The 57,671-nt window shown below is 36.7% G+C and carries 53 protein-coding genes and 1 pseudogene (1 of these 54 running past the window's edge); 29 read left to right on the top strand and 25 right to left on the bottom strand.

What is annotated here, in order from left to right; genetic code table 11:
• On the top strand, window positions 1–1,861 hold the 3' portion of the coding sequence (locus ACE1OF_RS10040) for a Tex family protein (protein WP_448894220.1). Its footprint begins 536 nt before the window's first position; the window shows 1,861 of its 2,397 coding nt (coding positions 537–2,397); its start codon lies off the left edge, out of view; its stop codon occupies window positions 1,859–1,861.
• 389 nt (window positions 1,862–2,250) lie between these two features.
• On the opposite strand, the gene ACE1OF_RS10035 is transcribed toward ACE1OF_RS10040, so the two are convergent.
• From ACE1OF_RS10035 to ACE1OF_RS10015, 5 genes are all read right to left on the bottom strand, one after another.
• Window positions 2,251–3,363, bottom strand: a complete 1,113-nt coding sequence (locus ACE1OF_RS10035) for a DcaP family trimeric outer membrane transporter (RefSeq protein WP_448894219.1) — start codon at window positions 3,361–3,363, stop codon at window positions 2,251–2,253.
• A gap of 408 nt (window positions 3,364–3,771) precedes the next feature.
• Window positions 3,772–5,352: a methyl-accepting chemotaxis protein gene (locus ACE1OF_RS10030; protein ID WP_448894218.1), complete on the bottom strand. Its 1,581-nt coding sequence runs from the start codon at window positions 5,350–5,352 to the stop codon at window positions 3,772–3,774.
• Window positions 5,353–5,487: 135 nt separating this feature from the next.
• Complete coding sequence (locus ACE1OF_RS10025) at window positions 5,488–6,873, bottom strand: leucyl aminopeptidase family protein (protein ID WP_448894217.1); 1,386 nt, start codon at window positions 6,871–6,873, stop codon at window positions 5,488–5,490.
• A 110-nt stretch (window positions 6,874–6,983) separates the two neighbouring features.
• Window positions 6,984–7,685 carry an exonuclease domain-containing protein gene (locus ACE1OF_RS10020; RefSeq protein WP_448894216.1) on the bottom strand — a complete coding sequence of 234 codons (702 nt, stop codon included), beginning with the start codon at window positions 7,683–7,685 and terminating at the stop codon, window positions 6,984–6,986.
• Entirely contained in the window at window positions 7,685–9,562 is a 1,878-nt protein-coding gene (locus ACE1OF_RS10015; protein ID WP_448894215.1) for a putative nucleotidyltransferase substrate binding domain-containing protein, read from the bottom strand. The genes ACE1OF_RS10020 and ACE1OF_RS10015 overlap by 1 nt, the downstream gene beginning before the upstream one ends.
• A gap of 491 nt (window positions 9,563–10,053) precedes the next feature.
• On the opposite strand from ACE1OF_RS10015, the gene ACE1OF_RS10010 reads away from it, so the two are divergent.
• The 4 genes from ACE1OF_RS10010 (at window position 10,054) to ACE1OF_RS09995 (ending at window position 13,965) form a co-directional block, all read left to right on the top strand.
• Window positions 10,054–10,302: a DUF4212 domain-containing protein gene (locus tag ACE1OF_RS10010; RefSeq protein WP_448894214.1), complete on the top strand. Its 249-nt coding sequence runs from the start codon at window positions 10,054–10,056 to the stop codon at window positions 10,300–10,302.
• 2 nt (window positions 10,303–10,304) lie between these two features.
• The gene (locus tag ACE1OF_RS10005; RefSeq protein ID WP_448894213.1) at window positions 10,305–12,041 is read left to right on the top strand and encodes a sodium:solute symporter family protein; all 1,737 of its coding nucleotides are present in this window, start codon (window positions 10,305–10,307) and stop codon (window positions 12,039–12,041) included.
• 145 nt (window positions 12,042–12,186) lie between these two features.
• Window positions 12,187–12,627 carry a hypothetical protein gene (locus ACE1OF_RS10000; RefSeq protein ID WP_448894212.1) on the top strand — a complete coding sequence of 147 codons (441 nt, stop codon included), beginning with the start codon at window positions 12,187–12,189 and terminating at the stop codon, window positions 12,625–12,627.
• Window positions 12,628–12,750: 123 nt separating this feature from the next.
• Window positions 12,751–13,965, top strand: coding sequence for an EAL and HDOD domain-containing protein (locus ACE1OF_RS09995; RefSeq protein ID WP_448894211.1), 1,215 nt, complete (start codon window positions 12,751–12,753; stop codon window positions 13,963–13,965).
• Between the two features lie 66 nt (window positions 13,966–14,031).
• On the opposite strand, the gene ACE1OF_RS09990 is transcribed toward ACE1OF_RS09995, so the two are convergent.
• The 5 genes from ACE1OF_RS09990 to ACE1OF_RS09970 form a co-directional block, all read right to left on the bottom strand.
• The gene (locus ACE1OF_RS09990) at window positions 14,032–14,976 is read right to left on the bottom strand and encodes a response regulator (RefSeq protein ID WP_448894210.1); all 945 of its coding nucleotides are present in this window, start codon (window positions 14,974–14,976) and stop codon (window positions 14,032–14,034) included.
• Window positions 14,977–15,069: 93 nt separating this feature from the next.
• Entirely contained in the window at window positions 15,070–15,939 is an 870-nt protein-coding gene (locus ACE1OF_RS09985) for a phosphotransferase (protein WP_448894209.1), read from the bottom strand.
• Window positions 15,940–15,950: 11 nt separating this feature from the next.
• A complete protein-coding gene (pnuC, locus tag ACE1OF_RS09980; protein ID WP_448894207.1) occupies window positions 15,951–16,595 on the bottom strand; it encodes a nicotinamide riboside transporter PnuC in 645 nt (214 codons plus the stop codon).
• A complete protein-coding gene (locus ACE1OF_RS09975; RefSeq protein WP_448894206.1) occupies window positions 16,595–16,861 on the bottom strand; it encodes a hypothetical protein in 267 nt (88 codons plus the stop codon). Before ACE1OF_RS09975 ends, pnuC begins: the two co-directional genes overlap by 1 nt.
• Window positions 16,862–16,921: 60 nt before the next feature.
• Window positions 16,922–19,057: a TonB-dependent receptor gene (locus ACE1OF_RS09970; protein ID WP_448894204.1), complete on the bottom strand. Its 2,136-nt coding sequence runs from the start codon at window positions 19,055–19,057 to the stop codon at window positions 16,922–16,924.
• Between the two features lie 444 nt (window positions 19,058–19,501).
• On the opposite strand from ACE1OF_RS09970, the gene ACE1OF_RS09965 reads away from it, so the two are divergent.
• Window positions 19,502–22,966, top strand: coding sequence for a hybrid sensor histidine kinase/response regulator (locus ACE1OF_RS09965; RefSeq protein ID WP_448894203.1), 3,465 nt, complete (start codon window positions 19,502–19,504; stop codon window positions 22,964–22,966).
• Here the strand turns inward: ACE1OF_RS09965 and ACE1OF_RS09960 are convergent.
• The 4 genes from ACE1OF_RS09960 to coaBC form a co-directional block, all read right to left on the bottom strand.
• A complete protein-coding gene (locus tag ACE1OF_RS09960) occupies window positions 22,963–23,622 on the bottom strand; it encodes a response regulator (RefSeq protein ID WP_448894202.1) in 660 nt (219 codons plus the stop codon). The two genes, ACE1OF_RS09965 and ACE1OF_RS09960, sit on opposite strands and share 4 nt — an antisense overlap.
• A gap of 242 nt (window positions 23,623–23,864) precedes the next feature.
• On the bottom strand, window positions 23,865–25,337 hold the full coding sequence (locus ACE1OF_RS09955; RefSeq protein ID WP_448894201.1) for an aminoacyl-histidine dipeptidase: 1,473 nt from the start codon (window positions 25,335–25,337) through the stop codon (window positions 23,865–23,867).
• An 8-nt stretch (window positions 25,338–25,345) separates the two neighbouring features.
• The gene (slmA, locus tag ACE1OF_RS09950; RefSeq protein ID WP_448894236.1) at window positions 25,346–25,942 is read right to left on the bottom strand and encodes a nucleoid occlusion factor SlmA; all 597 of its coding nucleotides are present in this window, start codon (window positions 25,940–25,942) and stop codon (window positions 25,346–25,348) included.
• Between the two features lie 61 nt (window positions 25,943–26,003).
• Window positions 26,004–27,209 (bottom strand): bifunctional phosphopantothenoylcysteine decarboxylase/phosphopantothenate--cysteine ligase CoaBC, encoded by a 1,206-nt coding sequence (coaBC, locus tag ACE1OF_RS09945; RefSeq protein ID WP_448894200.1) that lies wholly within the window; start codon window positions 27,207–27,209, stop codon window positions 26,004–26,006.
• A 111-nt stretch (window positions 27,210–27,320) separates the two neighbouring features.
• Between coaBC and radC the strand changes: the two genes are divergently transcribed.
• From radC to mutM, 8 genes are all read left to right on the top strand, one after another.
• Window positions 27,321–28,049, top strand: coding sequence for a RadC family protein (gene radC, locus ACE1OF_RS09940; protein ID WP_448894198.1), 729 nt, complete (start codon window positions 27,321–27,323; stop codon window positions 28,047–28,049).
• An 86-nt stretch (window positions 28,050–28,135) separates the two neighbouring features.
• Window positions 28,136–28,441 carry a PilZ domain-containing protein gene (locus tag ACE1OF_RS09935; RefSeq protein ID WP_448894196.1) on the top strand — a complete coding sequence of 102 codons (306 nt, stop codon included), beginning with the start codon at window positions 28,136–28,138 and terminating at the stop codon, window positions 28,439–28,441.
• Between the two features lie 98 nt (window positions 28,442–28,539).
• A complete protein-coding gene (locus ACE1OF_RS09930) occupies window positions 28,540–29,208 on the top strand; it encodes an AAA family ATPase (RefSeq protein WP_448894195.1) in 669 nt (222 codons plus the stop codon).
• Window positions 29,195–29,593, top strand: a complete 399-nt coding sequence (locus ACE1OF_RS09925; protein ID WP_448894194.1) for a hypothetical protein — start codon at window positions 29,195–29,197, stop codon at window positions 29,591–29,593. The genes ACE1OF_RS09930 and ACE1OF_RS09925 overlap by 14 nt, the downstream gene beginning before the upstream one ends.
• A 280-nt stretch (window positions 29,594–29,873) precedes the next feature.
• On the top strand, window positions 29,874–30,110 hold the full coding sequence (gene rpmB, locus ACE1OF_RS09920; RefSeq protein ID WP_159822134.1) for a 50S ribosomal protein L28: 237 nt from the start codon (window positions 29,874–29,876) through the stop codon (window positions 30,108–30,110).
• 21 nt (window positions 30,111–30,131) lie between these two features.
• Entirely contained in the window at window positions 30,132–30,287 is a 156-nt protein-coding gene (rpmG, locus tag ACE1OF_RS09915) for a 50S ribosomal protein L33 (RefSeq protein WP_044834320.1), read from the top strand.
• Between the two features lie 102 nt (window positions 30,288–30,389).
• On the top strand, window positions 30,390–30,884 hold the full coding sequence (locus ACE1OF_RS09910) for a hypothetical protein (RefSeq protein ID WP_448894192.1): 495 nt from the start codon (window positions 30,390–30,392) through the stop codon (window positions 30,882–30,884).
• Between the two features lie 9 nt (window positions 30,885–30,893).
• Window positions 30,894–31,709 carry a bifunctional DNA-formamidopyrimidine glycosylase/DNA-(apurinic or apyrimidinic site) lyase gene (gene mutM, locus ACE1OF_RS09905; RefSeq protein ID WP_448894191.1) on the top strand — a complete coding sequence of 272 codons (816 nt, stop codon included), beginning with the start codon at window positions 30,894–30,896 and terminating at the stop codon, window positions 31,707–31,709.
• A gap of 18 nt (window positions 31,710–31,727) precedes the next feature.
• Here the strand turns inward: mutM and coaD are convergent, their stop codons facing one another.
• Window positions 31,728–32,204, bottom strand: coding sequence for a pantetheine-phosphate adenylyltransferase (gene coaD / locus ACE1OF_RS09900; RefSeq protein ID WP_448894190.1), 477 nt, complete (start codon window positions 32,202–32,204; stop codon window positions 31,728–31,730).
• A 258-nt stretch (window positions 32,205–32,462) separates the two neighbouring features.
• Here coaD and ACE1OF_RS09895 point away from each other — a divergent pair, with 258 nt between their 5' ends.
• Window positions 32,463–33,128, top strand: a complete 666-nt coding sequence (locus tag ACE1OF_RS09895) for a TetR/AcrR family transcriptional regulator (protein WP_448894188.1) — start codon at window positions 32,463–32,465, stop codon at window positions 33,126–33,128.
• A 12-nt stretch (window positions 33,129–33,140) separates the two neighbouring features.
• Here the strand turns inward: ACE1OF_RS09895 and ACE1OF_RS09890 are convergent, their stop codons facing one another.
• Both ACE1OF_RS09890 and waaA read right to left on the bottom strand, forming a co-directional pair.
• Window positions 33,141–33,878, bottom strand: a complete 738-nt coding sequence (locus ACE1OF_RS09890) for a 3-deoxy-D-manno-octulosonic acid kinase (protein WP_448894187.1) — start codon at window positions 33,876–33,878, stop codon at window positions 33,141–33,143.
• Between the two features lie 8 nt (window positions 33,879–33,886).
• Complete coding sequence (waaA, locus tag ACE1OF_RS09885) at window positions 33,887–35,182, bottom strand: lipid IV(A) 3-deoxy-D-manno-octulosonic acid transferase (RefSeq protein WP_448894186.1); 1,296 nt, start codon at window positions 35,180–35,182, stop codon at window positions 33,887–33,889.
• A gap of 386 nt (window positions 35,183–35,568) precedes the next feature.
• Between waaA and ACE1OF_RS09880 the strand changes: the two genes are divergently transcribed.
• The 5 genes from ACE1OF_RS09880 to ACE1OF_RS09860 all read left to right on the top strand — a co-directional run bounded on the left by ACE1OF_RS09880 (window position 35,569) and on the right by ACE1OF_RS09860 (window position 40,245).
• Window positions 35,569–36,777 (top strand): glycine C-acetyltransferase, encoded by a 1,209-nt coding sequence (locus ACE1OF_RS09880; RefSeq protein ID WP_448894185.1) that lies wholly within the window; start codon window positions 35,569–35,571, stop codon window positions 36,775–36,777.
• A gap of 14 nt (window positions 36,778–36,791) precedes the next feature.
• Window positions 36,792–37,820, top strand: coding sequence for an L-threonine 3-dehydrogenase (gene tdh / locus ACE1OF_RS09875; RefSeq protein ID WP_448894235.1), 1,029 nt, complete (start codon window positions 36,792–36,794; stop codon window positions 37,818–37,820).
• Window positions 37,820–38,152, top strand: a complete 333-nt coding sequence (gene glpE, locus ACE1OF_RS09870; RefSeq protein ID WP_448894184.1) for a thiosulfate sulfurtransferase GlpE — start codon at window positions 37,820–37,822, stop codon at window positions 38,150–38,152. The genes tdh and glpE overlap by 1 nt, the downstream gene beginning before the upstream one ends.
• 13 nt (window positions 38,153–38,165) lie before the next feature.
• Window positions 38,166–39,053, top strand: coding sequence for a rhomboid family intramembrane serine protease GlpG (gene glpG, locus ACE1OF_RS09865; RefSeq protein ID WP_448894183.1), 888 nt, complete (start codon window positions 38,166–38,168; stop codon window positions 39,051–39,053).
• A gap of 76 nt (window positions 39,054–39,129) precedes the next feature.
• A complete protein-coding gene (locus tag ACE1OF_RS09860) occupies window positions 39,130–40,245 on the top strand; it encodes an OmpA family protein (protein ID WP_448894182.1) in 1,116 nt (371 codons plus the stop codon).
• Window positions 40,246–40,326: 81 nt separating this feature from the next.
• On the opposite strand, the gene ACE1OF_RS09855 is transcribed toward ACE1OF_RS09860, so the two are convergent.
• Window positions 40,327–40,704, bottom strand: a complete 378-nt coding sequence (locus tag ACE1OF_RS09855) for a flagellar basal body-associated protein FliL (protein WP_448894181.1) — start codon at window positions 40,702–40,704, stop codon at window positions 40,327–40,329.
• Window positions 40,705–40,874: 170 nt separating this feature from the next.
• On the opposite strand from ACE1OF_RS09855, the gene ACE1OF_RS09850 reads away from it, so the two are divergent.
• Both ACE1OF_RS09850 and ubiA read left to right on the top strand, forming a co-directional pair.
• The gene (locus ACE1OF_RS09850; RefSeq protein ID WP_448894180.1) at window positions 40,875–41,477 is read left to right on the top strand and encodes a chorismate--pyruvate lyase family protein; all 603 of its coding nucleotides are present in this window, start codon (window positions 40,875–40,877) and stop codon (window positions 41,475–41,477) included.
• Complete coding sequence (gene ubiA, locus ACE1OF_RS09845) at window positions 41,470–42,333, top strand: 4-hydroxybenzoate octaprenyltransferase (protein ID WP_448894179.1); 864 nt, start codon at window positions 41,470–41,472, stop codon at window positions 42,331–42,333. Before ACE1OF_RS09850 ends, ubiA begins: the two co-directional genes overlap by 8 nt.
• Before the next feature lie 36 nt (window positions 42,334–42,369).
• Here ubiA and ACE1OF_RS09840 read toward each other — a convergent pair whose 3' ends face one another.
• Together ACE1OF_RS09840 and ACE1OF_RS09835 are read right to left on the bottom strand one after the other, a co-directional pair.
• Complete coding sequence (locus ACE1OF_RS09840; RefSeq protein ID WP_448894178.1) at window positions 42,370–43,026, bottom strand: response regulator; 657 nt, start codon at window positions 43,024–43,026, stop codon at window positions 42,370–42,372.
• Between the two features lie 51 nt (window positions 43,027–43,077).
• Window positions 43,078–44,502: a cache domain-containing protein gene (locus ACE1OF_RS09835; protein ID WP_448894177.1), complete on the bottom strand. Its 1,425-nt coding sequence runs from the start codon at window positions 44,500–44,502 to the stop codon at window positions 43,078–43,080.
• A gap of 232 nt (window positions 44,503–44,734) precedes the next feature.
• Here ACE1OF_RS09835 and ACE1OF_RS09830 point away from each other — a divergent pair, with 232 nt between their 5' ends.
• The 3 genes from ACE1OF_RS09830 (at window position 44,735) to ACE1OF_RS09820 (ending at window position 47,754) form a co-directional block, all read left to right on the top strand.
• Window positions 44,735–45,823 (top strand): TRAP transporter substrate-binding protein, encoded by a 1,089-nt coding sequence (locus tag ACE1OF_RS09830; RefSeq protein WP_448894176.1) that lies wholly within the window; start codon window positions 44,735–44,737, stop codon window positions 45,821–45,823.
• A 120-nt stretch (window positions 45,824–45,943) separates the two neighbouring features.
• A complete protein-coding gene (locus ACE1OF_RS09825) occupies window positions 45,944–46,474 on the top strand; it encodes a TRAP transporter small permease subunit (RefSeq protein ID WP_448894175.1) in 531 nt (176 codons plus the stop codon).
• Entirely contained in the window at window positions 46,474–47,754 is a 1,281-nt protein-coding gene (locus ACE1OF_RS09820) for a TRAP transporter large permease (RefSeq protein ID WP_448894173.1), read from the top strand. Before ACE1OF_RS09825 ends, ACE1OF_RS09820 begins: the two co-directional genes overlap by 1 nt.
• A gap of 61 nt (window positions 47,755–47,815) precedes the next feature.
• On the opposite strand, the gene ACE1OF_RS09815 is transcribed toward ACE1OF_RS09820, so the two are convergent.
• Window positions 47,816–48,535 carry a cytochrome b/b6 domain-containing protein gene (locus tag ACE1OF_RS09815; protein WP_448894172.1) on the bottom strand — a complete coding sequence of 240 codons (720 nt, stop codon included), beginning with the start codon at window positions 48,533–48,535 and terminating at the stop codon, window positions 47,816–47,818.
• A gap of 683 nt (window positions 48,536–49,218) precedes the next feature.
• Here ACE1OF_RS09815 and ACE1OF_RS09810 point away from each other — a divergent pair.
• Window positions 49,219–49,364, top strand: a pseudogene (locus ACE1OF_RS09810) (helix-turn-helix transcriptional regulator); the annotation flags it as partial.
• Window positions 49,365–49,402: 38 nt separating this feature from the next.
• On the opposite strand, the gene acuI reads toward ACE1OF_RS09810, so the two are convergent.
• Both acuI and acuR read right to left on the bottom strand, forming a co-directional pair.
• Window positions 49,403–50,386: an acrylyl-CoA reductase (NADPH) gene (gene acuI / locus ACE1OF_RS09805; protein WP_448894171.1), complete on the bottom strand. Its 984-nt coding sequence runs from the start codon at window positions 50,384–50,386 to the stop codon at window positions 49,403–49,405.
• A 47-nt stretch (window positions 50,387–50,433) separates the two neighbouring features.
• On the bottom strand, window positions 50,434–51,066 hold the full coding sequence (gene acuR, locus ACE1OF_RS09800; RefSeq protein WP_448894170.1) for an acrylate utilization transcriptional regulator AcuR: 633 nt from the start codon (window positions 51,064–51,066) through the stop codon (window positions 50,434–50,436).
• Window positions 51,067–51,306: 240 nt separating this feature from the next.
• On the opposite strand from acuR, the gene ACE1OF_RS09795 reads away from it, so the two are divergent.
• Complete coding sequence (locus ACE1OF_RS09795; protein ID WP_448894169.1) at window positions 51,307–52,785, top strand: FMN-binding glutamate synthase family protein; 1,479 nt, start codon at window positions 51,307–51,309, stop codon at window positions 52,783–52,785.
• Here ACE1OF_RS09795 and ACE1OF_RS09790 read toward each other — a convergent pair.
• On the bottom strand, window positions 52,779–53,201 hold the full coding sequence (locus ACE1OF_RS09790; RefSeq protein WP_448894168.1) for a hypothetical protein: 423 nt from the start codon (window positions 53,199–53,201) through the stop codon (window positions 52,779–52,781). The genes ACE1OF_RS09795 and ACE1OF_RS09790 overlap by 7 nt on opposite strands.
• Window positions 53,202–53,472: 271 nt before the next feature.
• Between ACE1OF_RS09790 and ACE1OF_RS09785 the strand changes: the two genes are divergently transcribed.
• Window positions 53,473–53,631, top strand: coding sequence for a DUF3012 domain-containing protein (locus ACE1OF_RS09785; protein ID WP_448894167.1), 159 nt, complete (start codon window positions 53,473–53,475; stop codon window positions 53,629–53,631).
• 77 nt (window positions 53,632–53,708) lie between these two features.
• Here the strand turns inward: ACE1OF_RS09785 and ACE1OF_RS09780 are convergent, their stop codons facing one another.
• Window positions 53,709–55,235: a GNAT family N-acetyltransferase gene (locus tag ACE1OF_RS09780; RefSeq protein ID WP_448894165.1), complete on the bottom strand. Its 1,527-nt coding sequence runs from the start codon at window positions 55,233–55,235 to the stop codon at window positions 53,709–53,711.
• A gap of 445 nt (window positions 55,236–55,680) precedes the next feature.
• Between ACE1OF_RS09780 and ACE1OF_RS09775 the strand changes: the two genes are divergently transcribed.
• The gene (locus ACE1OF_RS09775; protein ID WP_448894164.1) at window positions 55,681–57,558 is read left to right on the top strand and encodes an ATP-dependent nuclease; all 1,878 of its coding nucleotides are present in this window, start codon (window positions 55,681–55,683) and stop codon (window positions 57,556–57,558) included.
• The last annotated feature ends 113 nt before the right edge of the window (window positions 57,559–57,671 follow it).

Here is a 57,671-nt window from a genome sequence, read left to right as displayed (position 1 = left end):
TGCTAATTTATTACAAAAGCTACGAACTCATATGCTAAAACAGGCTCATTTAACAAGTAAAGTTGTTAAGGGTAAAGAAGGTGAAGCGGTTAAGTTTCGCGACTATTTTGAACACAGTGAAAAATTAAAATTGGTTCCTTCACATCGTATGCTTGCCATGTTACGTGGTCGTAATGAAGGCTTTTTGCAATTGAAAATTGATGTTGATCCTAACCAAGACAAAATGGCGATTTCTAGTGCTGAGCAAATAATTAGTGATCACCTAACATTAAGGTGCTTCTCTGCTAGTAATGATCAAAAAGCAGCTAATTTTTTAGCTAGTACAGTGCGATTAGCATGGAAAAGTAAATTGAGTGTTAGTTTAACAAATGAGCTATTAACTCAGCTACGTGAGCAAGCAGAATCACAGGCGATTAAAGTTTTTGCTGAAAACTTGGCTGATTTATTAATGGCAGCACCAGCTGGTGCAAAAGTAACCCTAGGTTTAGATCCTGGTTTACGCACAGGTTGTAAAGTAGCGGTTGTTGATGCTACAGGTAAATTGTTACATACCACTACTATATTTCCTCATGCACCACAAAATCATTGGGAAAAGTCAGTACGTACTTTAGTTAATCTTTGTCGTCAATATAAGGTTGAATTAATTGCCATTGGTAATGGTACTGGTTCGCGTGAGAGCGACAAATTAGTGAGTGAAGTTATTGCTCAATTTGACTCTGCAACAGGGCAAGAAAAACCTAAAAAAATGATGGTGAGTGAAGCTGGAGCATCGGTGTATTCAGCCTCAGAATTTGCCGCCAATGAATTTCCAGATCTTGATGTTTCAATACGTGGTGCAGTCTCAATAGCACGTCGTTTGCAAGATCCGCTAGCTGAACTCGTAAAAATAGATCCGAAAGCAATTGGCGTTGGTCAATATCAGCATGACGTTAGTCAGAGCCAGCTAAGTAAAAGCCTAGATGATGTAGTGGAAGATTGTGTAAATTCTGTTGGTGTAGATCTTAACTCAGCTTCAGCTGCATTATTAACACGGGTTGCTGGTTTAAATAAAACCATGGCGAATAATATTGTGAACTATCGCGATGAACAAGGTGCTTTTGTTAATAGAAATCAACTGAAAAATGTTGCCCGTTTAGGCCCCAAAGCATTTGAACAAGCCGCTGGCTTTTTACGTATAACGGGTGGTGATAACCCGCTGGATCAGTGTGCTGTTCATCCCGAAACTTACCCCATTGTTGAAAATATTATTAAAAAACTCAATATTGCTAGTGCAGAACTGCTAAATAATGCTGCGCAATTACAGCAAGTTAATGTTAGCGAATTAGCGACAGAACAGTTTGGTGAAGTGACTATCAACGATATTATTCAAGAACTTATCAAGCCAAATCGTGATCCTAGGCCTGAATTTAAAACTGCTACGTTTGCTGAAGGTGTTAATACAATAGCTGATTTGGAGGTTGGTATGGTGCTTGAGGGGGTTGTGTCGAATGTTGCTAATTTTGGTGCTTTTGTTGACGTAGGTGTTCATCAAGACGGCCTTGTACATATTTCAGCCATTACAGATAAATTTATCAGTGATCCGCGAGAGATAATCAAGGCAGGAGATATTGTGAAAGTTAAAGTGGTGGAAGTTGATGCTGCTCGAAAACGTATTAGTTTAACCATGCGTTTACATGACAGTGTAGCTAAAAATTCACAGGCTATGCCACATAGTAAAAAAGCTAAAAAAGAGGTTCATAATAATTCGCATGTTTCTGCACATGCCAAGACAAATAAACCTGTTAAAGCTAAAGTTAAGAAAGTAGAGAATGCCGCTATGGGTAATGCTTTTGCTGATGCTTTTGCTAAGTTAAAAAAATAAATGCTATTCATTAAAAAATATTAATAAAAAGTGTTGACAGTACAAATGATAATGATTATCATTTGTTTGTTGGTTAAGGCAAGTGAACGCTCTCTCAGGTGTTTTAACTAATAGCAAGGCGGTAACTTGGTGGTTATGCTCCAGGACACATAGTCACCAAGTCCTTCTTTGCGAATTGATCCAACTTATTCCTTTGGGTCAAGTCGATTAAAAATTTTTGATGGTTTAGCCAGTATTCATTTTAATGAGTACTGGCTTTTTTTATGAAGTTTTAATCGAATTGCTATTAAAAAAGGGGAAGCAAAAGCTTCCCCATAAAATAACCTCGTTGAGAGGTTAACTAACGCAAGATCATTAGTGTTTTATCATTTAAGTTTTGATGTTAAACACTATAAAACGTATTTAGCTGATACTTGAAAGTAGTTTGAATCAGCGTCAACTTCATCCATTTCAAAATTACCAAATTCAACGCCGAAAGAAAGTTGTTTAGTGATGTCTTTGAATAAATTCACACCCCAATGAGTACGGTCACGATCGGTAAGGTCAGTCGTAGTATTGCCATAAAATACTGAACTACGAGTGTCTTCGCTCCAGAAGTGTCGATAAGCAACTAAAAAAGATGTTGTTTCTTCTACTTCTATTTTTCCTTGTGAGTTTGTAGCAATATCAGTTGCTGCTGCTACACCCACATAACGCCCCACATTGCCACCATGTACTTGGAAGCGGAAATCATCTTTGCCAACAGTTTTAATACGGCCTGAAACACCATAACCAAAAGCCGACTCACTACCATCAACTGTTTGTAATTGACGTGCTACACCTGCAACGGCAACATTACCCCAGTCACCTTTAAAAGAATATTTAGCAATAAAATCAGGTACCGAATCATCCCCACTTTTGATGGTGCTTACGTTATCTGTATCTGGATTATTGTCATGATCATATGTTGTACCGTAAGATTCAGGGTTCTCAATGGCTAACTCTAAACCTCCATTGGTATAACGAATTTGACCTTGACGAATAAATGCTGATGCAACTAACGGCCCACCGAAATCAGCTGCTTCTGCTAAAGCGCTGGTGTTCATGAACGTAGTCCAAGTTTGACCAACGGTAATGTTCTTATATTTAATAAAAGCATGACGTAAACGTGGGTTAGATGAATTAGATATAATTTCATTACCACCGCCAGAAGTACCAGAGCCATAAAAGTCCATTTCAATGAAGCCGGTAACATTACCATGAACGTATTTAGTATTAAAACGTGTTTCATTAACTGCAATGCCAAAGTTTGATTTGTTTTCACCAATTTTACTTGCACTACCAATCCAGTAATTACTGGCTGCGATGTTACCGTCAACATATCGTGCGTCCGCTTTGATATAACCACCAAAAGTGATTTTATCATTGTCTGTTAAATCAAACGTATAACCAGCATTAGCAGCGCCAGCTACAGTTAAAAGACCAGCAGCCAAGAGTAATTTACTTTTATTAAGTTTAAACATGTGTATCCCCATTTTGTTTGCTTTACAGCAATTGTTTTATATTATGTTTTTGTTGTGATATTTATTTTTTATTATAAAAGCTGGAGATCTACGCCTCTTCTTTTTGCTTTTATGCAACAGCGTTAGTGTTGTTTTGAGAATCAAATCAAAACGATGTTGAATTTTTGTTCAGGTATTAAGGTAAGATTAAAGCGAAGTTAAAGGAATTAGACCTAAGTCTAAAATAGCAATATTTAGCCTTAGACTTTAGTCGAGCGAATTAATTTTAAGGGGATTATTGTGTAAATAACCTGAGTTCAGGTGGGGTAGGAATTTGTTTACGCACTCAATGTAAGCTGACAATTTCAACCTATACAATTAAAAAGTCAGCCCACGATTCATGATGAGATTTTATTGAGGTGATAGATGTTATTTTGCTTTGAATCCTATTCTAAATCCACCCCAATGTTTACCTTTAACATAGATAGGCGCAGATATATCATGCATTATCTCACCCGTATCACGTTTATAGGTCTGTAATAAAAATTTATCAGTATGTTGAGCACATCGAATGCCTGTAGGGTCATTAAACATGCGCTTGGTACGATTGTTAACTATGTCAACTTCAGGATTGCCTGTTAAGGGTTTAGAGAAGCGTTTATTATGGGTAGGAAAATAACCATTAATATCAACTGCACCAGCATAAATCATTTCGCTAAATTCATCTAATAGCGGTTCCTGAATTTGAGGTAAGTTTCTATCCGTAAATTCATCAAAACCTGAAGAGAATTTTGGAGGTTCGCTATTTCCTAGAGGTTTATATTTAAAGTCAAATAGTTGTTGTTGTGATATTTTGTTAGTGGCGATACTCTCTTCAAAAAGATCACTCACTTTTTGCGCGGCTAATTGTGCTTGCTTGCACATGGTATTTATGAATGTATCATTGTCAAATTCTGATAAATGAACAAAAATAGATTCACTATTATTTGATAATGTTTGTGCTTGTGCTGATATACGTTGAGTTTCGTTGCTCTTATCAACCAGAAAATCATGCAAATTAACCACTGAGTTTGATATTTCGCCAGCTGCGATATCCTGCTCCTGTAGGGCGTGGCTAATTTGATTGCTAGCTGCGGCTGAGTCAGACATTAAGTGGTCAATTTCGGTAAAAGATTGCGACAAGTCAGTTAGCGTACTTACCACACTGTCAGTTTGCTGCACTATCGTGTTCATCACAGTCGTTGTTTTGTTTGTTTCTTTACTTATTTGATTTAGCATCTCTCCAATTTGATGAGTTGCGTCGGCAGTTTTTGCAGCTAAAGCTCTCACTTCGTCAGCCACAACAGCAAATCCACGGCCTTGCTCTCCTGCCCTAGCTGCTTCAATAGCCGCATTTAATGCTAATAAGTTTGTTTGCGAGGAAATACCATCAATAACATCGGTAATACTCTGTATTTCTAAGGCTTTTTTCTCAAGCGACTGAATCATGTCTGAAGCATTGGTTACCGATTCATTCAATAAATTTACCACGGTAATATTATCATGCAATTGCTTTGAGCTAGAAGCGCTTGCGCTCATTGCTTGGTTTGCTTGGGCTGATGCATGCTCGGCATTGTCATTTATTTGCTTGCTGTTCATTGACATTTGCTCAGCAGCTGTTGCCAACCTATCTACATCATCACTGGATTTTTCTATGGCTTGGCTCAATTGTGTTAGAAAAAAGCTAATTTCCGCTGAGTTGATTGCTAATTCACTGGCTTTTACACCAATTTTTTCGCCAATGTCAGCAAAGTTGGTTGATAACTGTTGAGATGTTTCTTTATTATTATTTTTGTTATTAGACTGACTTTGATTGATGATAAAAAAAGTAGCTAGAAAGCAGATAATGGCTAAGACAACTGTAGATAAAGTAGTTGAAGAGAACAAGTTGGCACTAAAGTAGTGAAAAATAGTAATTAGTAACGTGACGAACAGCGCTAATAATATATTAGGTATTAATTTACTAGTCATTATAGTTACCTTTATTTAGCTTATTTAGTAAGAAACTCATTCTATTAGTATAGCAGAATATAATAATATGATTGTGTTATACAATTATACTTTAGTTGATGTTTTTGGCGCTAAAGTATTATTTTAAAAGAGTAACTAGGTATATTTGGCCTGCAAATAATTAAATACTGCTCGCATACCGAAAGCTTCACCACCTAAAGGACGACCTGATAGAGATCGAACGTTAAAAGCCATGACATCAAAGTGCACCCAGTTGGTATTTTTACTGACAAATTTCTCTAAATATAAGGCGGCGGTAATTGCACCGCCAAAAGGACCTGCTGAGCAGTTGCTCATATCAGCAATTGTACTTGAAAATAAGTCAGTGTACGGTTGATATAGTGGCATGCGCCAAGCGGGATCATTAATTTTATTACCTGCGTTAGTAATACCTTCTGCAATCTTGTCGTTTGTAGTAAAAAAGCCTGCTATTTCTGTACCTAAAGCAACACGCATTGCGCCTGTTAATGTGGCAAAATCAATGATTAATTCGGTTTTATCATTATCTGCTTCTGCTAATGCATCACATAATACTAGGCGACCTTCTGCATCGGTATTGTCAATTTCAACTGTGATGCCCTTACGTGTGGTAATTACATCGCCAGGACGCATTGCGTTGCTTGAAACAGCATTTTCAACGGCAGGAATCAAAACCCGTAAGTAAATTGGTAACTTATGAGACATAATTAAACGCGCTAAACCTAACACATGTGCTGCGCCACCCATGTCTTTTTTCATGTTACGCATACCCGCAGCTGGTTTTAAATCTAACCCACCGCTATCAAAGCAGACACCTTTGCCAACCAATGTAATATGGGGATTTTTCTTGTTTCCCCAAGTAAGATCGATTAGCCGTGGTTGGTGCACGCTGGCACGGCCAACAGCATGAATAGTTGGATAATTATGAACAAGCAAATCCTCACCGATAATTTGAGATACTTGACCATCAAAAAGCTCGGCTAATGCTTGAGCTGTATCGCCAATATTTTGTGGCATCATATCCGCGGCAGGTGTGTTAACTAGATCACGTACCAATGCTGTTGCTTGTGCATAGCGAATGGCGCTATCAATTAATTCTTGGTCAATTACTGCTAAGCTTGGAAGTTCTTTTTTAGTTTCTTTAGCTTTTTGTGTTTTATAAGTAGAAAATTCATAAGCACCCATTAGCCAACCAAAACAAATGGCTTGATGATGCTCTTCGGCAGCATTGAGTTTGTATTGTCCTGGTGGCAATAGGGTAATTAAGTTACCACAAGCAAAATAATGGCTGGCGTTTTCAACAACGAAAATTGCATGGCATAATGTGCCTTCTTCTTTGGTAGAAAAATTAGGTAATAAAGCTAAACCTTCACCATGATAATTTGTTTGTTGCAACCACTGCTGATTACTTTGACTTTGTGAAGCAAGCCATTGTGAGTAAGCAGATTTTTCTATAATGGTTAGCGGTGTGCCATTATTTCCTAATGTAAGAAGATTATTCATAAGTTGCCTTTGTAATAACTTTGTATCTTTATTGATATAATGCTCAATTGTAACTTATGTAAGTAAAAGGGAAAGGGGCATAAACACTTTCTTTGTCTATTTTTTGATTGTTACAATATTAAATCTTTTAGTTGTATTTTATCTGCTTTGGGTTTGCTGTTGACTTGTGCAAGTAATAATTCTGCTGTAGCAATAGCATCATTAAGCGCATTGTGCCCATGATGATCTGGTAATTGGTATTTATGACGTAATTTTGATAAACGTAGTTCTGAAGGATCATAAGACACGTCACGTTTATCTAATTGTCTTTTCGCAATAACCAAGGTGTCTATAATAGGAAAATCGGGCACTAACCCATACAACTCAAGGCATGCTTGTTGTAAAAACTGCCGTTCAATGCGAGCAAAGTGAACTAACATGACTTTACCCGCTAACGCGTTTAATAATTTTTCTACAACAATGTGTAATGGTTGTCCTTGCTCCTTTTGAGTGTCGGTAATTTTGTGGATTATTACATTGCTTTCTTCAAGGGTAGTTTGTGCTTGTATTATTTGGTGGTAGCATGATTTTAGTTTTATCTGCTCATGCTCCATTGCAACAAAACCAACACTCAGTAATTTGTCTGCTTTGGCATCAAGGCCTGTGGTTTCAAAGTCTACGGCTAAAATGGGTAAGTCGTTTATTGGTGTTTCTAGTGCTGGAAAAGGTACAGCTAAAAATTTTTTCAGGGGCCCATCGGGCGCTTTTTTAAATAATCGCTTACGTTTTGCTTCGTATCCTGTTAAATAATTAATAAATGACGTGATTGCCATTAGAAGGTGGCCTGTCTTGAATCTTGCAATGTTTTGATCACTTTAAATGCATCTTTTAAGTGTTCACGCTCTAATTTTGATAATTCTTTGGGAGATAAATAATTATCTGCATCAAGCCCTGTCATTAATTTATTGGCTTGGTGTTTAACGCGTAAAATGCCCAAGAATTCATAGGCATCGATAAGGTTTTCTGCGGATGATTTAGTAATGGCAGCGGTACCTGCCGCTTGCTTAATACGCTCAATAGTATTAACCGCACTAATACCTTGAGAAAGCGCATAGATGCGAGCAAGGTCAACAATAGGTGCAATACCGTTATGCTTTAGATCTAAAGTGGCCTTGTGTTTGCCGTTTTGTTTAAGCACAAAATCTCTAAAAAATCCAAGCGGAGGGCGTAAACCTAACGCATTTTTTGATAAGTGGGCGATAAAGAGGCTATTGTTTTGTGTTTTTCTAAGTAATTTTTCCCGAACGTTGTCAAGTAAGTTAGCATCACCGAAAATGGTGTCTAAATCAAAAAATACACTTGAATGTAATAATGCTTTTGGCTTTGGCGTATCAACCCAATCATCAAAATATTGCTGCCAAACTTTTGCAGGTTGGCGCCATTTGGGGTTGGTTGCCATAATATTACCAGGACAATAAATGAAACCACATTCAGCTAAACCATCACAAACAAAGTGAGCTAAACTTTCAAACCAAGCATCATCGTAAGGTTTCATAGAATCACAAATAATAATAGCATTGTCTTGGTCTGAATGAGCAAGTTGCTCTTGCCTAGCTTGCGAACCTGCGGCTAACCAAGCATAAGGAACAGGGGCTTGACCATATTTTTCTTCAGCCATTTCAATTAATCGTTTGGTGAATGCCATCGTAATGGCACTAATACTTTTACCAACATGATCAGCACTTGCGCCTAATTTAGCTAAACGAATTTGTAATTTAGGTAAAAGATTACTGATTTCTTTTAATTCGGTTAAATTTTTAGCTTTATGGATTATGCTTGAAAAATTGACCGCATTATGTCCTTCATTGTTCATTAAATCTGTAACAGTAACCATGCCAACAACTTCACCCTGATTTGTCACGGGTAAATGGTGAATATGCTTAGCCGTCATAGTCATGAGTGCATCGTATGCATTATTTTTGATATCAATGGTTGTCATGTTTTTTGTCATGATTTCGCAAATGTTGGTTGTGATGGGTAAACCTTCGGCCACGCAACGACGGCGTATATCTTTGTCAGTGATGATGCCAACACAACGTTTGTTATCAAGCACTACCAAACAAGAAAACCCTCGCTCGGTCATTTGCAAGGCTGCCTCTTGAATAGTGTGATTAATATCGATACCAACGACAGGGCTATGATAAAAGTTACTAACAGGAGTATTCATCAAAGAAGAAGAAATAATGGCTTCTTCATTGGCCTTAGACATTCTTTGTTTGAGACGTTCAGCAGAATTATTACTAAAGTAATCACTAATACTTGGGTAATTTTCGCCAATATCATGCAATATTTTGGCGTTCAGACTATAAACTAAGCAATCTTCATCTGTTTTGACTTGTCGGCTTAGTATTTCTCTTGTATTAATTACATTGGCTGATAATTGTAAGCTTTGTTTACAAAATTCGGTGCATAAATCACCTTCACCAAGTCGAGAAACTAACTCTTTATCATTGGCAAGGCAGCTCAGCGCGCCTTTACGCACAATATATAAGTGTGGTTCAGTGATTCCTTTGGGGGGAAGGTATTCATCTTTACGAACATAATGAATTGTGAGCTCTTTTATTAATCGTTCTAATGCCGCTTTTGGTAAGCTGTCAAAAGGAGGAATACTCTGAATAAAGCTATAAATTTCTGAAAGTTCGGTGTCCATTTTTAGACTCCATTTTGATTACCAGCGTGTGTTTGCTTTTCGAACAAAAAGCCTGCATTTACCTAAGAAATACCACAGATAATTTGAAAAACACTTTCAAGCTTATCTGCCATTAATGATAATTTAGAGTGGTGGCTGTAGGTAGTCAACTATTGAAGTAACAATGTAGACTAAAGTTGCACTTGTATTCTCAATTGCCCTAGAAGCCCCTATAACACTAGTTAAAATTAAATCATCATTAGTTTGATTTATTCGCTAAAACATTGATCTAGACTAAAGTTTAATATCAGAGAAAAAAAAAGGTTGTTAGATTTAATAACGTTGAAGTTGAATATGGATTTTTGCCTTTGTTGATAAAAAACGACAGACAAAAATACATATTCATACTTTTACTAAAATTATTACTAATAAAAAAGCCTAATAAAAATACATATATTAATGTGAGCTCATATTAATTGAAACATAGGCTATAACGTCGCTAGGAGACTATTGTGGAAAATAAAGAAACTTATTGGTCGGAGAATCTTCGTCTAATCTTTATATGTCTTGCAATCTGGTTTGCAGTTTCATTTGGTTTAGGCTTGCTTCTTGTAGAGCCACTAAATGCGATTCGTCTAGGTGGGTACAAACTTGGTTTTTGGTTTGCACAGCAAGGTTCTATTTATTCATTTCTTGTTTTAATCTTTTGGTATGGCGCCAAAATGAATAAGCTTGATCAAAAATATAAAGTGGAGGAATAAGCATGGATGAGTTACAACTATATACTTACATTGCGGTCTTCGGTACTTTCGCGTTATATTTTGGTATTGCTTGGTGGGCGCGTGCTGGGTCTACGAGTGATTTCTATGTGGCTGGCGGGGGTGTTACCCCGATGCAAAATGGTATGGCAATTGGTGCGGATTGGATGAGTGCTGCGTCATTCATTTCAATGGCGGGTTTAATTGCTTTCTTAGGTTACGGTGGTTCAGTTTTCTTAATGGGTTGGACAGGTGGTTATGTACTACTTGCCATGCTACTTGCGCCATACATGCGTAAACACGGTAAATTTACTGTACCTGAATTTATATTTGATCGATATTATTCTAAAACAGCACGTATTGTTGCGGTAGTTTGTTTAATTATCGCGTCATTGACTTATATTATTGGTCAAATGAAAGGTGTTGGTGTTGCTTTTTCTCGCTTCCTTGAAGTTGATTACGGCTTAGGTTTAGGCATCGGTATGGCTGTTGTTTGGGTATATGCTGTATTAGGCGGTATGAAAGGTATTACTTATACACAGATCGCGCAATACGTGGTTATGATTTTTGCCTATACAATTCCTGCGGTATTTATTTCTTTACAACTAACAGGTAACCCTATTCCACAATTAGGTCTAGGTAGCACGTTAGCTGATGGCAGTGGCGTTTATTTGCTTGATAAATTAGATATGGTTGTTACTGATTTAGGCTTTAAAGAATATACTACATCAAACTTAGGCGGTACGTTAAATATGTTCGCTTATACTATGTCTCTTATGATTGGTACTGCAGGTCTACCTCATGTAATCATGCGCTTCTTTACGGTTCCTTCAGTACAAGCAGCACGTTCTTCAGCAGGTTATGCCTTAGTGTTTATTGCGTTACTTTATACTGTTGCTCCAGCTGTGGGTGCAATGGCACGTTTAAACTTGATGCACACTATTGAACCAGCTGCAGGTCAAAATCTTGAGTACTCTGAACGTCCACAATGGTTTAAAGACTGGGAAAAAACTGGCCTATTAAAGTTTGAAGATAAAAATGGTGATGGTAAAATACAGTATACAGCTGATAAAACAACAAATGAAATGGTTAAAGTTGACCGTGACATTATGGTATTAGCTAACCCTGCAATTGCCAATTTACCTAACTGGGTAATTGCATTAGTTGCCGCGGGTGGTTTAGCTGCAGCACTATCAACAGCAGCTGGTTTATTGTTAGCTATATCCTCTTCAATATCCCATGATTTAATGAAAGGTGTGTTGACGCCTGATATGTCAGAGAAAAATGAATTACTGGCAGGGCGTATTGTAATGACTATTGCGATATTGATTTCAGGTTACTTAGGTTTACATCCACCAGGATTTGCGGCAGGTACTGTGGCATTAGCCTTTGGTTTGGCTGCGTCAAGTATCTTCCCTGCATTAATGATGGGTATTTTCTCTAGAAAAATGAGTGGTACAGCTGCAGTTTGGGGTATGATTGCGGGTATTGGTGTAACTATGCTGTATGTGTTCCAACACAAAGGTATTATGTTTATCCCTGGTACTTCATTCTTAGGTGATATGGGGGCAGATTGGTTCTTTGGTATCTCGCCTAACGCTTTTGGTGCTGTGGGTGCTTTAGTTAACTTTGGTGTTGCCTTTACTTTACTTAAATTTACAGGCCCAGCGCCTACGCATATTCAAGAGATGGTTGATCATATGCGTTTACCTGGTAAAACCAGTGCAGCACACGCTCACTAATCAGTAAGGTTCGAGAGTTAAATATAGAGATGTAATTATTGAATCTCGAAATAGAATAAAGGGCTGGACGACAATTTTTTAAGAGTCGTTCAGCCTTTTCTGTTATATTGCCTTGTTAAATAGGATTAATTAAAAAGAAGTAGATATGAATAGACATCTTAAAGTTGCTTTTATGGTTGCCCCTTTCCTTGCTGTACTGGGGTATATTGGTGCTGATTACTATAACGAAAGTGAAGCAGCTAAAACAAAAATCATTCAATTAGTTCCAGAAGGGCATTGCGATATTATTAATCAAAGTTGCGTGCTTGTTTCTGGTGAATTTAAAGTGAATATTTCTGATCAAGCTGGCGTAACGGAGATAAATTCGACCTTTCCGTTAGATAGTGCTACGCTTTTTTTAGTGGATGAAGCTGATAAAATGACAGCGTACCCATTAGGAATGAAAAAAAGTCCTTATTATTGGCGGAATCACACAAAATTGCGGGAGTTAGTGGGTAAGAAAGGAGATAATTATAAACTACGTTTGATTGCTAAGATTAAGGGAGGCCAGTATATTTCGGAGTTTTATACACAAACGGTTAAATAACAGTGTTCTTTGTTTTGGATCACTCTTTGAGTGCTTTAGCCTATTTTAAGGTATTTCATTGACATTTTTTATGTAATATAGGTTATCCTTGTCACTGTATAAGTTAGGTTATAAGGAAATTTTATGAAGGTTTACACCGCAAGGCAGCCCATTCTAAATAAAAAAAAACAGGTAGTTGCTTACGAATTATTATTTAGGGATAGTACACAAAATTGTTTTCCCTCGGATGTAGCACCCGATATAGCTACGGCAAAATTATTAATCAATAGTTACCTTAATATTGGCCTCGAAGAAATGACCGAAGGAAAGCCTGCTTTAATTAATTTTCCGATGGAGATCCTTTCCGAACATTTAGTGAATATGACACCCTATAAAAATATTATAGTGGAAGTGCTTGAGTCAACAGAGCCAAGTGAGAAGAATTATCAAGTGTTAGCAAAACTTTTTCATCAAGGGTTTTCTTTAGCGCTTGATGACTTTATTTACAGCGAGGCTTGGGATAAATTTTTTCCTTTAATTAAGTTAATTAAAATTGATATTATTGAAACACCGCTGTCATCAATTGAGCATCTACTTCCTTATTTTCGACAATACAGAATTAAGCTTTTAGCAGAAAAAGTAGAAACATACGAAGATTTTGTGGAAGCCAAAGCGCTTGGTTTTGATTATTATCAAGGCTATTTTTTTTGTAAACCTGAAATTCTTGTTGGAACTGAAATAAACGCATCACACCCTTTTTTGATGTCTATATACAGTGAAGTGATGAAAGAAGGGTACAGTTACAAAAAACTAGAACGTTTTTTTGAATACGATATGGATTTAACCTATAAACTGTTACGATTTGTTAATTCTATTTGGTTTGCCCACTCTAAGGAAATAAAGTCAATTAAGCAAGCTATTGCTTATTTAGGTGAAATTCAAATGCGCCAATTTGTCTGTTTGATAGTAATGGCTAAACTTAACCCAAATAAACCGACGGTATTGATTCATAATACTATTATAAGAGCTCGACTTTGTGAAAAATTTGCTAAATTAATGGGATTGCAGCAACTTTCTGAATATGCATTTTTAACAGGATTGTTTTCAACCCTTGATGCCATTTTAGATAAACCAATGCAAGATGTTTTACAGGCATTGCCTCTAGCGGAAGAAATAAATACAGCTTTGCTTAATAAAACAGGTGTTTTAGCTGAGTGTCTCGACTTTGTTATTGCATACATGGAAGGAAACTGGGATGTTATTAATCTCTTTATTCAGACTTATAACATAGCCCCAGAAAGTCTTATATCAAGCTGTAATCAAGCATATCAGTGGTTGACAGCCTATAAAACAACCTAAGTATACCCAATAAAAATATGAATAAATTAATTGGGTATGGATAAATGTAGTTTTTGGTAAATTATTTTATGCTATTTTTAGATAAGATTTAATGATTTCAGCACCATTACTTGCTTGAATTGGTTTAAAAATAAAACCAGACACGCCAATTTCTTCACATTGCTTAACTAAAGCTTGATCGGTAACAGATGACAGCATTACTACGGGTACATTATTTCCATTAGCGCGGATAGTTTGTAATGCCTCATTCCCATTCATTTCATCCATAATAACATCCATGAATAGAAAGTCAGGGTTTTCACTTTCAACCAAGGCGACTGCAGCAGAGCCATCATTTGCTTCAATGATATTTTCGTAGCCTAAATTATTTAGAAAACGTTTTAGTGCTTTACGAATCATGGCGCTGTCATCAACGAGTAATATTTTGCTACCAGTAGGTAAAGGTGTGTTATATGGGTTGGCAATACCTGAACTTTCTTCGCGTTTAGCCCCACCTGTTTGGAAATTAACATCACGTACTAATAAGTTAAAGTAATAACGCCCAACACCTTCAACGGTAATAGGGACAGTAATAATTTCTTTAACGCCAACTAAGTATTTTTCCATATCATCAAAGTTATGAACAAAGTACGGGCTAGAAAAATTAAACTCTAAATTATGTCGACTTAACAAATCAGTAGAGCGTCCTACAATGGTATTGCCCCACTCGGCCAATGCATTGCTTAGTTCTTCGTTTATCTCTGTGTGGTTATATTTTTCATCGAACATGGTTTCGCAAACAGAATTACCAATAGCGATGGCGGTTTCTGGATAATGGTGCATCATGATTACACCGTTAATACAGCCTTTGACTTCTGAGCATACGGCATAGCCTTTAAAACGAAAATCATCTACTTGATCCATAAAGGCATCGCCAGAAGAACCCGTTAGGCGTGTCATTGCTTTAAGACTAGCGATAGATTCATTGATAAAAGGGTGTAAAGTGACCTTGTAAATTGTTTCTACAGACATAAATAAAATCCAACATTTATTGTTTTTGTAATTATATGGTTGAAGTTAAACTACTAGAACTATTGTCGCATTGCAATAAGTTCATAGCTGAAATCAAGGAAGATTACCTAGGGCAACCTTTATCAGCTCAACAGTGTGAATATTTTGCCACTGTTGTTTTGCTAAATGGATAAATGATGATGAAGCAGATTTTTGGTAGGCATTTATATACCATAAGCCATTAATGAAATGGCAATATGTTAGATAGTGTTTTAACAACGGTAAATTTAAATCAACTATCGCATGTGCTGAATATTGTTGGGTTATAGTTAAAATAGACTCGCTCTCTAGATTATTTACGGCAATAAACATAGCTAAATCGTATTCTGCAGGTGCAATGCACGCACACTCATAATCAACTAAATAAGCGTGTTTTTCAGGAGATAATAGTATATTGCTGAAATTGATATCTCCATGGCAGCAAACCTTGTTGGTTAGAGGGGGTATCAGTGTAAGTATGTGATTGGCAATAGCGTTTATTGTACTTTTCTGTAGGGCTGAAATTGTTATTAATTGTTTTTTTGTGACGTATATTTTATCAATGAGATCATAAACAAGCGTTCTTGGTTCAAGGGATAAGGCCGGTTCGTGCAACAGAGTTTTTGTTGATAATTTATGGCATTGCGCCATTAACTGTATAGCGCATGTAATTTTGTTATGGATTGATTGTTGGCTTAAAGATAAATTTTCTCCCTCAATAAATGAGGTTATAAGCCAGTATTGGTCATGATAAAAAACGCTAGGGCTAATGTTTTTTTTGGCTGAAAGGAGGCAAAAAATAGATTCGTTTACGCTTGTTTGTTTGGCAAAATAAAATTTATTGTCGGCGTGTACTTGGTAACAAAGACTGCTAAGGCCAGTGATTATGGGTTCAATAAGATTAATGTGAGTGAAGCAAGGTAATGAGCTTAAAGGAGGAACCATAACCAACAACCTTACGCCGCCCTGTGCACATTTAGTTGCCGTTGTTTATACAAGCCTAACCATTTAAAGTAACCCCAAGTAGCAATAATGATATAAATACCAAATAAAACAACGGTTGGTATTAAGTCTTTTGCAAGATAGAGATAGATAGAAACCGCATCAATTACAATCCAATAAATCCAATTTTCGAGTACTTTTTGAGTCACTAAATAAGTGGCAAATATAGCAAAAACTGTGGTGAATGTATCAAAATACGGAAAATGGGCCGAGGAGAAGTTGGCCATAAAATAGCCTAAGATAAAAGAAATTACCGTTAATATGAGACAAGCTTTGACATGAATGTTTAGTTGCCACGAAACAATGGTTAAGTGCGCTTTACTTTGTTGGCTATTTGTATGGCTACTATCTTTTTGCCAAATCCAGTAACCATAAACAGCCATAATCAAATAATAAATATTAAGGGCACTGTCCATCAGTAATGACACGTCATAAAAAATATACGTGTAGAGCGCTGTGCTGAAAAAGGCGGCAGGCCAACACCAAATTGAACCAATGGCAGCCCATAAAACATAAGCAAGCGCTAGCAACATGGCTATTAATTCAAGCCATGGTAGTTTAGCTGTGTAGTCAAAAAAGCTAACAAGCAACTCAGTCATTAACTTTCAGGCTCTGGTTGCGCATGATGACCACCAATAAATTTACATACAAACACAGCGGCACCTACGGTACTATGAACGTGTTTTATTTCTGCCATGACATTAGTTACTGCTAGGTCATAATCACCAAAAACTTGGGTGCTCATACCGTTAGTTACCACGTTTAGCCCTTCAACTTTGCGTAGGCGTTTTATAAAAGCCCATATTTCACTTTTATACTGTGTTTCTGCAAGTGGGTATAAACTTAATTCGATAGAGATTTGCATAATATATCCTTTAATTAGTACACACTAATAATGAGGTATTAGTGTGTACCAGTATGAGTTTTAGAACTGATAGTCAAGCGTAATACCGAAAACTAATGGCTCTGATAATTGAGAATATTGCTTGTTAGTATACCCATCTCTAGGGTCATTACCAAAATAAAAACCACGGTTGGCGTACTCTTCATCAGTTAAATTTCGTGCCCATAGTTTTATTTGATAATCATCTTGTAAATAACTCACAGAGGCATTAATTAGCTCTATTGATTTTGACCGCTCATTATGACTGTCTGAGAAATAAAACCCATCTTTGCCATCAGCGGAGAAGTTAATCAACCAATCTTCATTTGGACGAATATTAACGCCAAAGTTAAATTGATAATTTGGCGCATGCGCTTGTTGCCTGCCATCTAACGATGCACCATCGGCATTGACAAAGCCCTTGAACTCAGTATCAAGTAAACCCAATGCCCCGTAAAATTCAATTAATTCGTTAAATTGCCAATTTGCTTCAACCTCTATGCCGATGTTAGAGCCTGTTGCAGCATTACCCAAGTAGGCAATAAACTCTGAACTACCATCTTCACGAACAATAGTTTTCGAGCTTTTTACTTGTATATCGCTTCTGTCCATATAAAAGGCAGCAGCACGAATAAAAGCTGAACTGTCAAACAAGGACACTTTATAACCTAGCTCATAATTGACTAAATATTCAGGGTCAAAAGTGCGTAAATCATCAGGTAAAGTGCCATCGGTATTTGCACCACCTGCTTTATAACCTCTATTAATTGAACCATACCAAAAACTATTGTCGTTTTGCTGGTAACTAAGTACTAACTTACCACCAATCATTGTATCGTCAGGGCTATCATTGAAATTGTCAGAATTAATATAGTCAGCGCTGCGTTGTTCAACTCTTAAGCCCGTGGTTAATGTTAATGTTGAGTTTAATTTACTATCAAGCTGACCATATACAGCAATTGATTTACTATCAAATGTTGAAGTGAAATCACTGATTAAATAGGTATATTGACGTTGCAGATCTTCGTCATCTTGTTTGTAATAAAGCCCAGCAACCCAAGAGGTTGTGTTATTAAACAATTTACTTGTTTTGTTAGATAGTGCTCTTAATTCTATTGTTTGTGTTGATTTATCACGGAAATAATAGTCAGTTGAAGAATATTCCCAATAGGCATAATCAGGGTTTTCAATTGTTTCAGGTGCCGAAATGCCTTTATAGGCCCAATCTTCGTCAAATCCATATGCTAAATCAGAGTCAGCATGGCTTAAAAGGGTAACGAGTGTAAATTTCTCAAAACCTTGGTAAGTTAAGTTAGCGGCGATAGCATGAGTTTTTTGTTTATCTAAACCGGGTTGATCTGATAGAGTTTGACGATTATTGTCTAACGAAAATGCGTCATAGCCATTATCAAAGTCAAAATGAAAAGCCGATATATCAATTGTTAAATCATTAGTTGCTTGTATTGACAATTTACCTCTAAGACTAGTTTCATCACGATTATTGGTATCACTTTTGTTCAAGTAATTATTGTCAATAAATCCATCACTTTGGTAATGATTTGCAGCTAAACGATAATTTATTTCATCTGAAGCTGGGCCTGATATTGCAAGCCCTAAGCCATAACTATTGTAGTTGCCTGCGTCTAGTTTAATATGGCCTTCAAATTCATCAGTAGGCGCATTGGTTGTGATATTAAACATACCAGCTAGGGCATTAGCGCCAAAACGTGTGCCTTGAGGCCCTCTGAAAACCTCTACTTGCTGAGCATCAAAGAGGTTAGCAATACTGCCAATACCCGTAAAATCAATACCGTCAATAATCATACCTACTGAGGGATTAATGGGTTCATTAAATTGACTTCTTTCGCCAATACCACGAATTTGATAATAACGTGCACGCTGTGAACCACTAGCAAAATTAACATTAGGAATAACGGCCACTAATTCTTCAAGATTTTGAGCATTGCGTTGCTGTACTTCAATAGCCGTTAATACTGATAAAGCACTTGGTGTTTTTAGCAGATTCTGTTGTCTAAAATCACTGGTGACGGTAATCGTTTCTATGGTTGATAGTTTGGAACTTTGTGCTTCATTAGCCTTTGTTTGCAAACTTGATAATGTTGTAGAAAGCAACAATGAAGAAAGGGTTGCTGTAAGTGTTGATTGGGTAAAATTCATATAGATCTCATAAGTATTAAATCAATTGATACTATGGGATCCGGCACTGGGAGGTTATTGTGTTGACATTGTGATTGACTCACTAACCATTCCTACGCCGGCTACTTATTAACATTTAAAATGAGAATAAGTTCCCGTCCAGGTTCAAAGGGTTTGTTGATATCATCAACATCTCAGCAGTTACTTGTTATTGTACTTATTTAGTTTTAAGTAAAAAAACAAAACCGCACTCCTTGGTTCGCGCGCAGTGTAACAAAGTTTAATGTGCAATAGTTAATTATTTAGTAAAAAATCAGTATGGTTATTCATTTAATTAGCTAAAGGTCGTATTTATCGGAAGGCGGTTATTTGGCTATATTAGTCAGGTAGTAGGTATAAATTTAATTTAGCATAGTATTAATTTAAGATAGAATTAACACTAATCATCAACAGTAGAGAAGTGTAATGTTCCCCAACTGGCAGTTAGTTAGTCTTAGCTTAGTTTACATTGGCCTATTATTTTTAATTGCCTATTTAGGGGATAAATACCGTAATCAGTTAGCTAAAAAAGGCCAAGGGATTATTTATGCCTTAACTTTGGGCGTATATTGTACTTCTTGGAGTTTTCTTGGTACGGCTGGGCAAGCGTCTACTAATTTTCTATCTCATATCCCTATTTATCTTGGTCCAATTATACTTTTTATCTTTGCATGGCCATTTATACAACGCATTATCCGCATTAGTTTAAAACTCAATTTAACGTCTATTGCTGATTTATTAGCTTCGCGGTTTGGTAAATCACATAATCTAGCCATTATTGTTACGCTTGTTTCCTTTGTTGGCACTATGCCTTACATTGCTTTGCAGCTAAAAGCTATGGTGTATACTTTCCAACAATTACAAGAAGATCAAAGTCTTAGTAGTTGGCATATTGGCTTGGTTGTCAGTTTGGTGCTATCAGGTTTCTCTATTTTATTTGGTATTCGTAATATTGATGTTACCGAACGACACCCTGGTGTAATGCTGGCAATCGCGTTTGAGTCATTTGTGAAAATTATTGCCTTTTTAGCGGTAAGTTTATTTGTGTGTTTCTCTTTGTTTGATTCCCCCGCTGATATTTGGCAGCAGTCAAATGCAACTTTAAAATTAGAACAGCAAATGAATGTTGGAAATATTAGTTCAATGTTAGCCATGTTGGTTATTGTGATGGCAGCATTTTTGTCGTTACCAAGACAATTTCAAGTAATGGTTGTTGAATTAAAAGATCAGAAAGATACTTGGCTTGGCCGAAGAGTATTTCCAATTTATGTTTTAATTTTTGCATTTTTTGCTGCTCCTTTGGGGTTGGCAGGGCAGTTACTATTAGGGAATAGTGTTGCGTCTGATGTGTATGTTTTGTTTTTACCTAGTATCGGGGGGCAGACTTGGCTAACCTTGTTTACTTTTATTGGTGCAGTTTCTGCGGCTAGTTCTATGGTGATTATTTCTGCTATTGCCTTGAGCACAATGCTCAGTAATGAAATTGTTTTTCCATTACTTTATCGCCGTCAAAAAGTAGCGGAGTCTAATTACGATAGTTTTAGACAGCGGTTATTAAATATACGTAAACTATTGATACTTTTTGTTATTATGTCTGGTTATGCTGTTTTTATTTTGGCAGCGCCAGATACTTTATCGTCGTCTGGTGAAGTTGCTTTTGGTGCATTCGCGCAGCTAACACCAGCACTTATTGTTGCTTTTTACTGGCGGCGTGCAAGTTTAGTTGGAGTTTATGCAGGTATACTCGTTGGCTTTATTCTTTGGTTGACGTTGAATTTTTTACCCCAGTTTGGCTTGTATCCATCTCCTTTTGCAGAAGGCATATTACCTGCTAAAACCACAGCTACGCTCTTTAGTTTAGTCGCTAACATAATTGTTATGTGGGCCTTGTCACAAATTAGTCGTCAAAGTGTCCAAGAAAGAATTCAAGCGTCATTATTTTTGGAGTGGCAATCACCTAAATTTTTGAAAGTTGAGAAAAAACGTCAATTAGATGTGAGCGAATTAGAATTACTTGCCTCACGTTTTGTGGGTGAAGCTAAGGCAAAATCAAGTTTTAGCTTATTTTTGTCTTCACATGATAAAAAACAGTTAGGCAACGCAAATTATAACCAACAGCTATTGCAGCACACTGAAAATACATTAGCGCTTGTTATGGGAGCTTCTTCGGCTAGGTTAGTATTATCTTCGGCGCTTGATGGTCGAGATATTGCCTTAGATGATTTGGCTGTGTTAGTTGAAGATGCATCAAGCCAAAAGCAAGCGTTCTCGCAAAATCTATTACAGAGTGCAATAGAAAATGCCAGTGAAGGTATTTCGATTATTGATGAAGAGTTAAAATTGGTGGCATGGAACAAAAAATATTTGGATTTATTTGATTATCCGCCAGAGCTAGTCAGAGTTGGCAGCCCTATTGAGGCATTAATTCGTCATAATGTTAAACGAGGTTTGTGTGGGGCAGGTGATATTGATAACCAAGTGTTTAGGCGTCTTGAATACTTACGTAAAGGTAGTCCACACAGTTCTGAAAGACAGCAAGCCAATGGACAAACTATTCTGATTGAAGGTAATCCGTTACCTGGCGGTGGTTTCGTTATGTTATTTTCAGATATTACCGCGTATCGCCAAGCTGAACAAGTATTGAAAGAAGCTAATTTAGATTTAGAAACAAGGGTTTATGAACGCACGTTAACCTTGGCAAAAACAAATGAAGCATTAGCCAAAGCGCATGAAAAGGCCGAGCAAGCTCATATTAAAAAGAGTCAATATTTAAAAGCTTGTAGCCATGATTTAATGCAACCATTAGAAGCTGCGCGTTTATTTACCTCTGCTTTAACAGAACAACAAGATTTAACGTCTGAACAACAACGCCAAGTTGATAATATTGATAAATCTCTCAGAGCTGCGAATGATTTGTTAGAAGATTTGGCACAGATAGCACGTTTAGAAAGTGGTAATATTAAGCCCCACATTGAAGTCTTTGCATTAAATGAATTATTTGAAGATTTAGAGCAAGAATTTGCTGCTTTAGCTGTAGAGCAAAATATCGAATTCAGACTTGTTGCCACAAAAGCTTGGGTAAAATCAGATCAACACTTATTGCGACGTATTATTCAGAATTTAGTGGGTAACGCTTTTAGGTATGCTAGCCCAGGTAAAGTACTTTTAGGTGCAAGGCTGTATGATAATCAAGTCATTATACAAGTGCTGGATAATGGCCCAGGTATTCCTTTAGAAAAACAAGTGTTAGTTTTTGAGCAGTTTATACAGTTAGATACGCCTACAAGCCAATCATGCCGTGGTTTAGGTTTAGGCTTGAATATTACGCAGTCATTGGTGGATTTATTGGGTCATTCTTTAAGTCTGCAATCACGTGAAATGCAAGGTTGTAAATTTTCTATTTCAGTTGAAAAGGCCAGCCCACTAATAACTAAACCTAAAGCGGTTGTGCCGTTATCAAATATGGGTTTTAAAGATATTACCGTGTTGTGTATTGATAATGATCCTGATGTATTAAGTGGCATGGTTGAATTGTTGTCTGCGTGGCAATGTAATATTCTTGCTGCAGACTCAAGAGAAACGGCTTTAATTGAGTTTGCAAATCACCAACAAGATATTGATATTTTATTGGTAGACTATCAATTAGGCTATCATGCTGATTTACCAGCAGGGGAGCAGATTGATGGGTTAACATTAATTGCTGATATGCGTAAAGACTGTAATCATTATATTCCAGCCATTTTGATTACGGCAACAACAGAGCTTGGTATTGAAACTAAAGCAAAAAATGCCGATGTAGGCTTTATGCGTAAATTAGTAAAACCAGCTGCGCTAAGAGCATTGATGAGTGCTAAGCTAGCGCAGAAATTGCAGGTAGATTATGGTGATTAGCTTTGTTCGAAGCCTTTTTCAGTTAAATCTAACTGGGCTATAGCAATCACTGCTTGGGTACGGTTTCTCACATTGAGTTTACGGAATATTGCCGTGGCATGTGCTTTAATTGTTGCTTCAGATACATTGAGATCATAGGCAATTTGTTTATTGAGCAAGCCTTGAGCAAACATCATTAATATTTTGTACTGTTGTTGGGTTAAGCTGGCAACACGCTCTGCAATATCACTACACTCGCCATCTTTTGGGATGTCTTGAAATGATTTTGGTAGCCAAATTTCACCCGATAAAACGGTGACTATGGCGGTAAAAATATCTTCTACTGGTGTCGATTTTGGCACAAAGCCTGCTGCTCCATAGCCCATCGCTTTACTAATTGTATTGTGTTCTTCGTGAGCAGAAACGATGACTACCGGTATTTGTGGAAAATGATTTCTCACGTGAATGAGCGTACTAAAACCATGGGCACCAGGGATATTTAAATCTAATAGTAATAAGTCACTATCACTATTGTCTTGAAGTTGTTGTTCAAGTTCGGCAATTGTTTGCGCTTCAAGCCATTGTGTTTGGCTTAATTTATTCTTTAAGGTACCCAATAGAGCCTGTCTAAACAAAGGGTGGTCGTCAGCAATTATTATTTTTTGAGGCTGAAACATAGAAAACTTCCTAAACAAGTAAGTATTCTATTCTAACGGAAAAATGACTAATGACAAATTTTACTTTTTAGAACCTTGAATATTGAGTGATCTGTTTATAGCGCAAGAGGTGGGTTTCAGTAAGTCTGAATGAGCAATATTCAAGAGATATATTTTCTTAATGCTGTAGCCTTCAAAGTGCAGTTTAAAGCTAAAATTATGATTGCTGAGCAATCTCAGCATCAACAATCACATTGCTTGGGTTATTGTTTTTTTGGGGCTTTCTCTAGTACTGTGGTTAATAACTGCCAATATTGCGCAACGGTGGCAATTTCAATTTTTTCATCAGGTGAGTGAGGAAATTTAATGGTAGGGCCAATAGATACCATGTCCCAGTGTGGGTAAGCACTTTTAAATAAACCACATTCTAAACCAGCATGGATAACCATAATAGCAGGAACTTTATTAAATAATGCTTGATAGGTGTCGCTCACAGTTTTCATAATGGCTGAGTCAGGGTTGGGTTTCCAGCCGGGATAAGCGCCACTAAATGCAACGTTAGCTCCGGCTAATTCGAACACTGATTGCACAGTACGTTGTGTTTCTGCGCGGCCATCGTCATGCAAGCTGCGAATAAGCACTAATGCATTAAGTTTGTTGCCACGAGTTTGAATAACGCCTAGATTTAAAGAAGTTTCCACTATTCCTTCAATATCATCACTCATACGGATCACCCCGTTAGGACAGGCGTTAAGCGCAAGTAAAATATTACTTTGGGTAGTGCTATCCCAGCATTGTTCAAAGTCTTCGGGTGAAATAAGCAGCATATTAATATCGGTTTCAATAGCAGCTAAATTAGCTTGAATAGTTGATAAATATAAAGCTAAGGCTGATTTTAACGACTCAATTTGTGCTTTATCAACAACGAAGCTGGCATTAGCTTCTCTAGGGATGGCATTACGTAAACTACCGCCGTTAAATTCGGTTAACCGAATGTCAAAGTCGTTACTTGCATCAAGCAAGAAACGTGTTAGCAGTTTATTTGCATTGGCTCTGCCAGTATGGATATCAACCCCAGAATGCCCACCTTTTAGGCCTGAAATTGATAAATTAAACCCTTGGTAATTTGCTGGCACATCTTCAAAGGTTAAGGCAAACGTGGCTAAACCATCAATACCGCCAGCACAGCCCATATAGACCTCGCCTTCTTGTTCTGAGTCAGTGTTAATTAAAATATCGCCGTCTAACCAACCTGCTTCAAGGCCAAAAGCACCGGACATTCCTGCTTCTTCGTCAATTGTAACGAGCACTTCTAAAGGCCCATGAATAAGATCATCACTAGCTAGTACAGCTAAAGCTGAAGCCAAGCCAACACCATTATCAGCCCCTAAGGTGGTGCCGTCAGCCGTTACCCAGTCGCCATCGGTTTCGGTGACAATATAAGGGTGAATAGGATCAACGAGAAAGTCATGGTTAGTATCATTGTTTTTTTGTGGCACCATGTCCATATGGGCTTGTAAAATAATGCCTTGACGATCTTCCATCCCAGGTGTTGCAGGTTTTTTGATAAACAAATTACCCACAGCATCTTCTTTAACTGCTAAGCCTAGATCTGTCGCCCATTGTTGAATCCAAGCTGATATTTTTTGTTCGTGCTTTGACGGATGTGGAATACTACAAATTTGTTCAAATAATTGCCATAAACCTGTAGGTTTAAGGTGTGATAACGTGCCCATGTTTTTCCTTATTTGCTTGCCATTAAAAATTGCCATTGTTCATTAAAGTCACAACTTGGTTTTTTATCAAAACCAGAACGTACATATTGATTGATTTTTCCTTCCGCAAATGCAACTAAGATATTGGCTAGTGCTTGCTCGTTAATGGTAAATGTTTTGCCTTCACGCAATTTTCGTTCGCGTAGTATTTGTTTAAATTGTGACTCAAGTTTTTCAAAAAATTGATGTACTCTATTACGTAATCGCTCGTTTTCACCCATTAAAGCATCACCTGATAATATACGGCACATGCCAGGATTTCGCTCAGCAAAAACCAATAATACATGTAATACATGATGGCAGCGAACTAACGTTTCTTTGTGATCAGATAAAATTAAATTGATACGAGAAAAAATGGACTCTTCAATAAAATCGATCAGGCCTTCAAACATACGTGCTTTTGAAGGAAAGTGGCGATATAACGCTGCTTCAGAAACGCCAACTTCTGCTGCCAACTTAGCGGTAGTAATGCGCTGCCCTGGGCTTGATTGCAACATTAATGCTAAGCATTCTAATATTTGTTGTTTACGACTAACTTTCTGCTTGCTCTTAGGGCTAACTGACATAGTAAGATATTCTCTGTTATTTGTTTTTCTTGTTGGGTGTTGTGTTAAAGCCATAACTCACTTAAGTTTTTGTTAAACCATAGTGTTGGTTAATTAATGATACAAGTTTTTGTGCAATGATTTGCTTATTTTCCAAGGGTATTTCAGTTTTATCAATAGCACTATATAACGTTAAGGCATTATCATCACTGTTAAAGCCTTGACCTGATTTTGCTACATTATTTGCGGCAATTAGGTTTAAATTTTTACTGATTAACTTACCGCGAGCATATTCTTCTACATTTTGGGTTTCGGCAGCAAAACCTACCATAAAGGGTCTGTTAGGCAAACGAGCAACATCGGCAACAATATCATGATTTTTCACTAGCTCAAGATGCATAGCATCGTTATTTTTTTTAATTTTTTGATTGGCAATATTGGCAACTCGGTAATCAGCAACTGCGGCACAAGCAACAAAGGTAGTCCCCTGTGGTGCAATATTTAATGCAGCTTGATGCATTTCTTCAGCGCTAGTTACTGAGATTAACTGACATCCTACTGGCGCACTAAGGTTCACTGGCCCTGAAATTAAGGTGACTTTTGCTCCTGCGCGTAATGCTGCGTGTGCTATTGCATAACCCATTTTACCTGAACTGTGATTAGATATATAACGAACTGGATCTATTGCTTCGCGTGTTGGGCCTGCGGTAATTATCCAATGTTGACCTTGTAAGTATTTGTAGCTAAAAAAATCACAAGTCAAAGCAACTAACTCGTCTACTTCTAACATGCGTCCTAAACCTAAGTCACCACAAGCTTGTTCCCCGCTCCCAGGTCCCCAAATTTGAAGATTACGTTCAGTTAATGTGGTTACATTGGCTTGTGTTGCTGCTGCATGCCACATTTGTTGATTCATGGCTGGAGCAATAGCGATCGGCGCGCTGGTTGCTAAACAAATGGTTGTGAGTAAATCATTTGCCATACCCGCTGAAATGCGTGCAATAATATCAGCAGTTGCTGGCGCAATAATGATTAAATCAGCCCATTTAGCTAATTCTATATGCCCCATGGCTAATTCTGCTTGTGTATCAAGCAAGCTGTCTGCAACGTGATTGCCAGACACTGCCTGTAAAGTGAGTGGCGTAATAAATGCCTTTGCCCCCTCAGTCATAACGACTCGAATGTCAGCACCTTGATCTTTTAATCTACGTACCAATTCAGGCGTTTTATACGCGGCGATTCCACCACTAATACCAAGGACAATTTTTTTATCCTGTAGAATTTGCATAATCTGCTAATCTTAAACTTATCATTAGGGGGAATACGATAGCATTTATTTCTGCTATTTGAAAAAAGAGTTGAAAAATAATTACCAACAAAAACAGCAAGGAAGCCGACTATGTGTAAAGAAGATCTAGCACAACAAAGTAAACTACAAATACAAACGTTAAAAAACTGGCCAAGCGCAGAACGCCCCAGAGAAAAATTACTCAGTCTTGGGGCAGCAAGTTTAAGTGATGCCGAGCTTTTGGCTATTTTTTTAAGAACAGGTGTAAAAGGGTGCAATGTTGTTGATTTATCTAGGAATTTGTTATTGTCTTTTGGTAGCCTAGCCAATGTGTTTCGGGCTAACCAACAAGAGTTTTGTCATCACCATGGTTTAGGTAGTGCTAAGTATGTCCAGCTTCAAGCGTGTTTAGAAATGTCAAAACGTTATTTGGCTGAACAACTTACTCAACAAGGCAGTGCGCTTGCGTCATCGCAAGCGACGCGTGACTATTTAATCAGTGAGCTGAGAAATGAAACAAGAGAGGTGTTTGCTGTACTTTTTTTAGATAATCAACATCAGGTTTTGAAATTCGAGCGTCTTTTTTTCGGCACGTTAAATGCCGCTGCGGTGTACCCAAGAGTTGTGGTTGAGCAGGCGTTAACACACCATGCTGCGGCTGTCATTCTGGCGCATAACCACCCTTCAGGTGTTGCAGAGGCAAGTATCGCTGATAAGCGTATAACTCAAAAGCTTGAGCAAGCATTACAGCTTATTGATGTACGTGTACTTGATCATATGATCATTGCAGGGCACCAATGTTATTCATTTGCAGAACACGGTGAAATAGTTTCTGGTTGATGCAAATCACATAATATGATTTAACTTGATAAAAGCTGTAATGCCAGTTAGGTTTAAGGTAATACGCTCAGCAATAGGATCTTTTGATGAAAGATAAAAGTGATGGGGACTTGGAACGTCGTAGTTCTTTTCGTCTTGATATGGAAAAGGAATTAGTTGATATCATGTGGGCTGATGAAAGTGGTCAGGAAAGAACCAAAAAAATTATCTGTATAGATTTTGCTCGTGGAGGTTTAAAGCTTGATTGCGATATTCCTATACCAATTCATACAGCAGTGAGTGTAGTGTTTAAGTCGGCTAGTGCTAACCACCAAAAGTTATTCGGCAAAGTTCTACGATGTGTGAAACAAGAAAATGGTTGGTTTGAAATTGCTTTAATATTAGAAAAATAGGCTCAAAAGAAATGTTATAAATTTGTACTATAATAAAAACTAATCACAGCAATGTTAACTTAGTAATATTGCTTGGTAGTATTTAGGAAGAAATTGATATGATGATATTAGTGGGTGGTGAAAAAGGCGGTAGTGGAAAAAGCTGTTTGGCGCAGAACTTAGCGGTATATTTTGCTCGTAATAAGAATGCAATTGTACTAATGGTTGATTGTGATCCACAACGTACCACATCTGACTGGATACAAGCCCGCAATGGCGAACCCTCACTTCCTGCTATTAATTGTATTCAGCTGTACGGTAAAATTCGCAATGATTTATTAAGTTTAGCCCAACATTATGATTATGTAATTGTAGATTGTGGTGGACAAGATAATTTAGCATTACGTGCGGCTATGTCTGTGGCAGATCATGTTATTATTCCACTGAGGCCAAAACGACGTGACCTAAAAACAGTGCCACATATGGAAGATATGCTCAGCACCTGTAAGATGGTTAATCCAAAAATGTTAGCTTCTTTTGTTATTACACAATGTCCCTCTTTGCCTAATCAAGCTGGTCGTATTTTAGAAGCAAAAGAAGTGTGTAGTTCTTATGGTATTAATGTACTTAATGCGGTAACTTTTAGCCGTAATATCTATGATGACAGTGAGGAGCAGGGCTCATCAGTTATTGAAATTGAGCCTAACGGTAAAGCAGCAACTGAAATGATAGCGATTGCAGAAGAGCTAATGGCAATGAAACCGGACAATGCTCATGAGTTTATCTGATCTAAAGAAAAACAAGGATAGATCAAATTCAAAGGAAAATGTAAAAGAGCAGTTTACTATTGATGAATTTATTGCTGATGCAGATAATTATGCTAAAGGCTCACCGCAAATTGTGAGTAATGAAAATCATGGCAAAATGAACCTTAAGCAAGCAATTTATGACGCTAAACAGCTAATTGAGCAAAAAAAAACAGTAAACATGCAAGGAAAGCCATTTCGTCGGGCTACATTTACTTTAAGTGAAAATACTATTGAGCAGTTGCAACAGTTGTCTGAACAGGCTGATTTAGCCAAATCGCATATTCTTCGTATTTTGATTGATGAACTTTCAAATAAAGAACAAGAAGAACAAATAAAAAAATTATTTGAATCTGATGTTAGCTAAACTCACTTATGTGTTAATAGAATAAGCAATAATGACTTAAAAAACCGACAAAAAACAGCAATTAACTGAGTTTTTATTAAACATTTATTTTATAACCACTTGATTTTTATATATTTTGGTTTTTATGCTGCCTTTTTTATAGCTTTTTCCTTTTAGGACTAGTATTAATAATTCAGTTTCTCTATAATATGCCACCTTTTTCAGGATCCTGAGGCGACGGTCTTGGGGAATGCCCTTAGAAGAAACAAGCTCGAGCTATATTAATTTTGGAGTGACTCAAATGTCTAAAGTCTGCCAAGTAACAGGCAAGAAACCAGTCGTAGGGAACAACCGTTCTCACGCAAGAAACGCGACTCGTCGTCGTTTTTTACCAAACCTTCAATCTCACCGTTTTTGGGTAGAGAGTGAAAATCGTTTCGTTAAATTACGTTTAACTCCGAAAGGAATGCGTATTATCGATAAGAAAGGGATTGATGCAGTATTAACTGACATCCGTGCCCGTGGCGAAAAAGTTTAATAGCTTTTCTAGGAGAATATTATGCGTGATAAAATTCGTTTAGTTTCTAGTGCCGGTACAGGTCATTTTTATACTACTGATAAGAATAAAAAGACTATGCCAGAGAAAATGGAAATCAAAAAATTTGATCCAAAAGCTCGTAAGCACGTTATGTATAAAGAAGCTAAAATTAAGTAATTAATTTTTACTTTGTACACATAAAAAGCCCAGCTCTGCTGGGTTTTTTTATGTGTGATATTTGAGTATGATGTCAATGATCTTTAGGCGAGTAATATATGTATGATTAAACTTTCTAAAACCGCATGGAATAATGTCATTATATTTTCTGTAATGATTATAATTTTATTAATTAACAGCACAAATGAACGCTTATTTCCTGCCGATAGCAATGTTAATGATAAGTTGGTATTACCAGAGCATAGTGTTATTTTGACGTTAACCCTCATACTGCCCGAAAAATCCTCAGTGATGTTTGAGCGAGTGGGTAAAGCATGGAAAATGACTAGCCAAGGCGTTTTACTTGATTTAACAAATCAACAAATAGAGCAATTGATGTTTGCTTGGCAGCAAAGCGCTGGATTACCACAGGCGGCCGATATTATTATTGATGGTCAAGCAGGTATTGAAGTCAACATTAGCTTAGCAGGCATTGAACAAGAGCAAATGTTTATATTATATCCGCTAGTAGATCAGCTGCTGGTGTATAACTCGCAGAAAAAGCTATGGCTAGCATTACCTGCTGCTATGACTCATCAACTTGTACCTATCAATTGAGGATAATTAATGCCTGAGCTACCCGAAGTTGAAGTTTGTCGTTTGGGCATCAGTCCTCACGTTGTTAATAATACCGTGGCTCAAGTGATTGTGCGTAATGCTCAATTGCGTTGGCCTATTCCTGTCGATGTGCAAAAGCTTGTCGGTTTAACAGTACAAGAAGTTGAACGACGCGCTAAGTACTTATTGTTGCGCTTTGAGCTTGGCACATTGCTTTTACACTTGGGCATGTCAGGTACGCTTCGTGTTATTGATAAAGCAATTCCTGTTGCTAAGCATGATCATTTTGAATTAATTTTTAGTAATGGCACTGTATTGCGTTTAAATGATCCTAGACGCTTTGGCGCTGTGCTTTGGCTAAATAAACATGAAGATAAGCAGGGATTATTGAGTAAATTAGGGCCAGAGCCTTTAAGTGCTGATTTTTGTCATGATTACTTGTATGAAAAAGCAAAAAATAGGAAAGTCCCTATCAAAACTTTCTTAATGAATAATCATAATGTGGTTGGTGTGGGTAATATTTATGCCAATGAAGCTTTATTTCTTGCTGGTATTTTACCCACTACACAAGCAGGCACGCTGAGTAAAGAGCGTTATAATCGTTTAACTGCTACTATTAAGCAGGTGCTCAGTGCTGCAATTAAGCAAGGTGGCACAACACTAAAAGATTTTACTCAAGCTGACGGTCGACCAGGGTACTTTGCCCAATCACTCTTTGTTTATGGCCGAGCAGGGCAAGCCTGTTTAACATGCCAAGAAAAACTACTTGAAATTAGGCAATCAAACCGTAGCTCTGTTTATTGCCCTAACTGTCAGCAAGAATAATATGAATACGCTAAATTGTTAAGCTAACTGTTCAAGCGCTACTTTTACAGTAGGGTGGACAAATTGGCTGACATCACCTTTATGTAGGGCAACTTCTTTTACTAATGTAGACGAAATAAAAGAGTTGCCTTCTGCGGGCGTTAAAAATACGCTTTCTAAATCAGGCGACAAACGTCTGTTCATGTTGGCTAATTGGAATTCATATTCAAAATCTGATACTGCGCGTAATCCTCGTATTAGCACTTTTGCTTGGTGATATTTGGCAAAATCGACTAATAAGCCACTAAAACCAACGACGGTAACATTGTCTAAATGTTTGGTTATCTCTTTAATCATGTCAACACGTTGATCAAGCGTAAAACGGGGTTTCTTACTGGGGCTAGAAGCCACACCAATAATAACCTCTCCAAATAATAGGCTAGCACGGACAATTAAATCAGAGTGACCATTTGTGACAGGATCGAATGTGCCAGGGTAAATTGCTTTTATGCTCATATTTTAGGTTTCATTTATTGGTGAATGCCAGAGCATTGTAATGTCTTAGCTAAGTTTGTGACAAGTATTAACATCAAAAACACAATAAAATGAATATATATTCATAATAATTGAATGAAATTGTGTATTTAAGCTGATATTGAATAAATGTTAAAGTATTTACTCAAAAAAACTTTAAGTTTAGTGAATTTTGATAGTATGATAGAAGCCATAGTAGCAATTTTAACTATTTTACATTAAAAGAAAGAAGTAACTTTTATGAAAACCCGTGATAAAATAATTCAGGCGAGCATTGCATTATTTAATGAGCAAGGAGAGCGAAATGTCACCACAAATCATATCGCTGCACATTTAGGTATTAGCCCCGGTAATTTGTATTATCATTTTCGTAATAAAGAAGACATTATTTTGTCTATCTATGAAGAGTATGCGCGTAATTTGTTGTTGGATACTTTTCCTAAAGTGAGCAGTGATGTAAAACCTCTTGATGCAATCATTCTTTATATGGATGCAGTATTCCAAATGCTATTAAAATTTAGGTTCTTTTATAGCAATTTACCCGTTTTATTAGATAAAAACCCAAGTTTGCGTGAAAAATATGTTGAAGTGCAACATTCAATTGCTGAGCGTGTTAGTCAGTTATTAATTTCACTCAGAAATGCGAATATTATTAATTTTCAGGATGAGGAATTGCCTGATATGGTTAGTATTTTACGTATTATTAATACGTTTTGGGTCAGTTTCTACCAAACACAGAATATTGATAATGAAATTAATGATTCAGTTTTTTATCAGGGAGTATTAAAGATATTAGTTATTTTACGCCCTTATACAACAGAAGTAGCTATGCCTGAATTGTTAAAAGCGAGAGATATGTACCAACAACGTTGTCAAGATGCTCAAAAGGAGGCGTGTGTACACTAAACACGTTAGTGATTAATGGCTCAAATATGCTTCAAGTAACAATTGCCAATTTTCTTGCGTCCAATAGAATTTAGGTAATTGTTTTTCTTCTTTTAAAAATGATCGTTGCAGCCTCGCCATATTACTTTTTTGCCACAGGCTTTGGTTCGATGTTTTGATTTCGCCGCGATCGAAGTCGATTAAAAAAACATTCTCATCTACATCAATTAAAATATTGTGAGCATTTAAATCATGATGATAAATATTATGATCATGAAAACGCTTTATTGTCATGCCAATTTTTTTCCATAAGGTGTTTGATATAGTTTGTTTTGATAAGATAGCAACTAAATCTTGCGCGTTTTCAATACGACTACTCAATAAATCAGCTTGATAAAATAAACCGTGACGTCTAATGCGATAAGCAATAGGCTTAGGGACTGGTAAGGCTAACGTTTGCATGTGAGCTAATAAGGCGAACTCTTGCGCTGCTCTAGTATCTTTTTGTGAAGTGAACAGGTAGCTGTCGCGAATTAACTTGCCAATAAGACCACCACGGTAATAATGGCGTAATACCCAGTGTTTTGTTTGTTTATGTTTTTTATCCCTGTATTGTACAAACCATGTAGTACCTCTACCTTGAGCTGAGCCTGTGATGGCATTTTCTTTTCGCCAATATTCTTCAGATAACATGCTAACACTAAATTGTTCTATTTCATCGTGATCAAATAGGCAGTAATGTGGTCCCTTTTCTAATGTTTTAATTAACATAGTTTGATTCACTTTAGTAAGTCGTGTACTTGTGCTAGCGTTTTATCACTGGCACCTTGGTTATTGAGTACCACATTATGTGCTTGAGAACCAAGCTCAAATGCTGCGTTTTTATTTTCTAGTAAGTTGATAACCGTTTCAGCTAATGTATTGCTAATAGAATTACAGGCAATAGGTAACTGTATCACGCCATTGTTTTGTTTCAATTGCGTTAAAATTTCAGTGAAATTATGCATATCATGACCAACAATTATTGGCTTTTTAAATAAGGCTGGCTCTAAGGGGTTATGTCCACCAATATTGCTAAAACTTCCGCCCATTGTAATTATATCGGCTAAGGCATATGTGGGCATTAATTCACCTAAAGTGTCTAGCAACCAAATATCTTGCTCAGTTACCACGGTGTTTTCACTACGTTTGCCTAGAGAATAACCTTGGTTGATGCAGAGCTTTTCAACAGAACTAAAACGTTCAGGGTGTCTTGGCACAAGTACAAGTAATAAGTTAGGAAACACTTTCTTGATTAGTTTGAAAGCCGCTAATGTGATTTCTTCGTCACCAGGGTGTGTGCTAGCAACTAACCAAATGGCTCTTTTTTGGGGTAAGAATGCTGTTAATTTAGCTTGTTTTTCAAGAACTAAGTCATTAATACTAATATCAAATTTGAGGTTGCCTGACACGCTACATTTGTCAACGTCGGCACTTAATTGTAAAAAATTACACAAGTTATCATGACTTTGACATAATATTTTGTCGAAACAATTGATAGTCGGTGTAATTAATGCCTTTATTTTTTGATAATTTTTTAGCGATTTGGCAGATAATCGACCATTAATGAGCAATAATTTTATTTTTTTAGTGGCGCACTGATTAATAAGGTTAGGCCATAATTCGGTTTCCATAAAAATCATCAGTTGTGGTTGCAAGCGATTTAAAAACAATTGAGTGCAAGGCATTACATCTAAGGGTAAATAGGTGTGTTGAATACGCGTTCCAAATTGTTTGGTAACTTGTGCTGATCCTGTCGGGGTGAAGGTAGTGACCGTAATAGGTAAATGCGGATATGTCACTATTAGTTGTTCTACCAAAGGTGAGATAGCAATTACTTCACCAACACTGGCTGCATGCACAATAATACCTCCCTTATCAAGAGTATTAGGTGCTTTAGCGTTGGAGAGTATGCCTAAACGTTCATTGAAACGTTGACGGTACTGAGAACTATTGAGTGATCTAAATAACAAAGCCAGCAATAAAAAAGGCATTAGCAATAAAAATATTACTCGGTAAATGAGTAGTGCCAACATAAATTATTCTGCTTTAATTCTTCTGTGATAAGTTTATGGTAGATTATACCTAAGTTTGATTAAATACCTATGCATATGAACAGTGTAATTTCAAAATATATCAAAGCTTGCTTTCAGTAGTACAACTCACTAGCAATGATGAATTTACGCTATTTACTTGGAATGGCGAAAAACAGTCTAAAATGCAGGTTTTTAAAGGAACAGTTCATAATTATCAGCTCATTGATGAATTAAAAACAAAACATAGTAATAATAATTTTACAGTTATTTAATTTAACGCTAAATAGTATTCGGCTGTTGGCTTTTTTAAATTAAGGTATAAGCGTACAATTATTGCGTTATCGTTTAATCACCCACATTCTACTCATTCGTGCTGAGGCATTCACATGTCAAAAAATCATTCAATAAATTTTTATAATCATATTCAAGAACAAATTTCTCAAGTGAAAGCAGAGGGGTTATATAAGGCTGAACGCGTCATTACCACTGCACAACAAGCAAGAATAGCAGTAGACACAGGGGAGCAGGTAATTAACTTTTGTGCTAATAACTATTTAGGGTTAGCAAATCATCCTGACTTAATTGCTGCAGCTAAAAAAGGATTAGACGAACATGGATTTGGCATGGCATCGGTTCGTTTTATTTGTGGTACGCAAGATATTCACAAAACGCTAGAACAAGGTATTAGCGAGTTTTTAGGCATGGAAGATACTATTTTATATTCTTCTTGCTTTGATGCTAATGCAGGTTTGTTTGAAACCTTATTAGGGCCAGAAGACGCTATCATTAGCGATGCCCTTAATCACGCGTCGATTATTGATGGCGTTCGATTATGTAAAGCACAACGTTATCGTTATGCTAATAATGACATGGCTGCATTAGAGCAATGCTTAATTGAGGCAGATGCGGCTGGTGTGCGTTTTAAGTTGATTGCAACAGATGGCGTATTTTCAATGGATGGCGTTATTGCTAATTTAAAAGGGATTTGTGATTTAGCTGATAAATATAATGCTATGGTAATGGTTGATGATTCACATGCTGTTGGTTTTGTAGGTGAAAATGGCCGTGGTAGTCATGAATATTGTCAGGTAATGGGGCGAGTTGATATTTTAACTGGCACTTTAGGCAAGGCTATGGGTGGTGCTTCGGGCGGTTATACTTCAGCTAAAAAAGAGGTAATTGAATGGTTGCGCCAACGCTCGCGTCCTTATTTATTTTCAAATTCTCTTGCCCCAGCCATTGTTAATGCGTCATTGCAGGTTTTAACATTGTTAGCGCAAGGTGATGCGTTACGTAAAACATTGAAAGCAAACACGGCTTACTTTCGTGAAAATATGGAGGCTGCTGGTTTTACTTGTGCAGGGGCAGATCATGCTATTGTGCCTGTTATGTTAGGTGATGCGAAAGTGGCGAGTGACATGGCAAATAAACTGTTAGCTGAAGGAATTTATGTGATTGGTTTTTCATTTCCTGTAGTGCCCAAAGGGCAAGCGCGTATTCGTACACAAATTTCAGCTGCACATACACAAGCACAATTAGACCAAGCCATTGCTGCCTTTATTCGTATTGGCAAAGAAATGAATGTGATTAGTTAAGGCAAGAAAATATGATGAAATCATTATCAAAATTAAAACCAGCGCAAGGTATTTGGTTAACAGAAACAGACAAGCCTGAAATGGGACATAATGATCTGTTAATTAAAATTAAAAAAACTGCTATTTGCGGTACTGACATTCATATTTACAATTGGGATGAATGGGCGCAAACCACAATACCTGTCCCTATGGTTGTTGGACATGAATATGCAGGTGAAGTGGTTGGTATTGGCCAAGAAGTCAGAGGTTTCGCGTTAGGCGATCGTGTTTCTGGTGAAGGCCATATCACGTGTGGTCATTGTCGTAATTGTCGGGGTGGCCGAACCCATTTATGTCGTAATACTGTAGGTGTGGGCGTTAATAGAGCTGGTTCGTTTGCAGAGTACCTTGTTATTCCAGCTTATAATGCTTTTAAATTACCAGATGAAATTTCTGATGATTTAGCCGCTGTGTTTGATCCATTCGGTAATGCCGTACACACAGCATTGTCATTTGATTTAGTGGGTGAAGATGTATTAATTACAGGAGCAGGTCCTATAGGTATTATGGCTGCCGCCGTTGCAAAACATGTGGGTGCTCGCCATGTAGTGATCACCGATATTAATGAGTACCGTCTTAACTTAGCTAAAAAAATGGGTGTAACACGCGCTGTTGATGTTTCAAACGAAAGTTTAGTTGATGTGATGAACGACTTAGGTATGACCGAAGGATTTGATGTTGGTATGGAAATGTCAGGTGTACCAATGGCTTTCACTAGTATGTTAGACAACATGAACAATGGTGGTAAAATCGCAATGCTTGGTATTCCAGGTAAAGAAATGGCCATTGACTGGAGCCAAATAATTTTTAAGGGCTTAACCATAAAAGGTATTTATGGTCGTGAAATGTTTGAAACTTGGTATAAAATGGTTAGTCTTATACAATCAGGTTTAGATTTATCACCTATTATTACCCATCATTATGCTATTGATGACTTTCAGCAAGGGTTTGATATGATGCGTTCAGGACAATCAGGTAAAGTTATTTTAAATTGGGAGAAATAGTGTCAGATAACCAAGAAACATTTAAGCACATGCAAGTTGATGATTTGCACAATGTGCTTAATGACAATACGCACGTGGTGGTAGATATTCGTGATGAAACATCATTTGCTAACGGCCGTATTATTGATGCCTTGCATTTAACGAATGAAAATTTAGCTGACTTTTTGCGAGAAGCGGATCCTGACGTACCCGTAGTTGTGTGTTGTTATCACGGACATTCTAGTCAACAAGCGGCACAATTTTTAGTTAGCCAAGATTTTACTCAAGTCTATTCGCTTGATGGCGGCTTTACTCAATGGCAATTACAATACCCTGACCAAGTGTCACGTTAAGAGTTAAGTCGTCATGTTTGAACCTAAACACTCGCTGCCTTTAGTGCAGTTAGAGCATCACAACATTGCGTTACTTCTTGTAAATTATTTGCTCACACTTGGTATTGAGGCTTACGTTGTTACTGAGCCAGTAGATAAGAATATAGCTCAGAGTAAACAGGGACACACAGTTTATTGTCAGGAAGATAAAATAGATGAAGCCAAAACTGAATTTGAACACTTTATTAAAAACCCATTTGATGAAAAGTATCAGCAAGCAGCTTGGCAACATGGTGAAACGGTTACGCTCAGTAATCAAGACTCTGCGCTATTAACAAGCTTTAAAGATAACTTTCTTGCTCATGCAGGCATTATCACTTTATTGGTGTTTGCTTTTTGTTGGTTGGTGTTTATTGGTAGTAATTTAGGTTGGGCTCGTTCATTATTTACTTTATTACAGTTTTATCCTTCTTTATCTTTAGATATTTTGATCACTGAACCTTGGCGTCTTCTTAGTCCAGCTTTTTTACATTTTTCTTTATTACATATTGTTTTTAATACTATGTGGTGGTGGCAACTTGGAGGCAGCATTGAAAAAACATTAGGTAAAGGGGCGCTCCTTAACTTATTATTAATTTCTGCTATTGCTTCAAACTTGGGACAGTTTTTTGTTTCTGGGGCTAATTTTGGTGGTTTGTCTGGTGTTGTTTATGCTTTAGTGGGTTTTGTATGGTGGTATGGTTATTTAGCGCCTGAAAAAGGCTTGTTTTTGTCTAAACCTATTATTGTTTTTCTCTTATTTTGGTTAGTGCTCGGTTTTGCTGATCTATTACCTGTAAACGTTGCTAATACAGCCCACTTATTAGGATTGATTTCAGGGTGTCTGTTGGCACTATCTAGTGTAAAAAGTGCTAAAAAGTAGTATGAAATCATTATAAAACTGTTAAAATAGCTTGTTTAATAATTAAACTCACTTCACTTAAAATGGAAATTAACTCATGAAAAAGCTGCTCAGCTTAACAACAGTACTTTTAACCTCTCCTCTTTTATTTACATCTGCGTTTGCTAATGAGCAACCTTTAGCAGAAGATCTTGTTGGTAAATTTTACGGTGGCGCGCATTTACTTCGTATCGATACGGATAGCGACCGTAAACCTTCTGAGCCTTTGAGAGCGTCAGATCCTTACGCAACGTCAGATCATGGTAGTGGCTTTGGTGGTGAAATAGGGTACCGTTTTAATGAATCTACTGAATTTAGATTCTCTGCAAGCCAAATTAACTTAGATAAGCATTATAGCTCTTTTGATAAGCCTTATGTTGCTGGCATCGATGCCTTATATTTTCCAACACAACAAAACTTTTACGTGTTAGGTGGACTTGGTTATTTAGATATTGGTCAAGAACCTTCTGTAGGTGCTGGTGCTGGTTATCGTCATTACCTCAATGAACGTACAGCTATTTATTTTGAAGGAAAAGGTCACTTTCAATTTTCTGGTGACTACAAAGATACGGCTCTTCGTTTAGGTTTTATATACTTTTTTGGTGATGAATCAAATTCTTATCCAGTTAAAAAAGAACGCTCAGTACTTGATAAAGCAGCAGCCGTAGGCGCTTCTCTTGTTGCAGCTGTTACTTCTTCAGGTAATGATGCGGATAATGATGGTGTTTCAGATAAAAATGATCAGTGTGCGAATACGCCAGTAACAGATAAGGTAGATGAAAAAGGCTGTACTATCTTTAGTGAAGAAATAGACAGAGTAGAGCTTATTGTTAACTTTGATAACAATAAAGCTATTGTAAAAGCGCAATATTTATCAGAAATTCAAAAAATGGCTAATGTGCTAAAAAATTACCCTGAACTATCACTAGTTATTGAAGGCCATACGTCAAAAGTGGGTAGTGCTGCTTATAACCAAAAAATATCGCAACAACGTGCTGAAGCGGTTGTTGATGTACTGGTTAACCGATTCAATGTCAGCAGCGATCGATTAACTGCAGTAGGTCATGGCGAAGAGCGTTTAATTGATTTAGGTGATACGAGCGCAGCTCATGCAAAAAATCGACGTATAGAAGCAAAAGTTGAATTAAGTAAAAAAGTACCTGTTAGCAGATAAAGTTAGTTTATTTTAATTAATGCTAAAAATGTATAAAGCCAAAGAACTATCTTTGGCTTTATTGTTTCTGTACTTGTATGGTTAGTTATCTAACCATTGAGTGAATAAAAGTTTTTTGATCAAAGGTTGTCCCGTTTCTTTGACCAATAAGGCTTTAACTTCTTCCTCACATTTTAATTGTATTTCAGCACGACCTTTAAGTGATTTAACCGTTTCTTCAGGTTGCCTGCCAATAATATCAATAATAGCATCGCGCAATAGCGGTGAATGATGTTCGACTATTTCAATATTATTTCTGGGCACCATTAATTCAACAGTTAAACGTACATAACCCATTTTTTTCTTGACAGTAATATAATTCGTAACTATATCAGGCTCAAAACCAAAGTATGCGAAATCTGCGGCTCTAGTAGTAAGTGGTATTGATAAAAAAGTTACAATTAATAAATATTTAAACATAAGGTTACTTCTTCAATGAAAGCAATAGTCAGACATATTACTTATCATAACCTGAAATAGAATATTTTCCTGAAAAAAATTACTTTTTTTAGTGTTTTGCTCACTGGGTAAAATGAGTTCCTTTAAAAACAATGTTATTATCACTCTGGTTTTAATTTGGCTTTTAGTTTATGAATTTACAATCATTGTTTCCCGTTACTTTGTCTACCCATTGGCATAATGCTAAAGAATTTTATTTACACGATAATTTAAAGCGTTGGCTGCTTGATCCCAATTCACTGACTGCGCGTTTAAAATCTCATTGTCATCAGTTTAGAGTTGAATTACTTGGTCAGCGCGTTGAAGTTTGTCAAGAAAGTGAAGCCGTTGCACTTATTTCTCATGGAGAAAAAGTATTGGTTCGCGAAGTGTTACTTTATTGTGATGATAAGCCGCAGGTTTTTGCGAGAAGCTTATTACCTTTATCAAGCTTAACGGGAACAGAACGCGCATTGGCTAGTTTAGGTACTCAGTCGTTAGGACAAGTGCTTTTTAATAATCCTTCTCTGGAAAGGCAGGCAATTGAAGTGGCTGAATTTGATGCTACAAGCACCGTTGTAAAAATGGCTAAAAAATTAACGCTTTTTGATGAATCAAATGCTTCAGAAGAGTCCCTTTGGGGGCGGCGTTCGATATTTGTCTTAGAAGGCAAACCATTAATGGTGGCAGAAGTTTTTTTACCAGGCGCTATTGCATACAAAATATCAGAAAGGTCAGGGGCTAGGCATGCATAATAAATTAATGCAAAAATGGCAGGCAATTAAGCTAATTACCCGTATGGATAAGCCTATTGGTACTTATTTATTGTTATGGCCAACCTATTGGGCATTATGGATTGCCAGTGATGGCTGGCCTAATTTTTATTTACTTATTGTATTTAGTCTTGGTGTTTTTGTCATGCGTAGTGCAGGTTGTGTGATTAATGATATAGCTGATATGCATGTTGATGGAAAAGTAGAACGCACAAAAAACAGACCGTTAGTTTCGGGTTTAATGAGTAAAGATGAAGCCCTTAGCCTGTTTGGATTGTTGATTGGTATTGCTTTAGGGTTGGTTTTAACATTAAGCTGGCTAACTATTTATTGGTCTGTGGTTGCATTACTGCTAGCTGCGTCATATCCCTTTATGAAGCGTTATACTCAATTACCTCAAGTAGTACTTGGCGCAGCATTTAGTTGGGGAATTGTTATGGCATTTTCAGAAGCTCAGGGTGAAATTCCAGTGATCGCTTGGTTAATATTTTTGGCAAATGTGTTATGGACAATTGCTTACGATACTATGTATGCTATGGTTGACAGAGATGATGATATTAAAATTGGTGTAAAATCAACGGCTATTTTATTTGGAGACCACGATAAACGAATTATTGGTTTTATACAATTATTGGTACTGGGTATATTGTTTACTGTGGGTGACATATTAGCTTTTGGCTGGCCTTATCAATTAAGTTTGGTTATCTCAGCAGGTTTATTTAGTTATCAACAGATATTAATTAGTAATCGAGAACGAGATAAATGTTTTCAAGCTTTTTTACACAATCATTGGGTAGGGATGGTCGTTTTTATTGGTATATTTATTGAGTATTTATAATTGAATTGCTTTATTACGTTTAACAATATGGGCAAATTAGCTATCAATTAAACCATGGTTAACTGCATATCGAATTAAATCAGCTAAACTTTCTATTTGTAATTTAGTTTTTATATTTCGCCGATGAGCTTCAACTGTACGAAAACTTATCCCTAGCATTTTTGCCACTGCTTTGTTAGATAATCCCTGAGCAATATAAGCTAATATTACTTGTTCTCGGGTGGTTAACTTTGCTTTTTCCTCTTCTTCTTCCTGTGGGTTATCAGCTAATGCAGTCGCAATTGATGGACTAAAATATATTTTCCCTGATGCGACAGCTTTGATAGCCGCATACACTTCAGCGGACCCCGTATCTTTTAAAATATAACCTGAAGCACCTGCTTGCATGGCACTGTTAACAAACTCTAAACTGTCATGCATACTGAAAATAAGTACTTTTGTACTCGTCAACTGCTCAGTAATAATTTCAGTCGCATCAATACCATTCATATCTGGCATGCTTATATCCATTAGAATAACGTCAGGTTTTAGCTCAAGTGCTTGAGACAGGGCACTTTTACCATCTTGTGTTGTACCAATAATATTGATGTCAGGATAATACGATAAACAAGCCGTTAAACCATCTTGAACCATGGGATGATCATCAACAAGCAACACGGATGTTGCTGCTGAATTAGTTACTGAAATTGGCATACTGTTTCCTTTTACTTTTCTACAGGGTCAGGTTGTTTATAATATCAGTTTCTAAGGTAGTACTCGCTTATTACTATTTGTTTGAGCGTTGCTATTGAAATAGTAAGCAAATACATGGGTAGGAATATTCGCACTAATGCTGGTGCCTTTCTTTGAGGTACACACTTTAAGCTGTCCGCAGTGATATTCAATACGTTCGGTTAAGTTACGTAAACCTATACCAAAAGATTCAAGAGGCGCCCCTGCTTTGTTTTTATTCTTGTCGTTAAAACCAATACCATTGTCTGTTATGGTTAAGGTAAGCCATTTATTTTCAATTGCCAAGTCAATAGTAATATGTGTTGCTTTGGCATGCTTCTCAATATTAATTAATGACTCTTGTACAACGCGATAAAGGCTAATATTAATATTATCGGGCAACAGTTTTCTGAGTTTAGGCTTGGTAAAGCTAATTTCAATTTGCGTTTGTTTAGAAAATTCTTTAGCCAGAGCTGCAATGGCTGCTGATAATCCTAATTCATCAAGTATTCTAGGGTGTAAATTATGAGATATTCGTCGTACTTCTTGTATGGCAATACTTAGATTTTTTTCTGCCTCGGCTAAGGGTTTAGGTTTTTCTTGTTTAGTGTGCTTTAAAAATATTGTGGTTGCTTCAATAGAATATTGTATAGAAACAAGTATTTGTACTATACCGTCGTGTAATTCACGGGAAATGTGTCGGTGTTGATCTTCTTGCAGGTTGACAATTTTTTGTCCTAATTCATTAATTTTTTTATCGGCTTTCTTCTTATTACTTAGATTGATCACCAAACCTAACAAAAAAATAATGAATATTGAACTGAGAGAGATAATTAGAATAATTTGTTTGGTTTTATTAATATACTGATCAATTTTCTGCTGGAGTGAAGCCAATTGTTGATTAACATCGTCAAGATAAACCCCTGTCCCTAACATCCATTGCCATTCTTCTAAGTAAGTTGAATAACTCATTTTATTTGATGTGCTTTGGCTGGAAGGTTTACTCCATTGGTATTGAAGAAAACCACCGCCAGCCTTTGCGTTACTAATTAACAGTTGAACAATTTTTGTTCCGTTATCATCTTCTAAATCCCACCAACTTTTTCCAATTCTATAGGATTCTTTTGGGTGTGCGATGTTGATTCCCTGATCGTCATATGCAAAAAAGTAACCGTCATCACCGTTGTATAATAATTGGTTTAGTAAATTTTGAATGGCTGCTTGCTGGGTAGTTTTTTCATTTTTGTCAGCAGGGTGAATGTGTTTAATTGCAGCCTGCGCGAGAGAAGTATAATTCTGTAATTCTTGTTTTTTCTGGTTCATTAAAAACGTTTTTAATGTCTGTAAATTATAATTTGACAGTGCGCGATATTCACTACTAATAAAAAAAAAGATGACAATAGACGTTAATATCACTTGGATAACCGTAATATAAAAGAGGCGTAAGGGTAAAATCATTCAATTAGTCACCATAAAAAAAGCATTATTTATCATTACAAATTTAGCTATAAATCACTAGTAGCAGAGCGATTTATTATAACTACGACTTTAGTCTTACGTGTTTGCACGGATAGCTATACATTGATATTTATACTATTGTGGTTAGATGCTACTAAGCATGAGTAGGATAATATGAAACAGTTAAAAAATAATAAATAACTAAATTACAATAAGTTAAAGGAAAATACAGATGAAAAAATCAATTTTTATAAAGGCGGCACTTATTGTGTCGCTTGGGCTATCTTCACTAGGCTTGTCTAGTGTAGCGATGGCTGAAGATGGTAAAAAATATCGTTGGAAACTGGCTGAAACTTGGGGGCCAAACTTTCCCGTATTTGGTGATACCACAAAAAATATGGTGAAAATGGTTAAAGAAATGTCAAACGGTCGTTTAGACATTCGTATTGATTCATCAAATAAACACAAATCTGCTTTGGGTATTTTTGACTTTGTTAAAAGTGGTCAGTATCAAATGGGTCACTCTGCTTCTTATTATTGGAAAGGTAAAAACTTCAATACTATGTTTTTTACCACGGTTCCTTTCGGTATGCTTGCTTCGGAGCAATATGCTTGGTTCTACTACGGTGGCGGCATGGAGTTAATGAAACAAGTCTATGATCAATATGGCATATTATCATTTCCTGGTGGTAATACTGGTAACCAAATGGGCGGGTGGTTCAAAAAAGAAATCAATAGTGTTGAAGATCTTCAAGGTTTAAAAATGCGAATTCCAGGTTTTGCGGGTGAAGTTTTAGCAAGATTAGGGGCAAAACCAACAAATATACCCTCTGGTGAGTTATACACTGCATTAGAGCGTAATACTATTGATGCCTTAGAATGGGTAGGCCCTTCATTAGATTTACGTATGGGTTTCCATAAAATAGCGCCTTATTACTACACGGGCTGGCATGAGCCTGGCACTGAATTACAATTTATGGTTAATGAAAAAGCGTTCAATTCTTTGCCTAAAGATTTACAACAAATTTTAACCGTTGCCATGAAAGCAGCAGCGTATGATATGTATGCTCAATCTATGCATGAAAGTGGTGAAAATTTAGCAACGCTACAAAAAGATTATCCTAACGTTAAAATGCGTTCTTTTCCAAAACCTCTAATGAATAAAATAAAACAAACTAATGATGAGTTATTAGCTGAGTTTGCTGCTAAAGATCCAATGACAGAGAAAATTTTAAAATCATTAAATGATTATAAAGATAAAGTTCGTGCATGGACAAACTTGTCTGACAGAGCTTATCTTGATAACTTTGATGCAAAGTAGTTAATCACTTAAGTTAGTTAAGGGTTTGATTTAAAAATCAAATTAAACTCTTAAGTTTTTTTGCTAAGTAACCTAGGCGCGGTTTTTAACCGCGCCTTTTTTAGAAAATATGAGTTAAACATGAATGCTAGCCTGAAGTTAATTACAAAAATTATTGATGCATTAGGGAATCTCTGTAGCTTTTTAATGCTACTGATGATTGCCAATGTTTTTTATGACGTTATCATGCGTTACTTTTTTAATGACGTAAACATAGGTATGCAGGAGCTAGAGTGGCATTTGTTTGCAGCGATGTTTATGTTTGGTATTGCCTATACATTAAAAGAAGATGCACACGTACGAGTAGATATTTTTTACGATGTTATGTCACCTAAAAAAAAGGCAATAATTAATATTATTGGTTCGGTATTTTTTGCTTTACCCATTACCTTATTAATACTTTATTATGGTTATAGCTATGCGTTAGACGCATATAATCTTGGCGAAGGCAGTGGCGATCCTGGTGGTTTACCACACCGCTGGATTGTACGTGCTGTTATTCCTCTTTCATCTTTTTTCTTAGTTCTATCTATTTTTCATGTGTTGTTGAGTAATATTCAAGTACTGCGAGGCCAGCAAGTCGTAGAAAAATCTCATCAGGGAGAATTGTAATGACTGGTTTAGTACTTTTTGCTATCGCCTTAGTGTGTTTATTTTTCGGTTACTCCGTTGCGTTCACGTTTGCTGGTGTATCACTCATTGTTGGGGTTGCTGTTCTCGGTGTCGATTTATTTGAGTTTATGCCATATCGCATTATGGCGATTATGGAAAATACTATTTTAATGGCTGTGCCCATGTTTATTTTTATGGGTATTGTGCTGCAAAAAACAGGCTTAGCTGAGCGGTTATTAGAGTCGTCAGCCAAGCTCTTTGGTGGCATTGCTGGTGGTGTTGCCGTATCTACAATTATTGTTGGTGCCTTGTTAGCTGCATCAACAGGTGTTGTTGGTGCAAGTGTTGTTGCCATGGGGGTTATTTCTTTACCTGTCATGTTAAAGAATAATTATCACCAACCAACGGCTGCAGGTGTTATTTGTGCCTCGGGTACGTTAGGGCAAATTATTCCTCCCTCTATCATCTTGATTATTTTAGGTGATGTGATGGGCGTTCCTGTTGGGGACTTGTTCCGAGCTGCGGTAATACCAGGTATGATGTTAGTGGGTTTCTATACCTTATACATTTTAATTTTAGGCAAAGTTAAACCTGAATTTATGCCACCCATTGAGGTAACTGAGAATAAGCGTGAATTATTACTGCAGGCATTAAAAGATGTTGTGCCACCACTAGTGCTTATTCTTATTGTACTGGGTTCAATATTCGCAGGTATAGCAACGCCAACTGAATCATCAGCTATTGGTGCAGTAGGTGCGATCATACTTTCAATATTTTATGGTAGCTTTTCTTTTCCTAGAATGCATGAAGTTTCAAAAGAAACAGTAAAAGTAACGTCAATGGTTTTTGCTGTATTAATTGGCGCAACTGCTTTTGCCATGGTATTTAGTTACTCGGGTAGCGAATACCTGATTGAAGACTTTTTTATGGATTTACCTGGCGGAAAATGGACATTTATCGCGTTAGCAATGTTGGCCATATTAGTGTTGGGTTTCTTTATTGATTTTATTGAAATAGCTTTCTTAGTGGTACCTATTTTATTACCTGTAGCTATTGCTTTAGATATTAACTTGGTATGGTTTGCCATTTTAATTTCAATGAATTTACAAACCTCCTTCTTAACACCGCCTTTCGGATTTAGTTTATTCTACTTAAAAGGGGTTGCGCCTAAATGGATGAAAACAACCACGATTTATAAAGGAGTTATACCATTTATCGCCATGCAAATATTAGTATTACTGTTGGTGGTACTGTTCCCTGAATATCTGATTATTGCTTGATTTTGGCAAGGTTAATTTAGCAAGGTATATACTAAATTAACCTTATTTTTGTGCGAAGGGATTATGAATTGTTTTGGTGATCATCTGGTAGATATTTATAACCAGTAATCATGGCTGAAACCAAAGCGGTCTTTTCCCTTCTTTCTGCAATAAATACACCTAAAATATGCAATGGAATCAGAATAATAAGCCCATAAAAAGCATAAACATGTGCAGTAATAAAAGGCTTTCTGATATCACGCATTGCTTTGTAAGCAGCTTCATCTACATTCACCTTTGAATAAGGCTTAATTGCATCAATATCTTGCTTATCAACGGCGATACTTTGAGCAAAGTATTTTCCAAAAGGTGGGTAATATATGTCTGTACCCGCAATAACTAATCCAGAAATCGCTTGTGTTAACATTAAAAAGAATAAAGCAAAAACCATTAATTTACCGGCCGGATTATGGCCTTTATAGGTTGATTGTTTATGCTGCTTGAAATCAACCAACTCCTGTTGGAAACCTTTACTAAAGGGTAAAATCTTTTTCCAACGCTCGTGGTCTTTACCAGTAAAACCAATGATAAATCGAATGAATAAGTTTACAGCAAAGACATACCCGATAATTACATGGATTGTTTTTAATAAAATTTTACCGTCAGTGCTAACACCAAATAATTTAGCATTTAAAATAATCATTCCCACGAAAATGAGTAGCGTGATAGCAATGACATTAAGCCAGTGAAACACTCTTATTTTACTACTCCACACAAAAACTTGCTCGCGTTTACTGGCCATATTAAGCCCCTTTTTTGTTATTTAAAATTGAAATAGAACAACGCTTTAAAAATAATACCAATTTGATTAAATTTCTTCCCAACTCAGAGCTTCATTAGCGAGCTTAGAACAAGGAAAATTGATTAAACATAGTTACTCTATATTTCTTCAATTTTGTGATGTTATCAGTTTGCTAATGAGCTCCCAAAGGGCGAGTTTAAAAGGCTCATATGCGGCGTTATTGATTTTGACAAGGGAATGATCATTCTCTTCAATCAATGCCTTGCCTCTAAGCCTTTTAATTCTCGCTGAGTGGGCAAGAACTTAATCAACTTGGTATAACATAGCGTATAATGCTAGTGTAGCTGTTTATTTGATTTACATCATTAGACATACGCTAGGTTTTATTGTTTTTAATTTATTTATATCTTTATATCAGGGTACACTTGTACCATGAATAGGTAACTTTTTGATAATAGAGCGAGAACTGCTAATATTTCAAAATTAAAACAAGCATTATTGATCTCAGATGATAATTTGAGACATATTTCGGATGAAATGAAGAATGCACGCAATGAATACAGCACGGTAATTAAAAATCAATTCAAACAATGGTCGTTAACACCTAGCGATTCTATATTTCTTCAATTTTGTGATGTTATCAGTTTGCTAATGAGCTCCCAAAGGGCGAGTACCTAATAAAAAGTAAAGGCTTAAGTTTTAGAGAAATTAGCAGTGTCAGAATACAAAAGAAAAAACTGTGCGACAACAAGGCTCTATTATTTATAGTAAAGCGAATGTTGAAGGCCGTTATGAGTTTGCCGCATGGTTTTTAGCTGATTCTATGTAGCTGTTTTAGATTGTAACAGCTACATAAAAATGCAACGCTTATTGATTGATTTCTATAACCACACGACCACGTACTTTACCAGCGATCAAATCATTGGCAACGGTAACAACGTCACTTAAGCTGATATTAGTAGAAATATCTTCTAATACTTGAGGGTCAAGAGTTAGGGCTAGACGTTTCCATGCTTCTATTCTGTCTTCTAGCGGGCGCATTACACTGTCGATACCTGCTAACGTTACACCACGCAAAATAAACGGTGCTACTGTGGCAGGTAAATCCATGCCTTGAGCTAAACCACACGCAGCAACAACGCCTCCGTATTGAGTGCCAGCACAAACATTGGCTAATGTATGGCTACCAGCTGAATCTATTGCACCCGCCCAACGTTCTTTACCTAAGGGCCTACCTGGCTCTGATAGCGTATTACGATCAATTATTTCTGCAGCACCTAGTTTTTTTAGATAATCAGATTCTTCAAGCCTACCAGTAGAGGCCACAACCTTGTATCCTAATTTTGCTAAGATAGCGATTGAAAAGCTGCCTACGCCACCGTTAGCGCCAGTAACTAAAATGTCACCTTTATCAGGTGTAATACCATTTTTTTCAAGCGCCATGACACATAGCATTGCGGTATAACCTGCGGTGCCAATAGCCATGGCTTGACGTGGTGAAAAAGCTTTAGGTAAGGGGATTAACCATTCACTTTTTAAGCGCGCTTTTTGAGCCAAGCCACCACAGTGAGTTTCACCTACACCAAAACCATTAAGTAAAACGGTATCACCTACATTGAATCTGTCACTATCGCTGTGCTCAACTGTACCCACAAGATCGATACCAGGTATCATAGGGAAAGATCGCACCACAGGCCCTTTGCCTGTAATGGCTAATGCATCTTTATAATTAAGGGTGCTATGAGAAACATTAACGGTAACATCACCTTCTGGTAATATGCTTTCATCAATGCCTTTAACGGTTGATCGATAACCTTGGTCATCTTTTTCGATTAATATACCTTGGAACATAGTACTCTCCTTATTTAGACTGATCGTCTATAAATGGTGAAAAAAATTTATTTAGGTAATGTCGTTACAAAGTAAGTAAAGAAATTATCTAAAGGTTTGTTGTTTTGTTGTAATTTTGCACGACTTACTGCACCTTCCCAGCCAATCCAAAAAAATTCAGCTAATAAATTGCAATCGGCAGTGTTTGACACTTCATTCTGTTTTTGGGCTTCTATAAGGCATTTAGCTATGCGGTGCTGCCAGTTATTAAATATATCAATTAATTGTTGTCTAAAGCTTATGGGTAATAGATCCACTTCTTGACCAAGGTTTCCTACTAAACAACCACGTTTGAATTGATGGCGAGCCATACCCATTTTAGCGCCTTCCACAAAATTATATAAGCGGGTTAGTGGCGAATAGGATTCATCTAATAAATAAACATCTAATTTACGAGCAAAGTAATTGGCGTAACTGTCAATAACTGCCTGACCAAAGGCTTCTTTACTCGCAAAGTAATGATAAAAAGAGCCCTTTGGTACATTAACCTTTTTCAAAATTTGGTCAATACCTGACGAAGCAAAGCCACATTCAGTAAGTTGTTCAAGACCACTGCGAATTAATTCAGCTTTAGTATCGTGATTTTCACGTATTACTTTTGGTGGTCTACCACGACGTGGTTTTGATATAGGTAAATTCATTTTTATATAATAGACCGATCGTCTAATTAAATGCAAGCTATTTTTAAAGTACTAGTTTATTGAGTGTTAAGAGGTTGATGTATTATTGGCTGGTTAGTTTTGGGTGTGAGCTTAATCTATTGACTTTTCAATTGAATAGCGCTCCAATGTCATTAACAAGTGTCTAGGTTCATCGTGTTGAAATACACCACGATAGATGTACTAACAACTGATTAAAATTTGCTAGCGCCAAGGAATAATATGCCAAATTCATGGTTACAATTAACGCAGTTTTTATACGAATGGTTCGCCTTTTTGTTTATTTGGCTAATAGCGCTTGTCGTTATGATAATAGTGGTGATGTATGTTATTGATAAATACCAAACTAAACATGCAATTAGACGGAACTACCCTGTTGTAGGACGATTTAGGTATTTTTTTGAACACTTAGGTGGTTTTTTTAGGCAATATTTTTTTTCAATGGACAGAGAAGAATTACCTTTTAATCGCGCTCAACGTACTTGGATATACAAAGCAGCCAAAAATATTAATAGCACCATTGCTTTTGGATCAACTAGAGACATAAAAAAACTCGGTAATATTTCCTTTGTTAATTGCCCATATCCTAGTTTAGGTAAAAATGTTGAGCTTCCTAAATCAATCACTGTGGGTAGCCAATGTAAATCGCCTTGGACCACCTCTGCCTTTTTTGGTATTTCAGGTATGAGTTATGGCGCAATCTCTAAACCTGCCGTGCAAGCACTTTCATATGGCGCCGCAAAGGCTGGAATATGGCTAAATACAGGGGAAGGCGGATTATCGCCTTATCACTTGCAAGGTAATGCCGATATTATTTTTCAAATAGGCACGGCCAATTATGGTGTTAGAGACAGCGACGGTAATTTAGATAATGAAAAATTGTTAAAAATTGCTAGTTATGAGCAAGTAAAATTATTTGAATTAAAACTGTCTCAAGGCGCGAAACCTGGTAAAGGAGGGATTTTACCTGGCAGTAAAGTGAGCAAAGAGATTGCTGAAATACGAGGGATACCAGAAGGGCATGATTCTATTAGTCCGAATCGACGGGTCGATGTTTATGACAATGCGTCCTTATTAGAAAAAATTCACCATATTCGTCAGGTTACGGGTAAGCCAGTTGGTTTTAAAGCTGTCTTTGGTTCACCTGATTGGATAGAAGAACTGTGTTTTTTAATCAAGAGTAAAGGGAATGAGTTTGCGCCTGACTTTATCACAATAGACAGTTGTGATGGTGGTTCTGGTGCAGCACCGATGACATTAATGGATGATGTTGGCATGAGTATTAAAGAATCATTACCTATATTAGTTAACACATTAATTAAACATGGATTAAAAGAGAATATAAAGGTTTTTGCTTCTGGCAAATTAGTTAACCCAGCAGATGTCGCTTGGGCGCTTTGTGTTGGTGCTGATTTTTGTAATTCAGCGAGAGGTTTTATGTTCTCGTTAGGTTGTATTCAAGCATTACAATGCCATCAAAACACCTGCCCTACAGGGGTTACAACACATAATAAAAAACTACAAAGAGGTCTTGTCGCAAAAGATAAGTCGGAACGCGTTGCGCATTATGCCAAAAATATGATGCATGCTGTTGGCATGATAGCTCACTCTTGTGGGGTAAATGACCCAAGAGAATTAAATAGAAATCATGCCAGAATTGTTATTGAAAATGGTAAAACAATTTCAATTAAAGATTATTGATCAGGCAGTTGTTCGTCTAAGGTTTTCAAAGAACGGAGGAATAGCCCCAATCCTCCCATGGCTAACACCAAAATAACGATTAAATCAAACGAGGTCATGGACCTAAATGAAAAACGAATTGAAGAAATCACACCAAAAATTAGCGCGGTAATAGAGCCAATTGATAATAGCCAGCCTATAATGCTTTTGCCGTTATAAAAAATCAGACCAATACCAAACATAAAAGGTATTATTACCATACCGCTGGTTATATTATACTGGCCACCCATCGTCGAAAACCCGTATAGGCGCATGCCCATACCAAAGCTTGAACTAACATGAATGGCATTGAGTAACATATAAAATCCACCACACATCATGATCAGGCCAATAAAAAATTGACCTAAACCGCCCGAGGTTCCACCTGCTCCTTTCATATTGATTGAGTCCTTAAATATAGTTGAAAAGCGCTGTTATTTGAAACTATCATATAATTATTAGTTTATAAATGTCACTAGTAAACGCTATGAAATTATAGTGCTCAATAAAATATAATTTACGAACTAAGTGCTTACTTTTGTTTATATTATGCTTTTTTGACAAGGTGAGGCTTGATAAAATAAAACTTAGGGTTTTATTTTTTTTGAGAGTATGGGATATTAATCTTAATGGTGCATACATCATTGATAATTTAAATTAGGAGATTTCATGAAAAAATTAATTGGTTTAGCTTTATCTATTGTTGTTCTTACCGCTTGTGCGCCTAAAATAGGCAGCGAAGAGTGGTGTGCGGCGATGAAAGAAAAAGACAAAGGCGAATGGACAGCAACAGAAGCTAAAGATTTTACTAAACACTGTATCTTTTAAAGAAAACGACAAAGTGCTTAACAAATTTTAAATTAGCAGGGAACAGAGTATTTAAAATTCTGCTCCTGCTTATTTTTTTAGTTTTTTTCATGCACCTCAATACTATACAAATCATGACGTCTATCACGCATGGTATGTACCGCACCATGATTGTGTAATTGTTTAAGTAAATCAATATTCACATCCACAATAACGGTCATCTCTGAATTTGGCGTTGCCTCCGCTTTAATACCCGTAGTTGGAAAGGCAAAATCAGCGGGCGTAAACACCGCAGATTGCGCATACTGAATATCCATATTGTTTACTTTAGGTAAATTTCCTACTGCCCCAGCAATTGCCACATAACATTCATTTTCAATGGCCCTTGCCATAGCACAATGACGTACTCGGGTATAACCATTTTGCGTATCAGTTAAAAAGGGCACAAATAAAATATTCATACCTTGATCAGCTAAAATTCTTGCGTACTCTGGAAATTCAACATCATAACAAATCATAATGCCTATTTTCCCACAATCGGTGTCAAATACTTTAAGGTTGTTTCCACCCACCATAGACCAGCTGCTCACTTCTGCTGGCGTAAGGTGAATCTTGTCGTAACGTTCCCATGAGCCATCACGACGACATAAAAAACCAGAGTTATACAGGCTTTCATCAACAAAAAATGGCATGCTACCAGTAATAATATTAATATTATAAGTGATGGCTAATTCAATAAATTTATCTCGAATTTGTTCAGTATATTCAGCTAATCGGCGAATACTTTCTGTTAACCGTAAATGATTAAATGCGGCCATTAACGGGGCGTTGAATAATTCAGGAAACATGACAAAATCACTTTTGTAATCTGAAACCGCATCAACATAAAACTCCATTTGATCAAATAAATCATTAATACCTTTCATTGAACGCATTTGCCATTGCACTAAACCTAACCTAACTTCTGAGCGTGGCGCATTGATTAGTTTGACATTCTTAGTGTAAAAAATATTGGGCCATTCAAGTAAGGTTGCATACTCTAACGATTCTGTATCGCCAGACAAATAACCCGTGAGCAACTTACGTACATAAAAGTCATTGGCCAGTTGAAAGCTTAAAACGGGATCATACAACTCTTTAATTTTTACTTTTTCTATGTATTGTTTTGCCGACATTGTACTCGCATGCTTGGCATAATTTGGCATGCGACCACCCGCGATAATGGCGCGTAAATTCAAATTTTCACACAACTCTTTGCGAGCATCATACAAACGCCTTGCCAAACGTAAACCTCGATATTCAGGGTGAATGAATACCTCAATACCATACAAAGAATCCCCTTTGGGGTCATGATTATCAAAGGTCATATTACTGGTAATTTCGGCATAGGTGTGTTCATCACCAAAATTTGCATATTCAATAATGAGTGAGAAAGCACAGCCGACAACGATACCATCAACCTCTACACAAATTTGACCATCAGGAAACTTAGTTAATAACGCTTTCACTGTGGGTTCATCCCACGTTGACAATTCTTTATTAAGGTAAACCGACTCGCTTGCTTTACGTAGTTCAGTCATGTCTTGTAAGGTTAAATGACGAACGATAACACTATTAGCTTCCATAAATATTCCTAGAAGTATTGATATTGCCACATTGTCTGCCAGTACTGGCGTAAAAGGCAATCAAATCTTAATGATCAAATCAAAATAATTGTAAATATTAGGTGAATTTAGCTTTGTGAAAACCTGATTAATAGCAATATTTTTAGATAAAAAATATTGCTATTTCATGCGTGTATGGCATAAAGATACTATTAAATATTTGCTATTAATTAAGATAGCAACAGTAGAAGCTTGTTTTAAAGCAAAGAATAATTGTATTTTTTCCGTCATTATCTTTATTGCTCAAAGAAATAGTAAAGGAAAAGTCTGTTACTAAATCTTGCTTAAGATGCAGCCCAGACATGGTATTGCGAAAAGTCACTAAAGGTAAAAACGCAGGCAATGAATTTTGGGGATGCAGTGCATTTCCTAAGTGCAGGAAAACAATTAAAAATTAGAGGGATATATGTATCTAGATAAATTAGTAACGAAGGGTTTTCGTTGTTTTGATGATACTTTCATTGTTGAGTTTAATAGTGGGTTAAATGTGATTGTTGGTGAAAATGGCGCGGGAAAAACCGCCATAATTAGCGCTATTAGACAGTTGTTTATTGATTCTGAATCTGGTCGTTATGCCGTTAGCGAGGTCGATTTTTATCGTGCATTTAAGGAGGAATCAAATGCTTCAAATGAATTTACTATAAAAGCTCATTTTGATGAGCTAGACGGAGATGAGAAAGTAGCATTCCTTCATTGGTGTGATGAGAAGGGTAAGGCATCTCTAAACTTACAAGTTGAGAATAAAGAAATTAGAGGGCGTTATAAGCGTGCTTTATGGGGTGGAAAATCAAAAACAACAGCTTTTGAACCTGAAACTATAGACCTTATCCATTGTATTTATCTACCTCCTCTTAGAGATGCTGAATCAAAACTAATCAATGGAAGACAATCGCGTTTATCAAAACTTTTAAAGGCGTTAAGCAAAAGAGAAATCGACAAACTCCGAAAAAATAAAGAACAACACCCTTTAGAAAAAAAGGTAGTGGAGTTTAATCAAGAGTTAGCTGAGAGTGATGACTTTGGGATTAAAGAAGCCAATAAATTAATTGTTGATAGTTTAAAGAAATCAATAGGTGAAAGTTTTGGGCAAAATACACTCATACAATTTGTAGAATCTGATTACACAAGGATTGTGGAAGGTTTAAGGTTATTGTTTTTCCCCGATCTGACGGAACAAAAAAATAGTACATTTAGATCTCTGCAAGAAAATAGTCTTGGTTATAATAATCTTTTATATATTGCTTCTATATTGGCTGAATTAACTATTGATGATGTTGCTGGAGAGGTAAAAGAAAGTTATTTTAAGCTACTCTTAATTGAAGAGCCAGAAGCTCATCTTCACCCTCAATTGCAAGTACGACTACTTAAACATATTTCAGATGTTGCAAAAACCAAAAGTGTTCAAGTTATCGTTACTACCCACTCTACAGTATTGGCATCTTCTATTGATATTGATTCAATAATTCATTTATCGAATAGTAAGCCAGCAATAGCAACCCCATTAAGAAACTGTGATCTGCCTGATAACAGTAAACAGTTCATCAATCGTTGGTTAGATGTAACTAAATCAAACTTATTGTTTGCAAGTGGCCTAATTTTAGTTGAAGGCATTGCAGAACAAATGCTACTTCCTCTGTTGGCAAAATCTATATTGAAAGACCAAATTAAAGGACGTTGTAGTCTTGAAGATTTAGGTGTTTCGGTCATAAACCTTAATGGAATTTATTTTAAACATTTTATGAGGTTATATTGCAACCTCACTGATCAGGATAAAGAGGTGGATCAAGCAGGAGTAAATATTCCTATTCGTTGTGCTGGGCTAACAGATCTTGACCCCGCGAAAAGCAAAACGGAAAAAGATGAAAACGGTGAAGAAATAAAAATCATAATTAAGCCTCATGATGGAGACATTCATAAAGGGACAAATCATGCATTAAAGCTAGTTGATACAATCAGTGAATCAGATTTTTCTCGCCTTTTTGTGAGCGAATATAAAACTCTTGAATATGATTTAGCAATGCAAGGAAATAATATACCTGTAATGGCTCAAATCATATACGACCTCTGGCCCAAGGAAGGTGGAGTAAAAAGAAGTCTGAAGCCTTTTCTTAAGGGGGATTGGACTGATAAGCCTTCTAAAGAAAAAGCTAATGCGGCACATATTATATTAGAAAGAGTTGATGACGATGAAATAGGGAAAGGCCAATTTGCTCAGGTGTTGGCTGATAAACTCGCATGTTCAGAAGTGGTTATAGATGTTCCTGAATATATTGCTAAAGTGTAGTAGCTCAGACCTGATCTGACAGTTACCCGATTTTTAGGGTGCCTTGTCAGCTTAGATTTGAGCTAAATTCTTTTCGGCCCAAATCGATTTCCCATCAAGTAATGTTTCTAGTG

It is taken from the genome of Colwellia sp. E150_009 (assembly GCF_053543955.1).
This window is presented reverse-complemented; position numbering and strand designations above follow the sequence as displayed.

Bases quoted from the DNA above. Each gene is read 5' to 3' on its own strand.
- ACE1OF_RS10035 (WP_448894219.1), bottom strand. From the start codon at position 3,363: ATGTTTAAACTTAATAAAAGTAAATTACTCTTGGCTGCTGGTCTTTTA.
- ACE1OF_RS10030 (WP_448894218.1), bottom strand. From the start codon at position 5,352: ATGACTAGTAAATTAATACCTAATATATTATTAGCGCTGTTCGTCACG.
- ACE1OF_RS10025 (WP_448894217.1), bottom strand. From the start codon at position 6,873: ATGAATAATCTTCTTACATTAGGAAATAATGGCACACCGCTAACCATT.
- ACE1OF_RS10020 (WP_448894216.1), bottom strand. From the start codon at position 7,685: ATGGCAATCACGTCATTTATTAATTATTTAACAGGATACGAAGCAAAA.
- ACE1OF_RS10015 (WP_448894215.1), bottom strand. From the start codon at position 9,562: ATGGACACCGAACTTTCAGAAATTTATAGCTTTATTCAGAGTATTCCT.
- ACE1OF_RS10005 (WP_448894213.1), top strand. From the start codon at position 10,305: ATGGATGAGTTACAACTATATACTTACATTGCGGTCTTCGGTACTTTC.
- ACE1OF_RS10000 (WP_448894212.1), top strand. From the start codon at position 12,187: ATGAATAGACATCTTAAAGTTGCTTTTATGGTTGCCCCTTTCCTTGCT.
- ACE1OF_RS09995 (WP_448894211.1), top strand. From the start codon at position 12,751: ATGAAGGTTTACACCGCAAGGCAGCCCATTCTAAATAAAAAAAAACAG.
- ACE1OF_RS09990 (WP_448894210.1), bottom strand. From the start codon at position 14,976: ATGTCTGTAGAAACAATTTACAAGGTCACTTTACACCCTTTTATCAAT.
- ACE1OF_RS09985 (WP_448894209.1), bottom strand. From the start codon at position 15,939: ATGGTTCCTCCTTTAAGCTCATTACCTTGCTTCACTCACATTAATCTT.
- pnuC (WP_448894207.1), bottom strand. From the start codon at position 16,595: ATGACTGAGTTGCTTGTTAGCTTTTTTGACTACACAGCTAAACTACCA.
- ACE1OF_RS09975 (WP_448894206.1), bottom strand. From the start codon at position 16,861: ATGCAAATCTCTATCGAATTAAGTTTATACCCACTTGCAGAAACACAG.
- ACE1OF_RS09970 (WP_448894204.1), bottom strand. From the start codon at position 19,057: ATGAATTTTACCCAATCAACACTTACAGCAACCCTTTCTTCATTGTTG.
- ACE1OF_RS09965 (WP_448894203.1), top strand. From the start codon at position 19,502: ATGTTCCCCAACTGGCAGTTAGTTAGTCTTAGCTTAGTTTACATTGGC.
- ACE1OF_RS09960 (WP_448894202.1), bottom strand. From the start codon at position 23,622: ATGTTTCAGCCTCAAAAAATAATAATTGCTGACGACCACCCTTTGTTT.
- ACE1OF_RS09955 (WP_448894201.1), bottom strand. From the start codon at position 25,337: ATGGGCACGTTATCACACCTTAAACCTACAGGTTTATGGCAATTATTT.
- slmA (WP_448894236.1), bottom strand. From the start codon at position 25,942: ATGTCAGTTAGCCCTAAGAGCAAGCAGAAAGTTAGTCGTAAACAACAA.
- coaBC (WP_448894200.1), bottom strand. From the start codon at position 27,209: ATGCAAATTCTACAGGATAAAAAAATTGTCCTTGGTATTAGTGGTGGA.
- radC (WP_448894198.1), top strand. From the start codon at position 27,321: ATGTGTAAAGAAGATCTAGCACAACAAAGTAAACTACAAATACAAACG.
- ACE1OF_RS09935 (WP_448894196.1), top strand. From the start codon at position 28,136: ATGAAAGATAAAAGTGATGGGGACTTGGAACGTCGTAGTTCTTTTCGT.
- ACE1OF_RS09930 (WP_448894195.1), top strand. From the start codon at position 28,540: ATGATGATATTAGTGGGTGGTGAAAAAGGCGGTAGTGGAAAAAGCTGT.
- ACE1OF_RS09925 (WP_448894194.1), top strand. From the start codon at position 29,195: ATGAGTTTATCTGATCTAAAGAAAAACAAGGATAGATCAAATTCAAAG.
- rpmB (WP_159822134.1), top strand. From the start codon at position 29,874: ATGTCTAAAGTCTGCCAAGTAACAGGCAAGAAACCAGTCGTAGGGAAC.
- rpmG (WP_044834320.1), top strand. From the start codon at position 30,132: ATGCGTGATAAAATTCGTTTAGTTTCTAGTGCCGGTACAGGTCATTTT.
- ACE1OF_RS09910 (WP_448894192.1), top strand. From the start codon at position 30,390: ATGATTAAACTTTCTAAAACCGCATGGAATAATGTCATTATATTTTCT.
- mutM (WP_448894191.1), top strand. From the start codon at position 30,894: ATGCCTGAGCTACCCGAAGTTGAAGTTTGTCGTTTGGGCATCAGTCCT.
- coaD (WP_448894190.1), bottom strand. From the start codon at position 32,204: ATGAGCATAAAAGCAATTTACCCTGGCACATTCGATCCTGTCACAAAT.
- ACE1OF_RS09895 (WP_448894188.1), top strand. From the start codon at position 32,463: ATGAAAACCCGTGATAAAATAATTCAGGCGAGCATTGCATTATTTAAT.
- ACE1OF_RS09890 (WP_448894187.1), bottom strand. From the start codon at position 33,878: ATGTTAATTAAAACATTAGAAAAGGGACCACATTACTGCCTATTTGAT.
- waaA (WP_448894186.1), bottom strand. From the start codon at position 35,182: ATGTTGGCACTACTCATTTACCGAGTAATATTTTTATTGCTAATGCCT.
- ACE1OF_RS09880 (WP_448894185.1), top strand. From the start codon at position 35,569: ATGTCAAAAAATCATTCAATAAATTTTTATAATCATATTCAAGAACAA.
- tdh (WP_448894235.1), top strand. From the start codon at position 36,792: ATGAAATCATTATCAAAATTAAAACCAGCGCAAGGTATTTGGTTAACA.
- glpG (WP_448894183.1), top strand. From the start codon at position 38,166: ATGTTTGAACCTAAACACTCGCTGCCTTTAGTGCAGTTAGAGCATCAC.
- ACE1OF_RS09860 (WP_448894182.1), top strand. From the start codon at position 39,130: ATGAAAAAGCTGCTCAGCTTAACAACAGTACTTTTAACCTCTCCTCTT.
- ACE1OF_RS09855 (WP_448894181.1), bottom strand. From the start codon at position 40,704: ATGTTTAAATATTTATTAATTGTAACTTTTTTATCAATACCACTTACT.
- ACE1OF_RS09850 (WP_448894180.1), top strand. From the start codon at position 40,875: ATGAATTTACAATCATTGTTTCCCGTTACTTTGTCTACCCATTGGCAT.
- ubiA (WP_448894179.1), top strand. From the start codon at position 41,470: ATGCATAATAAATTAATGCAAAAATGGCAGGCAATTAAGCTAATTACC.
- ACE1OF_RS09840 (WP_448894178.1), bottom strand. From the start codon at position 43,026: ATGCCAATTTCAGTAACTAATTCAGCAGCAACATCCGTGTTGCTTGTT.
- ACE1OF_RS09835 (WP_448894177.1), bottom strand. From the start codon at position 44,502: ATGATTTTACCCTTACGCCTCTTTTATATTACGGTTATCCAAGTGATA.
- ACE1OF_RS09830 (WP_448894176.1), top strand. From the start codon at position 44,735: ATGAAAAAATCAATTTTTATAAAGGCGGCACTTATTGTGTCGCTTGGG.
- ACE1OF_RS09825 (WP_448894175.1), top strand. From the start codon at position 45,944: ATGAATGCTAGCCTGAAGTTAATTACAAAAATTATTGATGCATTAGGG.
- ACE1OF_RS09820 (WP_448894173.1), top strand. From the start codon at position 46,474: ATGACTGGTTTAGTACTTTTTGCTATCGCCTTAGTGTGTTTATTTTTC.
- ACE1OF_RS09815 (WP_448894172.1), bottom strand. From the start codon at position 48,535: ATGGCCAGTAAACGCGAGCAAGTTTTTGTGTGGAGTAGTAAAATAAGA.
- acuI (WP_448894171.1), bottom strand. From the start codon at position 50,386: ATGTTCCAAGGTATATTAATCGAAAAAGATGACCAAGGTTATCGATCA.
- acuR (WP_448894170.1), bottom strand. From the start codon at position 51,066: ATGAATTTACCTATATCAAAACCACGTCGTGGTAGACCACCAAAAGTA.
- ACE1OF_RS09795 (WP_448894169.1), top strand. From the start codon at position 51,307: ATGCCAAATTCATGGTTACAATTAACGCAGTTTTTATACGAATGGTTC.
- ACE1OF_RS09790 (WP_448894168.1), bottom strand. From the start codon at position 53,201: ATGAAAGGAGCAGGTGGAACCTCGGGCGGTTTAGGTCAATTTTTTATT.
- ACE1OF_RS09785 (WP_448894167.1), top strand. From the start codon at position 53,473: ATGAAAAAATTAATTGGTTTAGCTTTATCTATTGTTGTTCTTACCGCT.
- ACE1OF_RS09780 (WP_448894165.1), bottom strand. From the start codon at position 55,235: ATGGAAGCTAATAGTGTTATCGTTCGTCATTTAACCTTACAAGACATG.
- ACE1OF_RS09775 (WP_448894164.1), top strand. From the start codon at position 55,681: ATGTATCTAGATAAATTAGTAACGAAGGGTTTTCGTTGTTTTGATGAT.